Here is a 57,671-nt window from a genome sequence, read left to right on the forward strand (position 1 = left end):
ATGCCGACTTTGCCAAAGCCGTTCCACTGGGCGTCATGGCGGCGTTTCGCAACGTCGGGCAATCGTGCAGCGCCCCCACCCGGATGATCGTACCCAAGGCCCGCCTGGCGGAGGTCGAAGCACTGGCGGCCGCCACCGCCAATGCGATCATCGTCGGCGATCCGCAATCACCGGAAACGGTACTCGGCCCCATCGCCAATGAAGCCCAGTTCAATCGCGTGCAAGCCATGATCGAGGCCGGCCTGCATGAGGGCGCCAAACTGCTGTGCGGCGGACCGGGGCGCGTGCCGGGGTTTGAAAAGGGTTTCTATACCCGCCCGACAATTTTCTCCGAGGTGGATAACGCCATGCGGATCGCCCAGGAAGAAATCTTCGGGCCGGTGCTGTGCATCATTGCCTACGAAACCATCGATGAGGCAGTCGCTATCGCCAACGATACGATCTATGGCCTCGGCGCCCATGTTCAGTCACAGGACCTTGATCTGGCGCGCGCGGTGGCTTCTCGTATCCGCGCGGGGCAAGTGCTCCTGAACTACCCGGCCTGGAATCCCATGGCGCCATTCGGTGGCTACAAGCGTTCGGGTAATGGTCGTGAGTACGGCGTCTTCGGCCTTGAGGAGTATCTGGAAACCAAGGCGATCATTGGCTTTGGTGGCCCTGACCTAGATCGATAGCTTGTTTCTTCCGCCATGCTTGAGGAGCGAAGGATTGATCCCGAACTGCTTGCGAAAAGCGGTGGCGAAATGGCTGGCATTGGCATAGCCGAGGTCCGACGCGATTCGCATCACCGACTCATCGCCGTTCAACAAGCGGCTACGGGCCTGGATCATCCGCGCTTGCTGGAAGACGCCGTAGACACTGTTGAAGAACAGCTGGCGGAACCCGCGGGTGAGCTTGGGCTGGCTCATGCCCGACTCGCGCGCCAGTTCCGATAAGCTGGGTGCCTTGCCCAGGTCAGCCAGCAGGCGTTCGCGCGCACGCAACAGGCGTTGGCGGTCGATGTGGCTGACACGGCAGGTGCATTCCACGTTACGGCGTGCTTCCAGGAACAGGCTGACCAGGGTCACGCTCTGGCCATACAGCCAGAGGCCGCTTCGGGGCTGGCCCATTGGCAAGTCTGGGCTCGGGTCCATGGCCTTGCACAACAGATGCGCGGTCGCGCTCATTTCGCCACTGCGGTGGCCGTCCAGGAAACAATGATCGCAGGCCAGTGCCTTGTTCAGCAGCGGGTCGAGTTTCAACTCCCACTGTGACAGCACCTCGGGACGGATCATGACCGTGATGTTGTCGATCTCGCCATGCTGATGGTAGAGGCCATCGCGACGGCGGCCATAGCTGATGCAACCCGCGCCTTCGTCAATCACATAGCGGCGCTGCCGACGACCGTCACGGAAACTGCAGGCGGCCTTGCCCTTGAGCAAGTTGGTGAAGCTGAAATGAATGCAGTCGCTGTCATCCTGCAGGGGCAATTCGATTGGCTGCTCGAACTTGCTTTGCCAGCGCACGATGTCGAGTCCGTCCTGCAGGGCCATGCGCGTCACCCGACAATGCGCCCCGGGTCCGAGGTCGCTTCCATATTCTCCCGTAATGATTCGCGAGACCGGCATCGGCTCTCCTGCGCCTCCTTGAACGACTGACATCGTGAATCTCCTGGTTGACCGGATACGGCTCGAATCAGATCACATCGGGGTAGAGTTGTGCAATTGATAATTATTAGCATCTGGCGCGTCGCACACGCTGCGCTTATTCGTGTCTGCCGACGCTAACGCGCACCGCTCAAAACCCTCAGTCAAGGTCCCACTATGTCTGCACGACGCAACACGACGACGACCCCTCGATCTTGCTATAAGTGTAATAGTATAACAATAGTTTTAACTTGCACACTGGCCAGTCCAGTCCTTGCCGCCACCGGCGAAATCCTTGAATTGCCCGTCTCGACCGTGACTGCGCGCATGGAGCAGGAAGACCCCAAGAGCCTGCCCATCAGCCTTAGCGTGATCAGTGGCGAGCAACTGCGTACCCAGCGCCTCGACACGCTGGAAAGTGCCCTGCGCAATACCGCCGGGGTCAATGTCAATTCTTCCGGCGGCCCCAATGACTTCAACGTGCTGATCCGTGGCGTCGGCTCGCTGTACCAGATGTCGATGGATGACAGCTCAGTGGCCTTCAACATCGACGGTGTGCCAGTCGCCTCCCGCAGCCTCGGCTTCGGCACCCTGGATATCGACCGCATCGAAGTGCTCAAGGGGCCCCAGGGCACGATGTCCGGTGCAATTGGCCAAGCGGGTGCGGTGAACATCACCACCCGCCAGCCGACCCGGGAACTGGAGGGCTATGTGCGTGGCGAAGTCGGCCAGGAGGGCCAGTTCCTCAGCGAAGGGGCCATCGGCGGGCCGATCAGCGACAGCCTCAGCGGCCGCCTGGCGGTGCGCCGTGCCGGCTATGACAGCTGGATCGACAATGACCGGAACAACGATCCCATCACCCAGCCGCGCAACGAGGCTTATCGCGCCAGCCTGCTCTGGGACCTCAACGATGAGACCCAGGTGCTGTTCAGTGCCGAACGCCAGAAAACCGAGCGCGCCACCAACTCGCTGGTGCTGCGCCCCTATGGCAGCGACCCCAGCCTGGACCTGACGCCCGGCCTGTTCGACGACAATGACAAGACCACCGAGCGCTATACGGTCAAGGTCGATCATGACTTCGCCAACAGTCGCCTGACCTCTACGACCGCCACCTCCACCGCCGACTTCGAGGGTTTGATCGCCTATGACAGTAAACTGATGGGCGCCCTGTATGGCACGCCCAGCGAGTACTGGGTGGTGGACACATCCTTCGAGCGCAGTTGGAGCCAAGACCTGCACTTGAGCTCACTGCCCGATTCCGAGACATTCTGGATCGCCGGCCTTGCCGCCAGCCGCAACGAGCGCAGCTACGACACCCCGCGCAACACCTATGGCACTGACAGTGCCAGGTTCCGCGATTTCACCACCACCACCTATGCCGGCTACGGCGAAGTCACCTTCCCGCTCAGCGAGCGCCTGAAACTCACCACGGGCTATCGCCATTCCTGGGATCGCAAGACCTACGATGGCCAATACATCAATGGTGCCAGCGCCGTGGATGATTTACGCCAGCTGACTGACCATTACGGCACCGGCCGCGTGGCCCTGAGCTACGCGCTCACCCCGCAAACCAACGTCTACGTGCAACTGGCGCGAGGTTATAAATCCGGGGGATTCAATGACTATGCGTCGCAGGTCAGCGACAGCGAGCCCTACAAGGCCGCCGTCAGCAGAGCCGCCGAACTCGGCTTCAAAAGTGAAACAGAAGACCGCCGCGGCAGCTTGAACGGTGCGCTGTTCTACACCCGCGTACACGACGACCACCTGCTGGGCTACAACGCGGCCACCTTCGCGACCAATGCGTTCAATGCCGATACCCGCACCCGCGGCGCCGAACTGGAAGGCACCTGGCATTTCGACCACGGCCTGACCCTGGCCGCCAGCGCCACTTACCTCGACGCCAAGATCACCAGCGCGGTCCACGGCATCCAGGCCGGCGATATCGCCGCCGGCAACCGTACCCCGGATGTGCCGCGCTGGAGCGGCAACTTCAACATCAATTGGCAGCACCCGTTGGGCACCTTCGCCAGCCTGGGCGAAACCACCCTGAACACCAGCCTCAATTACCGCCTGGTGGGCGAACGCGCCGCCGATCCGCAGAACCATTTCAACCTGGACAACTACGAGAAACTCGACCTGCGCGCAGGCCTGGAAAGCCGCTTCGGCGAAGTCTATGCCTTCGCCGACAACCTGCTGAACCAAACCTACGACACCTATGGTTTCTACAGCGAACCGGTGGCCTACGGTGCGCCGGCACGGCGGCGCACCTTGGGGGTCGGCTACACCTATCAGTTCTAACCTGCCCTTTGACTCAAGGGGCACTCAGAACGAATAGCTGTACCCCACGCCGGCCGAGCGTCCTCGGCCCGGCATGCCGGTCAGCACCTGGTCGGTGGAATACGAACCATACAAGTCATAGCGCGCATCGAGCAGGTTATCGCCCCACAGGTAGACTTCCGAACTGCCACTTTCCAGGCCCAGGTGCAGGTCCAGCTTGGCGTAGCCCTTGAGGTCGTAGTGATTCTGCGGGTCGGCCGGGCGATTTTTCTGCACGCGATAGTTGAGCAACGTATTGAGGCGCGGCGCCGGCAAGCCCAGGAACGCGCCCAGCTCTTTCTGCCAGGCGACGCTGAAGTTGCCGCTCCACAGCGGCACATCCGGCACACGACTTCCCGCCGCGACATCACCGCCAGAAACCCCTGGTGCATCGGAGGTCACCACCGCGTTGGTGTAGCTGATGGCGCTGCCCACTGTCAGCTCATCGGTGACATGCCACGTACTCGACAGCTCGGCGCCCTTGCTGCGGGTGTCGGCATTCACGGCGCTGACCGCCAGGGTGTTGAAGTCATACCCCAGCAGGTGATCGTCCTGCACGCGGGTCAGGAACAACGCCCCCTCCAGGCTCAAGGCCCCCTCGGCGCTTTCATGCTTGAAGCCGACTTCGACGGCGTTCACCTTGGCGGCCTTGTAGGGCTCGCTATCCTTGACCGAGGTGGCGTAATCGTTGAAACCGGCGGATTTATAGCCTCGCGACAGCACCGCGTACAGGTTCGTCTGCGGCGTCAGTGTGTAGCTCAGCGCCACGCGCCCGGTGCTGTAGTTGTCCTGCAACCGACGGTTGTCGCCAACGGTATTGCCGCCGCTGGAATAGTCGGCCCCATAGGTCTTGCGGTCCCAGGTGTGGCGCAGGCCGGTGGTGAGTTTCCAGTCTTCGGCAATCGGGTACGTCACCTCGCCGTAGGCGGCATAACTGTTGGTGCTGAAATCGCGCCTCTGTTGTGCGCCGTTGGTGAAGTTGTCGGAATCGAAACTGCGCTCGGAGCGTGACAGGTTCACCCCGGTCACCCAGAACACATCGGCATCGGCCAGCGACCCCAAGCGCAGGTCCTGGCTCCACACACGCTCTTTGGCAGAATCCTCGATCAGGTATTCGAACGGCGAACCGTACAGCGCCTCGGTGATGTTGCGGTCGTAACCTTTGACCGCATTGAGGTCGGTGCTGGTGTAGGCGCTGATCGAGGTAATCCGCGACTGCGCCAGGTCATGATTGAGTTCGAAGGAATAACGCTCGTTGGTCTTCTGGTTGCCATCGAACGTGCCGGGCGTGTAGTCCAGGCTGGGACGGTTGCCAAACGGGCGGAGCATTTCCAGGCCGGCATAATGCTCGGCGCGCTGGCGCTCGACAGTCAGCAGGCCGGTCGTGCCTTGGTCGTTGTCCCACAGCAGGCTGCCGCGCAGGGCCAGGTCCCGTGGCTGGGTCAACGGGTCGCCATCCTGCTGGTCGTCGACCCAGTTGTCGAAGCCACTGCGGCGCACGGCAATGCGCCCCGCCAGGGACTCGGTCAATGGCCCGCCCACGGCGCCTTCGGTCATGAACTGGCCTTGGCTACCGACTTCGCCGCGCACATAACCTTCCCGTTCGCGGGTCGGCTTGCGCGTGGTGACGTTGATCGCGCCCGCCTCGCTGTTACGTCCCAACAACGTGCCCTGAGGGCCCTTGAGCACTTCCACCTGCTCCACGTCGAGGGTGGCCATCGCCGCGTTGCGCACCGACATCGGCACCCCGTCCACATTCAGCACCACCGAGCCGTCGTCCATGCTCATCTGGTTCAGCGAACCGACACCGCGGATGCGCACATTGGCGTCGTTGGCGCCGCCCCAGGAATTCACATCCACCCCCGGTGTGGTGCGCAACGCGTCCTCCAGGGTGCGCAAGCGCCGGGTTTCGAGGGCTTGCCCGTCGATCACGGTGAGCCCGAAGGGAATGTCCTTGGCGCTTTCTTCGTTCAACCGAGCGCTGACCATCAACGGAGCCAGCTCGATCACCTCCGTGCTGGCGACAGGTTGATAATCAGCGGCATAGGCCGCGCACATCTGGCTGGACAAGGCCAGTGCAAGGGTTTGGGTCAAGACATTCTCCCGCCAGCCGAGGGGACGGCGCAGCGGTTTGATCGACAGCGGTGCTGACATGGAACAACTCCAGGCAAAGGGATGGTTCAAATTCATTGCGCAGGCCCCCAGCGCTTGAGCGCTGCGGTGATCGCCTGGTCAGAGGGCGCGCCCAACCGGTGCTGGATCGCGGCGGGCCATCCCTGGCCATTTCGGATGCTTGCGGCCATTGCCGCCAGTTGTTCGGCGCTTTGTCCGGCCACCCAGTCCAGGCTGGCCAGCGGTGCATACGTCGCGACCCAGCCCTGTTCCCGGGCAGTGGCAAAGGTGCCGACGGGCTCGCCGTCATTGCTCAAGGCGCGGGTCAAATCATCGGCCATCAACTTCACCAAGGCCGAGCGGGCCTCAACGCCGTCGACGTCACCGACACACAGCAAGCCGATCGCGCCCGCCACACCCTGGCTCAGCCAGAGGTAACCCGGGGCCTGGCGCAGGTCGCTGGCATCGCTCAGCATTCGCCGCGCGAGCAGTTCGGCGATATGGGCACGGCGCGTCCAGCGCCCGACACCTGCCTGCGCCACATCCCAATCCGGCGTCTGGCTGAGCACCAGATGGGCCTGGCTCAGATGACTGGCTCCCATGCCGGTCGGCCACTGGCTCAGGGCCTCGACGGTTGGGCGACTGCCCAGGCGCCGAGCCACACAGGCGGACATGACCTCCAAGTCTTCGCGCACCTCACGGGCGACTTGCTGCCGGCCGGCATCGGCGAGCATTTGCACACCGTCGAGATCTTGTGTCGCTGCCGTGTGATAGGCGAAGTCCAGCGGTCCTGCGCCTTGGCCATTGAACGCCTGGCCATCCACCTCGATCAGCCATTGCCACGCGCCCGCCGGCGCCACCGCGTCCACGGCGACGGCCGCCCCCGCCGGCAAACTCGGCACCTGCGACGGCAAGCCGGCTTCGGCACGGTGGACCGGCGCGCGCAGCAAGCGCTCGCTGTCCAGGCCCAGGCGTGGCATCACGCGGCGCGCTTGCAGCCACACCCCTCGCGGCCCCAGCCAGAATGCATCACCTTCGGACGGCCAGCCGGCGGCATCCAGCGTCCAGTTCAGTTGCACGCTGCAGCCGCTCGCCGCGCACTCTGCCAAAGGCACACGCAAATGCCCGGCGGCCTGTTCGAAAAGGACCGGTCGGCCCATGACGCTCACCGCCGTGACGTGCAACCCCGGCGGCAATTCTGCGTCCAGGTGTTCCTTGGCGGCGATGACGGTTCCCAGCGTCCACTCGCCGTCAACACGTCGCGCAACACTGTCGATGCGCAAGTGCAAGCGCCCGTCCGCCACCTGCCAGGCGCCCGCCCCGGCCAGCCATCGCTGTTCCCATTCGGCGTGCTCGGCCCGTTCCTCGGCCACCGACCGGTAGTCGCCCTGCTCCACCAGATGCCGATGCAACAGCGCGCCGCTACCCAGCAAACCCGCGGCCCCCAACACCAGCAACGCACCTGGCAAGCCCAGCAGGCTGCGGCGCACATCCCTCAGACGGCGCCGCTCCGGCCCACGGGGCAAGGCCAACGCCGCCACCGCAACCATCACCAGGCAGCCGGCCAGTTTCCAGCTGGTCAAAGTGGCGAGATAAGGCAGCCAGGGCGCCCAGCCCGTCAGTTGCGACAAGGCCACGTGGGCCGGTATCGCCATGGCATAGGCGGGATAGCTGACCAGTCCCAACTCATGGTTGAGCACCAGGAAAAACGTCAACAGCATGGACGTCGCATACGCCAGGCCGGATCGACGGATCAAGGCATGCACCAGCACCGTGAGCATCGCCAGTTCCAGCAACGGCGGCGCGAACACCAGTGTTTGATAGATCAGCACAAAGCCCGGTGCCCAGTTGTCGGGGGCGACCAGCGCGCTGATCACCAGGCTGGCAACCCCCGGCACCAGCGCCAAGGCCAGCGTCGCCACCAGCACGCAGGCCACTCGTCCCAATAAACGCAGCCACGCCGGCGCCGGGGTGGCCTGTAACATTGCGCCCAGGCCTTCCACGTCATCGCGCCGGCAGACCAGCCCCACCAGCGCCGCGACAATGAAGGCGATCACCAGGAACGACGCGCTCGATAACAACGGCAAGATCAGGTCCGGTCGCGGCACCATCGGCCCGCGCGCATGCCACACGATATGAACAAACCCGCTGAGTATGCCCATGGCCAGCAACAAGCCGAGGGCAACCCAGCCGATGCGCCGGGCAAACAACTGCCGCACCTGCCAGCGAACCTCGCACCACAACGCCCGCGGCCAGCGGCTGGCGGGTAACGGGCCAGGCAAGCGCACGTGGCTCGCCAACAGCATTGGCGGCTCAGCCAACACGGCGCCACCGCGGCGGCCCATCAAGCCCTGGCGGCTGGTGCGGGCCAGGACGACGGTCAGCAGCAGCAACGGCAACCCACACCACAGCGCGCGGTTAAGCCAGAACCCCGGGGTCAACGCCAACAGCGATTGGGATTTCTGCGCGGCGTTCCAGGTTTCCACCTGGGCCTGGGCAAAGGTGAACAGTGACGGATCGAGGCTGGCCGCCAGCAGCGGGTTGATATGCCCGCCCTTGAGCACCACCACGGCGAACATCCACAACAGCATCAGCACCGTCGCCAAGGCAAACGGTGCGGCCAGGCCTCGGCTGCGCAAGGCCAGCAAATAATACAACGCGCCAATCCCGGTGCTCACTGGCAACAGCAAGGCGACCCAGGCAAACCCCAGCGCCGACCACATGGGTGCGCCGATGCTCGCCGCCGGCACCCAGCCGAGCCAGCCCAGCACCGGGCTGACGAGAAAGCCGACGATCAATGAACTGGCGAGCAAGCCACCCACCAACGCCGCGCCGATAAAACGTCCCCACAGCAGCGCCGGCAGGGACAACGGCAAGGCCAACAGCACTTCTTCCAATTGCGCCTTGCGGTCCCTCAGGGCCGGCTGGGCAAATACCCAGGCCCAGGCAAAAAACAGGAAGAACATACAGCCGCACGACATCAGGTAAATCAGGCTCGGCGCATTGCGGGCGATATCGCTGGCGCCCATCTTCTGCACATAGTCGGCATTGGTCAGGGCCATCAGCAGGTAGCCGGTCAGGCCAAGGAACACCAGCAACGGAATGCCGCTGCGCAACCCGGCGCGCACTTCCACCCAGGCTTCGCGCATCAGCAGAGCAAAGGTATTCATGCGTCGATCGCCTCACCTGCCTGAGCCAATGCCAGGTAATAGATGTCTTCCAGGCGCGGCGCATGGGGCACGAAACGTGGATCGGCAGGACGCTCGCCATGGACGATGACGCGGCTGCCCTGCGGGCTGGCGGCCACATGCAAGGCAGCGGGCAGCGACTCGCCACGGTCGAAGGACGCTTCCCACAATCGGCCCTGCTCGGCACCCAGCAACTGCGCCGGGCTACCTTCGACAATGATCTGCCCAGCGGCCAGCACGGCCAGCCGACTGCAGAGGTTTTCGACGTCTTCGACGATGTGGGTCGAAAGCAACACGATGGACTCGGCGGCGACATCGGCCAACACCCGATGGAAACGGTTGCGCTCCGCCGGGTCGAGGCCAGCCGTGGGCTCATCGACGATCAACAAGCGTGGCGAACCGACCAGCGCCATGGCGATGCCGAACCGGCGCAGCATGCCGCCCGAATAGGTGGCGAGCGCCCGATGGGCGGCCTGCTGGAGGTTGACCTTGTCCAGCAGGCCCTCGATTTCCTCGCGGCGCTGGCGGCTGTCGGTGCGCCCCTTGAGCCAGGCAAAACGGTCGAGCAAGTCCCGTGCGCTCACGCCCGGATACGCACCCAATTGCTGCGGCAGATAGCCCAGGCGGCGGCGCAAATGATCGGAATCGGCCAACACATCCGTCCCGTCCAGGTGAATGCTGCCGGCGTCGGGTTGCTGCAGGGTCGCCAGGGTCCGCATCAAGCTGCTTTTGCCCGCGCCATTGGGCCCCAGCAAGCCATACATCCCGGGGCCGACACTCAGGTCCACGCCGCGCAGCGCCTCGACGCCGTTGGGGTAGCGCTTGCGCAGGCCGCGCACTTGTAAACCCGAATCGACAGACATCCGTAACTCCAATCAGAGGGACACAGGCCCGGCAAGGGGCGGCGAGCGACGGTAGTCAAGGCCATGGGGCGGGCTCTACCCGATTCAAGTCATTTTCCAACCGCATCCTGCGGGCGATTGGCGCTGTGCGTAGCCACCACGGCACTGCAACGGGTGAGCGAGACGCGGATGCGGGGCAAAAACGATTCGATCCGGGTAGTTGGCAAAATGAGAATGACTAGCATCTTCCCCCAAGCAACTGCATGCCCCCAGCGCCTGGGCCAACCCCGGTCCGGGCCCTAGCAATGAGAAGACGTTGAGCCATGGCCACTCCCAGCACCTCAACCGCAACACTGCTGCGCCAATCCCTGTCCCAGGCCCTCGACCTGCCCGCCGACCAGATTCCCCTGGAGGCGAACCTGATCGAATGGGGGCTGGATTCCGTCACCCTGATTCGCCTCGCCGGCCAGTGGCGCCGCCATGGCCTGGCCGCGCGTTTTGCCGAGCTGATCGCCGACCCGCGCCTGTCAGCCTGGCTGGCCATGCTTGAGGTGGCCCCCCAAGCCCCGGCGGCGGTCACCGCGCCGGCGGACGACGGCCAGCCTTTCGAACTGGCGCCGATGCAACACGCCTATTGGATCGGACGCGCCCCCGGCCAGCAGCTGGGCGGTGTCGCCGCGCACTTCTATAACGAATTCGATGGCCGCGACGTCGACCCGATCCGCTTGGAAGCCGCCGTACGGGCGTTGCTGGCGCGCCATCCGATGTTGCGCGCGCAGTTTCTCGACGACGGTCGCCAGCGGATCCTCGCCCGCAGTCCCTGGCCGGGATTGAAGGTGCATGACCTGCGCCAGGCCAGCGCCGAGCAACAGCAACAACGGCTGTCGGCGGTGCGCACTGAGTTATCCCACCGCCAATTGGCCGTTGAACAAGGCCAGGTGCTGGACATCCAGTTGTCGTTGCTACCCGACGGGACGCGCCTGCACTTGAACCTCGACATGCTCGCCGCCGATGCCCTGAGCCTGCGCACCCTGCTCGGCGACCTGGTGCAGCTGTATCGCCAGCAGCCCTTGGCCGCGCTGGACTACAGCTTTGCCCGTTACCTGGCCGACCTGCGCCGTGAACACGCCAGTCCCGAGCAACGTGCGCTTCATCGGCAGGCCCGTGACTATTGGTTGCAGCGCCTGGACCGGTTGCCCGGCGCCCCGCGCTTGCCCATCAAGCCCCAGGGCGACGACCGCCAAGTGCGACGCCGTCATCACTGGCTACCGCCGTCCCAGCGCCGGGCCTTCGAGCGCCACGCCCGGGAGCACGGCTTGACGCCGGCGATGGCCTTGGCGGCGGTGTTCTGCGAAGCCCTTGGCGCCTGGTGCGAGACGCCCGAGCTGCTGCTCAATTTGCCGCTGTTCAACCGCATGCCACTGCATGCCGACGTCGAGCGCCTGGTCGGCGATTTCACCTCATCGATCCTGCTGGCGTGGGACGGTCACGTCAGCGGCACGTTCGCCGCTCGTGCCACGGCCTTGCAACGGCGCTTCCACAGCGATGCCGCACACAGCGCGTTTTCCGGCCTGGAGGTGTTGCGCGAACTGTCCCGCCAACGCGGTGAGCAAGTGTTGGCGCCGGTGGTGTACACCAGCGCCCTGGGGTTGGGGGAATTGTTCGCCGAGGGCGTGCAAGGGTGTTTCGGCCAACCGGCCTGGATCATTTCCCAAGGCCCGCAAGTGTGGCTCGACGCCCAGGTCACCGAGTTGGACGGCGGTGTCCTGGTCAATCTCGACGCCCGTGAAGGGTTGTTCGCCGACGGTGTACTGGATGGGTTGTTCGAGGCGTATACCGGGCTGTTACAGCGCCTGTGTTTTGAAGCTTCGGCCTGGGACCTGTCGCCTCCGGCGCTGATCCCTGCCAGCCAACTTGACGTCCGCAATGGCGTCCAGGGCCAGGCGGCGCCGCTGCCGGTACAACGCTTGCACGAAGCCTTTTTTGCCCAGGCACGCCTGACACCCACCCTGCCCGCGTTGCTGCACGGCGATCATCCCGTCATCACCTACGGCGAACTCGCCGAACGTGCTTTACACGTGGCGGCGTACCTGGAAGGCCAAGGCGTGCGGCGCGGTGACGTGGTGGCGTTGCAACTGCCCAAGGGGCCCGAGCAGGTGATCGCGGTGCTGGGCATCCTAGCGTGCAGCGCCACATACCTACCCATCAGCGTCGATCAACCGGCGGCGCGGTGCCGGAAAATCTGTAATTCGTCGGGCGCGCGCTTATTGCTCACGCAACTGCCCGCCGCCAGCAGGGCGCTGGACGCCCCCCGGCCCGGAGCGATCAGCGACCTGGCGTACATCCTCTATACCTCCGGTTCCACCGGTGAACCCAAGGGCGTGGAAATCAGCCATCAGGCCGCCGCCAACACGCTGGAAGACCTGCAACGGCGCTTGCAACTGAACAGCGACGACCGAATCCTCGCGCTCTCGGCCCTGGAGTTCGACTTATCGGTATTCGACCTGTTTGCCGCGCTGTCGACTGGGGCGGCGGTGATCGGTATCGAGCCCGAGGCCCAGCGTGATGCCGGACGCTGGCGTGAACTGGCCCTGCGGCATCGCGCCAGCGTGCTCAACTGCGTGCCAGCGTTGCTCGACATGCTGCTCGGTTGCGCCCCCGCCGGTGCCAGCCTGCCCCTGCGCGCGGTATTGCTTGGCGGCGACAAAGTCGCTCCGGACCTGGCGCCACGGTTGTGGACCCAAGCCCCCGGCTGTCGTTTCATGGCCTTGGGCGGCGCCACCGAAACCGCCATTCACTCGACCCTGTTCGAAGTGCTGCCCGGCCAACCCTTGTCCTGGCACTGCCTGCCCTATGGCACGCCGCTGGACAATGTCCGCTTGCGCATCGTCGACCCACACGGCCACGACTGCCCCGACTGGGTGGCCGGCGAACTGTGGATCGGCGGCGCCGGTGTTGCCGAGGGTTATCGCGGCGACCGGGTGCGCACAGCTGAACGTTTCGTCGACTATCAAGGCTTGCGTTGGTACCGCACCGGCGACAGTGCCCGTTATCACCCCGATGGTAACGTCGAATTCCTCGGGCGCACCGATTTCCAACTCAAACTGCACGGCTACCGCATCGAAGCCGGGGAAGTCGAAACCGCCTTGCTGGCCTGGCCCGGCGTCGAGCAGGCGGTGGCGCTGCTGGCCGGCCAGCAGTTGGCAGCAGTGGTGCGCCTGACAGACGGCCCCGTGATGCCCACGCGCCTGGACCCACAGGGGTTGGCCGAACATCTGGCCGAGCACCTGCCGGGCTACATGATCCCCAGCACTGTCCTGGGCTGCGCGCAGTTGCCCTTGACCGGCAATGGCAAGGTGGATCGCAAGGTACTGAACGACTGGCTGGCGGCCAACAGCGCCCCGATGCAGGCCAACCTGTCCGCTCCCTGTGGCGACATCGAAACCCTGGTGGCCCATGCCTGGCAGCAGTTATTAGGCTGCGCTGAGGTCTGCCGAGAACACAACTTCTTCGCCCTGGGCGGCGACTCCCTGAGCGCCACCCGCCTGGTGCGTTTGCTTGCAGAGCAAGGGCTGGGAGGCGCGCGGATCGCCCAGGTATTCGCCAAACCGGTGCTGGCGCATTTTTGTGCCGATTTGCATCGGCAGGCCCAGGCCGAACCGCGGCACACGATTGTGCCGGACCTGCCGCAACGCCATGCGCCCTTCCTCATGACCGAGGTGCAACAGGCCTATTGGCTGGGCCGCGACCCGAGCCTGGTGCTGGGCGGCGTCAGCTGCCACTTCTACCGCGAGTACGACGTCGAGGACCTCGACCTGCCGCGCCTGCAAACCGCGCTGGATCGCTTGATCGAGCGCCACGAAATGCTCCGCGCCGTGTTCGATCAATGCGGGCAGGCGCGCATCCTGTCCCTGCAACAGCTGCCGTCCTTCGAAATCGGCCAGGGCTACGCCAACCTCGACGACTTGCGCGAACACTGTGCCCATCGCGTGTTCGATCCGGGCCAGTGGCCGCTGTTCGATGTGCAGGCCGTGACTCATGGCCGCTATACGCGGTTGGCCATCAGCCTGGACAACCTGATCCTCGATGCCCTGAGCATCCTGCGCTTCTACGCAGAACTCGATGCCATTTACCGTGACCCTGGGTTGACGCTGGCGCCGCTGGAACTGTCGTTCCGCGACTATCAACAGCAATCCGCCGTGGACGCGGGCGAGCTGCAAGCCGCGCAACAGTTCTGGCAAGAACGCCTGCCCGAGTTGCCGCCGCACCCGCAACTGCCGCTGGCGGCCGACCCCGCCAGCCTGGGTCAACCGCGCTTCGAACGCCTGCAAGGACAAATCGACGCCCAAGCCTGGCGGGCGATCCTGGCCAAGGCCCAACAACAGGGCCTCACCGCCTCGGCCGTGCTGCTCTGCGCGTTTGCCGAAACCCTCGGCCGCTGGAGTGCACGTCCCGACCTCAGCCTCAACCTCACGCTGTTCGATCGTCGGGCGCTGCATCCCCAGATCGATCAGGTCATGGGCGATTTCACCTCCCTCACGCTGCTCGGTTATGTTCCGCTGCCCGGCGAACGCTGGGTCGACCGCGCCCGGCGTACCCAGCGCACCCTGGGCGAGGCGCTGGATCACCGTTGCCTCGGCTCGGTCAGCCTGTTGCGGCAGCTGGCCCGGGGCAATGGCGAGCAACAGGTGAGCATGCCCGTGGTGTTCACCAGTGCGCTCGGGGTCCCGGATGGCACGGCCGCGCCGGTGGACGGGCCGTTTGCCCGGCAAGTCTTTGGCCTGACCCAAACCCCGCAGGTCTGGCTCGACCATCAGGTGGTGGAAGCCAACGGCGGCATCGCCCTGAATTGGGACTACGTGGTCGGCCTGTTTCCCGAAGGCCTGGTGGAAGCGATGTTCGATGCCTACTTGTACAGCTTGAACTGGCTGGCCGAGCACACCTGGGACAACCCACCGCCCGACCTGCTGCCCCAAGCCCAGGCGCAGTTGCGTGCCCAGCTCAATGCCCCGGGCCCGAGCGTGCCGGGTGACCCGACCTTGCACCAGGGTTTCTTCGAACAGGCACGCCAAGCGCCCCAACGCCCGGCGTTGTTGTGGGGTGAGCATGGCATGCTCAGCTATGGCGAGCTGGCCGAGCAGGCGCTGCGCATTGCCCGCAGCCTGGTGGACGCCGGCGTGGTGCCGGGCGACCTGGTGGCGGTGTCCCTGGCCAAGGGGCCACGACAGATCGCCAGCGTGCTGGGCATCCTGGCCGCGGGTGCCGCGTACTTGCCGGTCGGGGTCGACCAACCGCTGCAGCGTTGCCAGCGCATCTTGCAACAAGCCGGCGTCATCCTGATCCTGGCCGGGCATGACCCGCAATTGCCCAGCGTCAAACACCTCGACCCGCTCCACGCGCTGGACGCCGAACCGCTGTCGGCGCCGCTCGCCGTCTCGGCCGCGGAACTGGCCTACGTGATCTACACCTCCGGCTCCACGGGCCAGCCCAAGGGCGTGGAAATCACCCACCGCGCCGCGATGAACACCGTGGCCGAGATCACTCGCTGCTATGGCATCGACGCCAGCGACCGCACGCTGGCCTTGTCAGCGCTGGATTTCGACCTGTCGGTGTACGACCTGTTCGGCCTGCTGTCGGTGGGCGGTGCGCTGGTCTTGATCGAGGAGGACCAGCGCCGCGATGCCCGGGCCTGGCTCAAAGCGTTGCAACACCATCGCGTGACCCTGTGGAACAGCGTGCCGGCCTTGCTGGATATGCTGCTGGAAGCCAATGCCCATGACCGCCAGCCACTGGGCCTGAACGTGGCGTTGCTGTCGGGCGACTGGATTGGCCTCGACCTGCCCCAACGCCTGCGGCAACAGGCCCCTGACTGTCGTTTTATCGCCCTGGGCGGCGCCACCGAAGCGGCGATCTGGTCGAACCATTACCCGGTGGAGCAAGCGCTGCCGGGTTGGCGCTCGATCCCCTACGGCGTGCCACTGGCCAACCAGGCTTACCGAGTGGTCGATGCCCTGGGCCGCGACTGTCCGGATTGGGTCACCGGTGAGCTGTGGATTGGCGGCGCCGGCGTCGCCCGCGGCTATCGCCACGCGCCACAGTTGAATGCCGAGCGCTTTGTCGACGGCTGGTACCGCACCGGCGACCTGGGTCGCTACCACCCCGATGGCCTGCTGGAATTTCTCGGGCGCGCCGACAGCCAGGTGAAGATTGGTGGCCATCGCATCGAACTGGGCGAAATCGAGGCAGCCCTCGCTCGCCACCCCTGCGTCACCAGGGCCGTGGCGCTGGTCACCGACAACCGGCTGATGGCCGCCGTGACGGCCAGCACCGACGCACAGGTCTTGGCACGACACCTGGAGCAGTGCTTGCCGGGGTACATGCGCCCGGAACACGTCCTGGTGCTGGAACACTTGCCCCTGAGCAGCAACGGCAAGATCGATCGCCGGGCACTGCAGGCGCGATTGGCCGACGCCGTCCAGTCGCGACCGGTGGCGGACGAGCAACCGCTGCGCCCGGAAGAACAACTGATCGCCGAGCTCTGGCAGCAATTGCTCAACGTGCCGAGCGTGTCGCGTCACGACAACTTTTTCCGCCTCGGGGGCGACAGCCTCCTGGCCACGCGTTTTCTCGAAATGCTGCGTAACCGCGTGGGCCTTGAACTGCCCATGGGCCAGTTGTTCGGCGCCGCCACCTTGACGGAGGTGGCGCAGATCCTTGAGCGCCAACCTGCCTCGGACACCGTTGAAGAGGGCGTCATCTGATGCCCGCACAACCCCTCTTTTCTCCAGGAGCTGTACCCATGCCCGCCGCCAAACTGCTAAGTGAACTCAAGTCCCTGGGCGTCGAACTCTGGCCCCAGGACGGACAATTGAAATTCCGCGCACCCCAAGGCCTGCTCAATGCCGAGCGCCTGGCACAACTGCGTGAGCACAAAGAACAGATCCTGCACCTGCTCGAAACACAGGAACGGCCACTGGTACAGGCTGACCCGGCGAACCACCACGCGCCCTTCCCGCTCACCGACGTGCAGAACGCTTACCTCCTGGGCCGCCAATCTTCCTTTGGCTACGGCAACGTCGCCTGTCACGGTTATCTGGAACTGAGTTGGCCGCGGCTCGATCCGCAGCAGGTGGAACAGGCGTGGAACCGTCTGATCGAGCGTCACGACATGCTGCGCGCGGTGATCGCCAGCGAGGGTTCCCAATGCGTCCTGGCCAATGTTGCCCACTACTCGCTGGCCGTCGCGGACTTGCGCGGCGCCACGGCTGAACAGCACCGGCACGGCGTGCAGCAGATCCGCCAGGCCATGGAACAGAAGCTCTACCCCACCGATCAATGGCCGCTGTTCGAATTGCGCATGAGCCGCAGCGACAGCGGCGACACCCTGCATTTCTCCATGGATTCGCTGATCGCCGACTGGGCCAGCGCACAGTTGCTGTTCAACGAGTTGGAACAGTTGCTGGACGATCCCCAGGCCCCCCTGCCGCCCCTGGACATCACCTTCCGCGACTACCTGCTGGCGGAGCGTGGCTTGCTCGAAGGCAGCCGCCACCAACGCGACCGTGAGTATTGGCTGGGGCGCGTCGATGACTTGCCCGCCGCGCCGCAACTGCCGGCGCCCCTGAACGGTGAAGACACGGCATCGCCGCGCTTCCAGCGGCATTCGGCCCAGCTCGATCAGCAGCAATGGAACGCCCTGAAAAAAGCCGCCAACGAACGCGGCCTGACGCCTTCCATTGCGGTCCTCGCCACCTACGTCGGAACCTTGCAACGCTGGAGCCAGCGCCCTGCCTTCAGCCTCAACCTGACGCTGCTCAACCGCTTGCCACTGCACCCGCAAGTGGATCGGCTGGTGGGGGACTTCACCTCCGTGAGCCTGCTCCAGGTCAACGATCCGCAAGGCCAGGACTTCACCCAGCAGGCCCGGCAACTGGGCGGCCAATTGTTTGCCGACCTGGAGCACCGGCTGTTTTCCGGCATTGAAGTGATGCGTGAAATCGGCCGTCGGCGTGGCCGTGAAGCCGCGGCCATGCCGGTGGTGTTCACCAGCGCCATCGGCCTGGCGATCGAACCCCTGGCGGCCAGCCAGCGCCGGGTGGGCCACGGCATTACCCAGACCCCGCAAGTCACCCTCGACTGCCAGGTGATGGATGACCACCACGGTTTGCACGTCCATTGGGACGTTCGCCAAGGCGTGTTCCCCGACGGTTTGGTCAACGACATGCAGCAGGCGTTCCTGGCGCAGCTGCAGCGATTGGCCCTGGACCCGGTTGCCTGGGAACAACCCATGCAGGTGCCGCTGCCGGCCTGGCAGCAGCGTGAGCGCCTGGCGGCGAATGCCACCGCCGCGCCGCTGCCCACCGGTCGCTTGCACGACGGTCTGCTGGTCATGGCCAAGGCACATCCGCAAGCGCTGGCGGTGATCGACGCCAACGGCAGCCTGACCTATGCCGCGCTCGTCGAACGCGCCTTGGCCGTCGCTGCCACCCTGTGCCAGGCCGGTTGCGCCGCCCAGGAACCGGTGGCGATCCTCATGCCCAAAGGCCTCGACCAGGTCGTAGCGGCCTACGGTGTATTACTTGCCGGGGCCGCCTACCTGCCACTCGATAGCAATGCCCCGGCCGCCCGCCGCGACCGCGTGCTGCGCAGCGCCCAGGTGCGTCATGTACTTGGCCAGTCCCAGAGCCTGCCCGATACGCCGCTGCCGGATGGGTTGCACTGGCATGCCATGGATCGACTGGCGCCGGCAGCGGCCGACTTCCAAGCGGTTGACAGCAACCCCGATGACCTCGCCTACGTGATCTTCACCTCCGGTTCCACGGGGGACCCCAAAGGCGTGATGATCAGCCATCGCGCCGCCCTCAATACCGTGCAAGACATCAACCGGCGTTTTCACGTCAACGCCAAGGACCGCGTGCTGGGGTTGGCACAGTTGAGTTTCGACCTGTCGGTGTACGACCTCTTCGGCCCCCTCGCCGTGGGCGGCGTGCTGGTGCTGCCCGACCCGGCACGTGGCGCCGACCCGTCGCACTGGGCCGAACTGGTGCAGCGGCATCAGGTGACGCTGTGGAACTCGGTGCCTGCGCAACTGCACATGCTCGTCCACTACCTGCATGCCGAGCCCCGGCCACTGGACAGCCTGCGCCTGGCGTTGTTGTCCGGTGACTGGATTCCGCTGAACCTGCCGCCGCAACTCCAACAACTCTTGCCTGGCCTGGCCCTGGTGGGTCTCGGTGGCGCGACCGAAGCCTCGATCTGGTCCAACCTGCACCCGATCGGCGCCATTGACCCGGCGTGGCGCAGCATTCCCTATGGCCTGCCCTTGGCCAACCAGGGCTTTCGCGTGCTCGACAGCCAATGGCGCGACGCCCCGACCTGGGTGCCTGGCGACCTGTACATCACAGGTGTCGGCCTGGCCAACGGTTACCTTGGCGACCAGGCACTGAGCGACGCGCGGTTCTTCGCCCATCCCGTGGACGGCCAGCGCCTGTATCGCACCGGTGATCGGGGTCGCTACCTGCCCGGCGGCGAACTGGAGTTCCTCGGCCGTGAAGACGGCCAGGTGAAAATCCGTGGGCATCGCGTTGAACTGGGCGAAATTGACGCCGCATTGCTCGCCAGCCCCGGCGTGGACAACGCAATCAGCCTGGTCACCGGCGAAGCCACCGGAGAGCGCAGCCTGATGGCCTTTGTCACTGCCGCGCGGACATCGCCAACACCGTTGCCGGACGCGTCCTTGCTCACGACGATCAATCGTTATGCCGACAACCAGGTCGGCGCCTTTGACGCCCAACAGGTCGGTGATTACCAGGCAGACCTGAGTGCCGCGGCGCTGAGCTCGATGCTGGAGGTGATGCTCAAGGCCGGCTTGTTCAGCGGCGAGTTGGCCGAACCTGATGCCCCGGGCGTTCTCCACGCGTTGCAGGCACAGCCGCGCCATCACTGGCTGGTGCGCCGCTGGTTGGGCGCGCTGTGCGAGGCGGGCCTGCTGCAACTCGAACAATCGCGCTATCGCCTGGCGCAACCGGCACCCGAGCCGGCGCTGGCCTGGGGCCGGGTGGAACAGGCCGTCGCCTCTGGGCTGTGCAGCCAGGCGCTGTTCGACTACCAGCTCAACCATGTCTGGCAATTGCCGCCGTTGCTCAAGGGTGAGGTCAATCCGTTCGACCTGCTGTTTCCCCAAGGCCAACAGGACCTGGCATTGCAGCTGTACGGCGCAGACGCCGTTTCGCGCTTCAACAATCACAGCATCGCGGCACTGATCAACCGCCTCGCCACCCACCATGACGGCGACGGGCCGCTGCGCATCCTGGAGATCGGCGCCGGCACCGGGGCCACCAGCGCGCCAGTGATCGGGCTGCTCGATGGCCTGGACGTCGATTACCTGTTCACCGACATGACCGCTTTTTTCTTGCCAGCGGCCAAGCAACGGTTTGCCGAGCACGCCTGGGTGCGCTACGGCGTGCTGGACATCGACCAGGACATCCGGCCCCAAGGGCTGGCCAGCAACAGCGTCGATGTCGTGTTGTGTGCCGGCATGCTCAACAGCGTCAAGGACATCGACAAAGCCCTCGGCCAAATCACCGAGCTGCTCAGCCCTGGGGGCTGGTTGGTGTTCAGCGAACCCACCGGCGAATGGCCGCCGATCCTGTTGACCCAGGGCTTCATGATGACCCCGGTCAACGACGACCACGACCTGGGCCGTAGCGGTTTGCGCGACGCACAGACCTGGCAGGCGCGGATCCGGGCGTTGGGCGGTGAATGCCTGCCCGCCCTGCCCCAGGCCGATCACCCGCTGGCGGCCCTCGGCATGCAGGTGTTCGCCGCCCGTTTCAAGGCCGGGTTCCAGCGCCTGGACGTCGACAGCCTGCGCCGCGCCCTGGCCCAACGCTTGCCCGAATACATGCTGCCGGCGCACCTGCAAGTGCTCGACCGCTTGCCATTGACCGCCAATGGCAAGGTCGACCGCAAGACCCTGGCCGGCTTGCGCCCCGCCGTTGATGCCCACGTGTCCGCGGGCCAGGCGACGCCGACCGATCCCCTCACCGCCGAGCTGTGCCGGCTGTGGGCCGAGGCCTTGGGATTGACGCAAATTGGCGTCGACGACAGCTTCTACGAAAAAGGCGCCGACTCACTGATCCTCGCCCGTGTCGCCGGTCAACTGCGTGAACAACTGCCCCAGGCCCAGGCCTTGAGTTACGACACACTGCTGCGGCAGATGCTCAACGAGCCAAATGTCACCGCCCTGGCGCGCCTGCTCAACCACGGCGAAGCCGCGCCAGTGCCCACTGCGGCGGGCGGCGAAGCCCAGCGTTCCTCCAGCAGCAATGCGTTGGTGGTGCCATTCGGCGGTGGCGAGGTCGGCCCGGTGCGGGTGATGTTCCACGCCGCCCTCGGCACCTTGGATTACTTCCAGCACCTGGGGCGCGCCCTGGCCGAGCAACAGGCCGGCCCGGTGATCGGCTTTGCCGTGGCCGACACCGAGCGCTACCTGGCCCTGGAGCCCAAGCGCCTGATCGAAAGCGTGGCCCAGGATTACGCAGAACGCTTGATCGCCGACGGTCACCAGCGCTTCCAGCTGATCGGTTACTGCCTGGGCGGGCTGCTCGCCACCGAGGTCGCCCGGCGTCTGCTCGAACGGGGCATGGACGTGGTGGACCTGAGCCTGATCGACAGCATTCCGATGTTCATCGACACCGACGAAGAGCTGGCCTACGAGGCGATCTTCGTGCCCAACCTGAACCTGGATCCGGTGAAAACCGTGTTCGGCCCGCACATCGAAGACTATGACGTGTACCGCGCCATCGATCTGCTGATGGCCCGTGACAATCGCCGCGTGCCCGCCGGGGCCATGGCCGCCTTGAGCGGCGACCCGGGCCTTGAAGCCCTGGCGCTGGCGGTGAGACAACAATCGGCGCGCAGCCAGGAACAACGCCTGGCCGAATATGCGCGCCTGGCGTCGGGCCAGGCCGGGGTGCCCATCGGCCCGGAGCTGGTGCCGACGTTGTTCCGCGTCTGCCGCCACAGCATGCGCGCGGCACGGTTCGACCCGCCGCCGTTCCTCGGCAACATGACCTACCTGCGCTGCCTGGAGCAGCAATCGTTCGGCATCACCGGCGGCGTTGGCCACCTGGCGGCACCGTTCTGGGAAGACGCGTGCCTGGGACGATTCGACTTGATCGATGTGCCGGGCAATCACTTCAGCGTGATCGAACCGCCTCACGTCCACACCGTCACCGCGCACCTGCTGGACGCCCTACGGAAAAACTCATGACCACCGCTCTGGATACCCTGAAACGTCCGGTCAACCGCCTGATTCACTTAGGCGTAGCGTTTGCCGCGGTCGGCGCACTGGTCAACCTGGTGCCCTTCATCGGCCTGACCGAGCTGGGCCGGTTGCTGCTGGCCGGTGGCGTCGACACTCAAGCCTTGTGGCGTTGGGCGGCGCTGGTGGTGATCGCCTTGAGCCTGGGCTGGGTGGCCAACGGCGTGGCCCTGTGGTTGACCCATCTGGCGGACCACCGCCTGCAAGCCAGCCTGCGCGAAGCCATGGTGCGCAAGCTGGGGCGCGTGCCCCTGGGTTGGTACACCGACACCACCTCGGGCGCGGTGCGCAAAGTGGTGCAGGACGATCTGGAAGACCTGCACCACCTGGTCGCCCATCACGCGGTGGAACTTACCGCAGCCATCGTCACGCCCGTGGCGGGGTTGGTGTGGCTGGTCACGCTGAACTGGCGCCTGGCGCTGCTGGCGGTACTGACCTTGCCGGTGTATGCGCTGGCCTACGCCCTGATGATGCGCGGCTTCGGCGGGAAAATGCAGTTGCTGGACAAGAGCATGAGCCGGGTCAGCGCCGCCATCGTCGAGTTTGTCCACGGCATTGCCGTGGTCAAGGCGTTCGGCCAGGTGGGCCAGGCCCATCGCAGCTATCAGCAGGCGGTCAACCAGTTCAGCGAGCAATACGCCGGTTGGGTCAGACCGCTGCTGCGCCTGGAGGCGTTTTCCTCGATGGCCTTGAGCGTCCCGGTGATTCTGCTGGTGAGCCTGGGGGTGGGCACCTTGCTGTTGGCCAAAGGCTGGATCACGCCGCTGCAATTGTTCGCCGAGACCTTGGTGGCGGTGGTGATTCCGCAGTCGCTGTTGGTGATCAATCAAAGCCTGACCGCCCAACGCACCGCCCTGGCGGCCGCCGACCGCATCGAAGTACTGCTCAAGGTCGAAGAACTGCCCGCGCCGAAAGTCGGCCAGCAGCCCCAGGGCAGTGACATCACCTTTGAACATGTGCAGTTCGGCTACGACCCCGAGCACCCGATCCTCAACGGTGTCGACCTGCACTGTCCGGCTGGCAGCGTGACCGCCCTGGTCGGCGCGTCCGGCGCGGGCAAGTCGACCCTGGCCAAACTGGTGCCGCGCTTTCACGACGTCAAGGCTGGCTGCGTGCGGGTGGGCGGTGTCGATGTGCGGGACATCGATCCGCGCCAGTTGTATCGACAGGTCGGTTTCGTCTTGCAGGACGCGCAACTGGTGCACGGGACAGTGGCCGACAACCTGCGCCTGGGCCGCCCCGAGGCCAGCGACGCGGAGGTGGAGATGGCGGCCCGCTCGGCGCAGATTCACCTGCGCATCGAGGCCCTGCCCCGTGGCTATCAGTCGGTGATCGGCGAGGATGCGGTTCTCTCTGGCGGTGAAGCGCAACGCCTGTCCATCGCCCGCACGCTGCTGGCTGACACGCCGGTGCTGATCCTCGACGAGGCCACTTCCCACGCCGACCCCGAATCCGAAGCGTTGATCCAGGACGCCCTGTCGGCCCTGGCCCGGGGCCGTACGGTGCTGGTGATCGCCCACCGCCTGGCCAGCATCAGCGGCGTGGACCAGATCGTCGTCCTCGATCAGGGCCGCGTGCTTGAAAGCGGTCGCCATGAATCCCTGCTCCAAGCCAACGGCGCCTATGCCCAGCTGTGGCGCGCCGGCGCCAAGCACCCCGTCCCCGAGTTGGAGATGTCCCTGTGATCCGCAGTCTTGTCACGTTACTGGGGCCGGCCCATGCCGCCCGCCTTTACCGATACCTCGCGTGGCTGGTGACCAGCGCCGTGCTGCAAGGCCTGGCCGTGGCTTTCCTGGTGCCGATCCTGCACGCGCTGTTTGCCGGTGACCCAGCTACGGCGCTGGCTTGGCTGGCCGGCCTGGCGGCGATGGCCGTGCTGACCTGCATCGCCCATTACCAGCAGGCGATGAAGGGCTTTGCCCTGGCGCTGGTGGTGCTGACCACCCTGCATGATCGCCTCGGCCAACACCTGGCCAGCCTGCCCCTGGGCTGGTTCAATTCGGAAAAAATCGGCCGCCTGTCGCGCAGTGCCACCAGCGGCACGTTGATGGTTACCGGCCTGTTCGCCCATTACCTGGGACCGGTGGTGTCCGGAGTGGTGGTGCCGGCCACGGTCGCGCTGACCTTGTTCATCTTCGACTGGCGCCTGGGCCTGACCGCGGTGCTGTGCGCGCCGCTGATCTACTTCACCCACCACTGGTCCGCTGCCGCCATCGGCAATAACGACGCCCGGGTCGAAGCCGCCGCGACCATGGCCGGTAACCGCGTGGTCGAGTTCGCCCGCTACCAGCAAGTGCTGCGCGCCTTTGGCCGGACCCAGGACGGCTACGCGCCCTTGCAGGCAGCCAATCTGGCGCAGAAACAGGCCGGTGGTTCGATGTTGGCCCAGACCTTTCCGAAACTGCTGGCCGGCGGCCTGACCGTGCAATTAGCCTTTGCGCTGCTGGTGGGCGTGGGCGTCGCCCTGGCCGTCCACGGTGATATCGACGCCATTCAGTTGGTCGCGTTGCTGGCCCTGGCGGCCCGTTTTGTCGGGCCACTGGCCGAGGCGGCGGCGCGCAGCGGCCTGCTGCGCATGGCCGGTAATGACCTGGAGCAACTGGTCGGCATCCTGCGCGAGTCGCCATTGCCGCAACCCGCTGTCAGTCAGCCGTTGACCGCCCCCGGCAGCTTTGCCTTCGAACACGTCAGCTTCGCCTACGCCAGCGGCCCGACGGTGCTGCGCGACCTCACCTTCACTGCACCGGCCCATTCGATGACGGCGATTGTCGGCGCCTCGGGCTCGGGCAAGACCACCGTCACGCGTCTGCTCATGCGGTTTTTCGATGCGACCCAGGGCAGCGTCAAGGTCGGCGGCGTCGATGTGCGCGAACTGTCCAACGAAGCCTTGATGGCGCAATTGTCGCTGGTGATGCAGGACGTCTACCTGTTCGACGACAGTCTCGAAGCCAACATCCGTGTCGGCAGGCCGGACGCTACTGCGCAGCAGGTGGCTGAAGCGGCGCGACTGGCCGGCGTCGATGAAATCGTCGCGCGCCTGCCCCAGGGCTGGCACACCCCGGTGGGAGAAGGCGGCGCGTCACTGTCCGGCGGTGAACGCCAGCGAGTATCTCTGGCTCGGGCATTGCTCAAACGCGCGCCAATCGTGCTGCTGGATGAAGCCACTGCCGCGCTCGATCCCCAGAACGAAGCCTTCGTACAAGCGGCGATTCGTAGCCTGAAGCAAAGCTCGACCGTATTGGTCATAGCCCATCGCCTGCCGACTATCATGGCCGCCGAGCAGATTCTGGTGCTGGATCAAGGCCGGTTGGTGGAAGCAGGCACTCACTCGCAACTGCTGGCCCTCCACGGGCGGTACGCCGGGTTCTGGCGTGATCGCCAGCGTGCCGGCGGCTGGCGCCTGAATGCGCAGGCCCAGCCATGCTGATCGGGGTGCTGGGTGCCAGTGGCGATGTCGGTCTGGCCAGCGCTCGGGCGCTGTTGAGCTTGGGTGTGAACGAACTGCGCCTGGGCGGGCGTGATGCCCGCAACGGTGCCCGCTGCCTGGCATCGCTCCAGCAGCAATGGCCCGACGCGCGCCTGCACTGGTACGCGGTGGACTTCAATGATGCCGCTGCCCTGGCCGGTTTCGCCCATGGCTGCGACGTGCTGCTCAATTGCGCCGGGCCTTCCTGGCGACTGGAAGATCGGGCCGCCCGGGCGGCGTTGCAAACCGATGCGCACTACGTGGATGCCGCCGGCGAGGTGACACTTGAGCCGAGCCAGTGGCACAACCGTTGCGCCGTCCTCGGAGCCGGCCTGCAACCAGGGCTTACCGGCTTGCTGCCCCGTTGGCTGGCCCAGCAGGCTTTCTCTGGAGTCCAGGGACTGACCAGCTATTTCGGCCTGCGTGACCAATTCACCGCCGTGGCCGCCGACGACTTCCTGCAAGGGGCGGTGGACGGCACCAGCGAACCCCTGGCGGCCTGGCGCAATGGTCGTTGCAGTCGGGCGCTGCGCCGCAGCCGGGATGTGCTGCTGCCGTGTTTCCCCGGCCAGGTTCACTTGCTGCCCTATTTGAATCGGGAAGGCGAATGCCTGGCCATGGACCTGCGCCTGGACGTCGGCCATTGGTTCAACGTGATCACCGACGGACATGTGCTCAAGGCCCTGGACCTGGCCCACGGCCTGTCGCGCGCCGATGCGGTGCAGCGGTTGTGCGAGGCCAGCCGGCTGGACCTCAGCGGCCAGGCCCCTTTCGTCACGTTGCTGCTGCAACTCGACGGGGTGTGGGACGGCCAGGCACGCACCCGCAGCCTGGTGCTCAGCGGCGCAGGCAACGCGGCGCTGACTGGAGCAATGGCCGCCGCCACGGTGGTCAGCGTGGCGAACGATGAGATCAGCACCGGCTGCCATTACGCCGCCCAGGTGTTGCCACCCGCCGCCAGCCTTGAACGCCTGCAACGCACCTCGGCGATCCGTGCCCTGAACCTGCTGCCCGGCCCGCTCGATCACCTGCACACCGTTGAAGAAGGTTGCCTATGAACAGCGCCCTGAATGAACTCGAAGACGTGAGCCTGGGGGTAATGGCCCAAGTGTTGCTGCACACCCAGGCTTTGCCGGTGCAGGCCTGGCGCGGCGCCGGGCAGATCAACCAGGCCTTGGGCACGGCGCCCCGCCATGCCTGGATCGTGCGGCGCTGGCTGGCGGCGCTGACCCACGCCGGTGCGCTGCGCGAAGACGCCGGACGCCTCGCCTGGCAAGGCACGCCACCCCCGGCCGCGGTAGAAAATTTGCCCGGGCTGTACGCCGAACTGGGCTTCCCGGCCAGCATGGCGCCCCTGCACCGCCAGGTCATCGAGTGCCTGCCCAACCTGTTGCGCGACCAACTCGCCTTGGCACCGTTGCTGGTGCAATCGGGTGACCCCGTCGCGGTGCTGGGCGCCTACCAGCGCAACCACTTCACCGCTGCGATCAATCGAGCCCTCGCCGCACGGGCAAGCGAAGTCCGTGCCCTCGGCGATGTACTGCGGGTGCTGGAGTTGGGCGGTGGTGCTGCCTGCACCACCCGCGCCGTGCTGGCAGCGTTGCAAGCGCGGGAAAAGGACTATCGCTTTACCGACATCAGTTCGCTTTTCACCGGGGCGGCCCAGCGTGAGTTCCGCCTGGAACCGGGGATGCACGTCGGTTTGCTCGACCTGGACCGGGACTTCGCCGAGCAAGGCATCGAGGCCCGCAGCCAGGACCTGGTGGTCGCGGGCAACGTCCTGCACAACGCCCGCGACTTGCCCCGCAGCCTCGGACAGATACGCGCCTGCCTGCGGGACGGCGGGCGCTTGTTGTTCAGTGAGTCCATCGCGGACAACCCGGCGATGCTGACCTTCATGCACCTGCTGCTGTCGCCGCCCGCCGGTGCGCCGTTGCGCAGTGCCGATGAAGTGTTCATCCCGCCTGATGCATGGCGCCAGGCCTTGCAGGCCCAGGGTTTCCAATTACTCGAAGTTTGGCCCGCGGCCAGCGACCCGCTGGCGGCCGCCGGGCAACGTTTGTTTCACGCCGTAGGAGTTTCATGATGACGCTGCACGTTGACATCCTGCTGATCGAGCTACCCGCCGGCGCATTTCCCTGGCATTTACCGGCCCTGACGGACCTGGGCATACATCAGCGCTCCCCGGCACGCCTGTTGGCAGTGATCGAACGCCAACGCCCCGCCGTGGCGGTCATGAACGCCGAACAGCTGGAACGGCTGCTGGACTTTCCAGCGTTGCCATTGACCGACCTGAGCTACTTGGAACAGGTGCTGTTCATCACGGCGCAACCGGGCGACTGGCAACTGGCCGAGCGGGCGGCGGCACAGCTTAATTGCGGCGTCCAGGGGTTTACGGATGCCCTCGGCGAATGGCGCGACCTGGCCAGCGTCAAGCTCGAACATCAACGCTGGCGCGAGCGGGCCCTCGGGCATCCCGACGTGAGTAGTGTCGCGCTGCACGGCCAGACCTTGTTCGCCGTGCCTCATCCTTGCGAGGCCAAAAGCGTCGAGGATCACCTCGATGGGACCGAAGCGGCCCTCGACCAGCAGTTTTCCAGCGAGCAACTCGTCGAAGCGGTACAGCTCAATGATCGGCTGGGCCACGCCGCGTTGCTGTCGATGCTTAATGGCCTGGAGCATTGCGGCCTGTTGCCCGCCCCGTTGAACGATGTCGCCCAGGGGCTGGCCCTTGGGGGCATCGCGCCGGGTCATCGACCGTTGATCGCGCGCTGGCTCGACGTGTTGCAGGGGCAAGGGCTGTTGCGCCGCGAAGGCACCCGACTGCACCCGACCCTTGACGCCAGCGCCTGGAGCGACGAAGCCCTCGAAGGCATCTGGACGCAACTGACCCTGGACTGGGCGCGCAACACCGGCGGCAGCGGCACCCTCGACTATGCACGGGACAATGCCCGTCAATTACCGGCGCTGATGCACGGCGACTGCGCGGCGGTGCACCTGTTGTTTCCCGAGGGGCGCACCGAACGCGCGGCGGCGTTGTACCGCGAAAGCCTGGCTGCCCAGTACCAGCATCGCGCCGTAGCCCACTGGGTCGGGGCTTGGGCCGCACGCCAGAGCGCCGCTGTGCCGTTGCGCGTGCTCGAAGTCGGTGCCGGCACCGGGTCGACCACCCAGGCGGTATTGCCGGCCTTGGCCGACGCTGCGGTGGACTACCTCTGCACCGACGTGTCGCGCTATTTCAGCGAGCAGGCCGCCGAGCGCCTGCAAGACTGGTCGTGGGTTCGCCACGGCGTGTTCGACATCGACCGCCCTGCCCTGGCCCAGGGTTACCGCAGCCAGGATTGGGACCTGATCATCGCCGGTGGCGTGCTCAATGCCGCTCGCGATACCGAGCGCTCCCTGGCGAACCTGCTCGTCCTGCTCAAGCCAGGCGGCTGGCTGGTGTTCAGCGAACCCACGCAAGAGGAATTCTGGGTGATGGCCTCCCAGGCCTTCATGCTCAACCAGGCCGACGATGAACGTCAGCTCAGCAGCACCACCTTCCTGAACCTCACCCAGTGGCAAACCGCGCTGGCCAGGAGCGGATTCCAGGGCAACCGCAGCCTGCCCGCCGCCGGACACCCATTGGCGCGCCTGGGCCATCGCGTCTTCGTCGCCCAGGTACCCAACCATCGCCTGAGCCGCGCGGCACTGGCCGCGCACCTTGAAGAGCCCGTCCTGGATCTTGAACTACTCGACCAATTGCCCGACGACCCTACGCTGGCCCAGTGGGCTCGCCTCCCGGAGACTTGCCCATGAACAGCGCCCCTGCGCGCAAACGCGTGATCGTGGCCGGCACCGCGTTCGGTCGCATCTACCTGCAAGCCCTGGCCCGCGCCCACGATCGCTACCAACTGGTGGGCATCCTGTCCCGCGGCAACGCCTACTCGAAAGCTTGCGCCGAGCATTACGGGGTGGCGCTGTACGAGACCGTCGAACAGGTGCCGGATGAGGTCGATATCGCCTGCGTGGTGGTGCGCTCCGGGGCAACCGGGGGCGCTGGCGGTGACTTGGCCCAACAATTTCTGCGCCGCGGCATCCACGTATTGCAGGAACATCCGGTGCACCACCGCGAAATCGCTGCGTGCATGCAGGCCGCGCGCCAGGGCCAGGCCGCCTATGCGGTGAACACGCTGTACCCGAATATCCTGGCGATCCGGCGCTTTCTCGCCGTGGCCGCTTACCTGCGCGATCAACAGGGGCTGGCGTACATCGAAGCCGCCTGCAACAGCCAGGTCGCCTACCCGCTGCTGGATATTCTCGGGCGCCTGGCCGGTGGCCTACGGCCCTGGTCGTTCGCGGCCCCTGCCCCGACGCTCGGCGAGCATCCCTTCACCCGGCTCGAAGCCCGTTTCAACGGTGTCCCCATCAGCTTGCGAATACAGAACCAGGTGCACCCCAAGGACCCGGACAACCACTCGTTCCTGCTGCATCGCCTCGAAGTCGGCTGCGAAGCCGGGGTGCTGAGCCTGGGCGACACCCACGGCCCGGTGCTGTGGAACCCGCGCCTGCACGCGCCGAGGGACAGCACTGACCGGCTGATCATGGCCGGCCCCGGCAGCGAACGGCTGGCCGGGCCAACGATGGTGCTTCTCGACCCGCAGGTGCCCCTGAGCTACCGGCAGGTGTTCAACCAGGTCTGGCCCGACGCGGTCAGCGTCGCCCTGGACGCGTTATGCCGCGACATCGACGAACCTTCGCGGCGCCTGCACAGCGGCGTCTGGGCCACCGAGGTGTCCATGGCCTGGCGCGAAATGAACAACCTGATCGGCATGCCCACCTTGATCGAGCCGCCCGTGCCCCGCGCGCTGCCCCTGGCCGAACTCCAGGCGCTGGCCGACGCCGTGCAACCCCCTTGCGGTGACGACACCGCCCAACTGCTCGGAGCGCTGCCGTTTTGAACACTGCCCAACCTTTGTCCAATTGCAGCCACGTGTTGCTGTGGGTGCGCGACTTGCACCAGGCCGTGGCGAACTTTCGCGCCGCCGGTTTCGAAGTCACCTACGCCACTGCCGAGGCTCGCGCGCAACACGCGCACATCTGGTTCAGCCAGGGGCCGATCATCGAGTTGCTCACCACACCGCGTCACGCCTGGCTGTTCAAGTGGCCCATCGACTGCCTGGCTGGCCGTGGCGCCGGGCGGCGGATGTTGCGCTGGGCCGCCCAGGGCGAAGGGTTCTGCGACCTGGCGCTGCTGTGCGATACCCCGGCCCTGGCGCCGCGCCTCAAGGGCCTGGCGGGCTGCGGCGTGGCCATGGGTCGCACGGTGAATTGGCGGCGTACCTGTGTGGATGGCCGCCAGACGCGCTTTCGTTTCGTCTATCCACGCCACGACCGCCTGCCCTTCCTGGTTACGCCCTATGAGCCGGCCCAGCATCCGCCCCAAATGATTCACCCCAACGGCGCGACGGGCCTGGCGGCGATCCACATGGGCGTCCATCCCGCCGACCACACCGCCCTCAGCTTGCTGGCCGGCGACGACCCGTTGCTGCGTATCCAGGCGGCCGAATACACCGGCGTACAGGCGGTGCGAATCGCCGGCCTGGCGCACCCGCTGATTCTGCACGGCGCCCGTTTGCTGGGTTGCCCGACCGTTCAAGGAGATTGCCATGCTTGATGGATGCACCGACTGGCCCGACGACTTCGTCCGCCGCTATCACGAACACGGTTATTGGCAAGGCGTGCCGCTGGGCCAACTGTTGCGCGAGCAGGCGCTGCGTACGCCGCACAAAGAGGCGCTGGTGGACGGCCATCGGCGTTGGCGTTACGCCGAGCTCGATCTGCAAGCCGACCGCTTGGCCGCCGGGCTCGCCGACCGGGGCTTGCGCGCTGGCCAACGGGTACTGGTGCAACTGCCCAACGTCGCTGAATTTTTCAGCCTGACGTTCGCCCTGTTGCGCCTGGGCGTGATTCCGGTGTTCGCCCTGCCGGCCCATCGCGAACATGAACTGCTCCACTTGGCCCAACTGAGCCAGGCCGTGGCCTATGTGATTATCGATCGACACCTGGGCTTCGACTATCGACCGCTGGCACGGGCCCTGTGTAAACAAGCGCCGAGCCTGCAACAGGTCTTTGTGGTCGGGGCGGCCGAGGCGTTCGTCGCCCTGGGCGACTGCGTTGCCGACCCTCGTCCGCTGCCGGCGCCAGACTCACGGGAAGTCGCCGTGCTGCTGCTGTCCGGTGGCACCACCGGCCTGCCCAAGCTGATCCCCCGCACCCATGCCGACTACGCCTGCAATGCGCGCCTGGCAGCCCGCGCCTGCGGCTTTGACAGCCACACCCGCTACCTGGCGGCGTTGCCCGTGGCCCATAATTTCCCCTTGGCCTCACCCGGCGCGTTCGGGGTGTTCAGTGTCGGCGCCACCCTCGTGCTGGCGCCGGAGCCCAGCCCCGAAACCACCTTCGAACTGATCGAGGGCGAACGCATCACCCACACCTCGTTGATCCCGCCGCTGGTCCTGCTGTGGCTGGAAATGGCGCAATGGTCCCACCACGACCTGAGCAGCCTGCAGTGGTTGCAAGTCGGTGGCGCACGACTCAAGGCCGAGATCGCCGCGCGTATCGGCCCGGCCCTGGGCTGTGGCCTGCAACAGGTCTACGGCATGGCCGAAGGGTTGCTGTGCTTCACGCCGCTGGATGACCCACAAGCACGCATCTTCGAAACCCAGGGCCTGCCGCTCACCGCTGACGATGAGATCCGCATCGTCGACGCCGATGACGTGCCGGTCGCGCCTGGCGCCGTGGGCGAATTGCTGGTGCGCGGCCCCTACACCATTCGCGGTTACTACAACGCCGCCGAACAGAATCTGCGCGCCTTCACCGCCGACGGTTTCTACCGCAGCGGCGATCTGGTGCGGCGTTTGCCCGAGGGCCATTTGATCGTCGAGGGGCGGACCAAGGATGTGATCAATCGCGGCGGCGAGAAAATTCCAGTGGAGGAAATCGAGAATTTGCTGCTGGGCCATCCGTTGATTCGCGATGTCGCCCTGGTGGCCTTGGCCGATGAGCTGCTGGGTGAGCGCAGTTGCGCCTGCGTGCTGGCCCATGGCGAGCAGGTCGAACTGGGCACGATCAACGCCTGGCTGCGCGAGCGTGGACTGGCCGCCTACAAACTGCCGGACCGCTTGCAGGTGCTGCGCGAATTCCCGCTGACGCGCCTGGGCAAGGTCAACCGCAAGGCCCTGGCGGAACAGGTGCAGGCCTTATGAACAGCGAAATGTCCCCGTGGTTGCGCGTGCTGCGTCAGGGTGACCAACCCCGGGCCCGCCTGGTGTGCCTGCCCCACGCTGGAGGCAGCGCGAGTTTCTTCCGTCCGTGGCTGACGCACCTGCCGGGGGATATCGACTTGCTGGCCGTGCAATATCCCGGACGTGAAGAACGGTTCAACGAGACGCGTATTGCCTGCCTGGCCCGCCTGGCTGAACACATCAGCCAGGCCCTCTTGAGTTTGCCCTCCCGCCCGCTGTGGCTGTTTGGCCACAGCATGGGCGCGGCGCTGGCCTACGCCGTCGGTGTGCAGTTGGAGGCGGCGGGCGTCGGTGCCGAGCATGTGTTTGTCTCGGCCCACCCGCCACCGCACCGGCAACCAGCCAGTGACCTGCACCGCCAGGACGATGCCGCGCTGATCGCCGACATCCTGCGCCAGGACGCCGAGGCCACAAACCTGTGGGGCAACCCGCAACTGCGCGGGTTGTTCCTGCCGACCCTGCGCAGCGATTACCAGGCCATCGAAACCTGGCAACCGGCGCGGCTTGACCGTTTGGCGGCGCCCATCGACGTACTGCTGGCCCTGGCCGACACCGATGTCAGCCTTGACCAGGCCCGGGCCTGGGCGGACCTGAGCGAACACACCCCGGATATCCGCCAGTTCGACGGCGATCATTTTTACCTCAAGCAACAGCCGCGCCCCGTGATCCATCACTTGCTGCAACGCACGGCCTACCTTCAAGGAGACTCGGTATGAAAATCCCGGAACACTGCACCGGCCTGCCGGACATTCGCCACGCCATCGACACCCTCGACCGGCAGATCATCGATGCCCTGGGGCTGCGCATGCAGTACGTCAAGGCGGCCTCGTCGTTCAAGCCCGACCAGGCCAGTATCGCCGCACCGGACCGCGTCGCGGCGATGTTGCCGCAGCGCCGGCAGTGGGCGCAGGAGGCGGGGCTGGACGGTGAATTCGTCGAGGGCCTGTTCAACCAGGTCATCCATTGGTACATCGCGGAGCAAACGGCGTTCTGGCTGCAAAAAAAGAGCGCGGCCGTATGAACGAAGCCGCCTTACTGAGTGTGTTCGAAGCTGCGCACCAGCTCGCGCTGAAGCATCAGCGGCCCGTTGTCGCCGTGAGTTCGCGCCCCGCACCGAACCTTGATCCACTAGTGCTTTACGAAACGCACCGGCAGGGCTTTTTCTGGTGTGCTCATTCACCGGGGCTGGCTCTATTCGGTCTGGGCTGCGCCTGGCAGATCGAAGCCACGGGACCGCAGCGATTGGCCGAGGTGAACCGTCAATGGTTCGCGCTGTGTGCCGACGCGGTGATCGACGGCGCCCATCCACCGCTGCTGCTGGGCGGCATGCGTTTCGACACGCAACAACCTTGCGCGCCACATTGGGCGCCGTTCGCCGATGCCAGCTTTCACCTGGCCCAATGGCTGCTCAGCGAGGACGGCGACGGCCGCTGGCTGCGTTGCCAATGCGTGGTGGAACCCGGCAGCGATCCGGCCGCATTGGCGCGCGCCAGCGTGGCGGCGCACCAACAGCTTTTCGCGTCGCCACGCTCGCTCGCATCGCACCCGGAGGTGATCGAACGCACCGCATTGCCCGCGCCCCAGTGGCAAGCCAAGGTCGCCAACGCCTTGCAGGCCATCGACAGCGGCGAGCTGAGCAAAGTGGTGCTCGCTCGCCATATCGAATATCAGCTGGACGCCGCCCTCGATAGCGGCGCCGTCATGCGTCGGCTGCACGAGCGGCGCAACTCATCCCATCTGTTCGCCTTGCACCGCGCAGGCAGCTGTTTCATGGGCGCCACCCCGGAACGGCTGCTCAGTTGCCGGGAAGGCCACCTGAGCACCCACGCGCTCGCCGGTAGCGCGCGCCGCGCCCCAACGCCCGAGGAAGACCAGCAAGTGGGCGCAGGTTTGTTGGCGGACCCCAAGGAACTGCATGAACATCAACTGGTGGTGCAGACCATCCTGCAAGGCTTGAGCGGCATCGTCAGCGACCTGCAAGCGGCCACCCGACCCGAACTGCTGAAACTGGCCACGGTGCAGCATCTGAGCAGCCCGATCAGCGCCCGGCTTGTAGAGGGGTGTAGTTTGCTGGACGGCATTCAGGCCTTGCACCCCACCCCAGCGGTTGGAGGTTTGCCAGCGGCGACGGCCATGGGCTTCATTCGCCGGCACGAGGGCTTCGACCGGGGCTGGTACGCCGCGCCCGTGGGTTGGCTGGACGCCCGGGGCAACGGCGATTTCCTGGTGGCCTTGCGTTCGGCGCTGATGACACCTTTGCATTGCCACTTGTTCGCAGGCTGCGGGATTGTCCAGGGGTCTCGACCGGCCGATGAGTACGAGGAAACCCAAATCAAACTGGCGAGCATGGAGCAGGCCTTGCACCTCGCTCCACGCGAACAGTGAGTAGATGCCCGGGCCCCTTAAAGCCCCGCCGCCTGGGCAATCTGCAGCCGCCAGTTTTCGACTTCCTGCCAATCATTACCAAACGACCAGGTCGTCCAGCAAGGCGTGCCTGAACCGATCTGGAACTGGATTTGCACAGTGAAGGAGTGGTGGGTGGTACTTGAAGTGTAAGTGGTCGAGTCCGAGGTGCCCTTATCGATGTCGCCACCATAGTGAGTGGTATAGAGCCGACGCTCGCTATGGGTCGTATGGGTCTTGGAGGTGTGAACGGTCTGGGTTCGCTCGTCGACCCGTACTTGCCGGACGACCCGCGGCGCGTCGATCAGAGCGTGCTGATGGCCGGACTCCGCCGAGTAGAGGTAGAGCACGGCAGACTCGGGAAATAGCCCAAGCATGTTCTCCCCACGGGATATCCAGCGATACGGGCCCAGGTCCTGCTCCGCGAGAAAGTCAGTGCAGGTCTTGTGCAGAACGACCGGGACGTTATCTTCCGCCCGTTTCAGCTCACGGCTTTCCTGGCGCCAGAACCACCGCAGCGGCAGGCTGAATATCCATGTCACGCACCAGAGTAGGCCCGCAAGCAGCGGCCCGCCAATGTAATGCCCCGCCACGACCCATTTGATCAGGAAGTAAGCGCAAAACAAGCCTTGCACGATCTTGAATGGTTTCAGCACCGCCTGCTTGCGCTGGGCCAATCGGTCCTTGGCGGGCGGGATCTGTTGACGCGCCTGCTCGACGCTGGGAGAGAGTTGGAAATGGGTGATTTCGGGATGGGTAACGAGCTCGCCTTGCGACATATAAGTTTCCTGGTGACTGCCGTGTCAGCGCCGGGGGACGGCGTATGGGTCGCACTATAGCGGCTGTACCTGAAAACGACGAGTTGCTCATGGATATGCCCGGACCCAACCAACAAAAATGGCCATCAAGGCCCTAATGCCTTCCAGTCAAGCAACAAACGACATGAATCTTGTGGGAGCAAAGCTTGCTCGCGATAGCGGCAGCGTCGCCAATACCGTTGTCGGCTGGCTTACCGCAATCGCGAGCAAGCTTTGCTCCCACAGGGTTGCTGCTTATCTGTTCCCACAGGTTTGCTGCTTGACTGGCAGGCATTAGCCGTCAACGGTCCTTGGTGCCCACCGCCCGTTATCAGCGGCCGAGTTGCCCACTGCGCGAAGCTGACTCAACCCGCCTATTCCACCTCCAATCGCTTGAGCAGTGCATTGGCCGCAGCTTCCGATGAGGCGGGGTTCTGCCCGGTGATCAGGTGTCCATCCTCAACCACATAGCTGCTCCAATCCGCTCCTTTGGAGTACTCACCGCCCTTGGCCTTGAGCATGTCCTCCACCAGGAACGGAACCACATGAGTCAACCCCACCGCCTCCTCCTCGGAGTTGGTGAATCCAGTCACTTTCTTACCCTTGACCACGGGTTCGCCGTCTGGGGCGTTGACGTTCTTGAACACACCTGGCGCATGGCAGACGGCCGCGATGGGTTTATTCGCCGCATAAAACGCCTCGATGAGCGTCTTGGAGTCGGTGTCCTCGGCAAGATCCCACAGCGGCCCATGGCCTCCGGGATAAAACACGGCATCGAAGTCATAGGGGTCGACCTCGCCCAGCGGGACGGTGTTGGCCAACGCCGCTTGGGCCCTGGTATCAGAGGCGAAGCGACGGGTCGCAGCGGTCTGGGCGTCCTCTTCGTCGCTCTTGGGGTCCAGCGGTGGTTGCCCACCCTTTGGAGAGGCCAGCGTGATCGTCGCCTCGGCGTCGGCGAACACGTAATAAGGCGCGGCAAACTCCTCCAGCCAGAAACCGGTTTTCTTGCCGGTGTCACCCAACTGATCGTGGGATGTAAGCACCATTAGAATCTTCATTGAACCTCTCCTCCGTGCATGGATGGATGGGCGAACCGTGCTCGCCCCGCATTAATGTCAGAGGCTGCGGTTTGCCAGACGTTCAAGTGGGCAAGGCCCGCACCATGAAGTTACGACGCGACAGTCGAGGTGTTTAGCTCCCTGGCCGAGATCGCCGCCAAGCGCTGTTCCCTGGAAGCGGCATAATCGGCCTGTCGCCCCAGTTGCCAACCCAAGTAGCCCCACAGCAACGCGCAACCCGCGCCCACCACAGCGACCGGGCCGGCGCCTTGCCCCAACAGATCAAGCAGACTCTTGATCCAGCCACTCATGGCGTCACCCGCACGATAGACCACGGTGTCGATAAAGTTCTTGGCCTTGTATTTACTCTCGGCATCCAGTGGCGCGAACAACATTTCCCGGCCCGGTCGGACGAACGCGTACTCGCCGATCCGCCGCACGATCATCAGCGCCACCAGCAGCGCGAACCCCGGCGCCAACGCCAGGCCCAGGAAGCCGATGCACATCAGCAGCGGCACGATGGCCAGCAAGGCGCGCACCCCCAGCTTCGGCGCGATACGACCGGTGATGAACAGCTGGGACAGCAACGCCCCGGCCTGCACGACGATATCGATGGTGCCGAAGATGCGCACTTGCGCTTCGCGATCCGGATAATGCTCGGCCACCAGGCGCGCCTGCTCGAAATAGAGGAAAGTGCTGACCGTCGCCAACAACACGACAAACCCGGCAATGCCCAACAGGTAAGGCGACCCGAGCACGGCCATCAAACCGCTGAACGGGTTGCCCTGCAAGGGCTGCCGGGGATGTTGCGTCGGCGCGGCGCCAAGACGGCCAGCCCCGCCCTTTTCGCGCCATGCCATCAATGCCCGTTTCAAGACCAGCGTGACGCCGAGCAACAAGGCCGCCAGAAACATCAACCCCGAAGCGCCGAGCGGACCGATGAGCAACGCGCTCAGGGCCGGCCCCAACAGGCCGCCGACGCTGGCGCCCGCGGCAATGAAGGCAAACAGACGCTTGGCCTGCTCGCTGTCGAATACATCCGCCATCAGGCTCCAGGCCACGGAGACGACGAACAAGTTATAGACCGAAATCCAGACGTAAAAGACCCGGGCCAGCCAGACACTGTCCGGCTGGAACTGGAAGAGCTCGACGAACATCAGCAGGTTGAACCCGAAGAAGCCGTACACCCAGTCGATCAGGCGCAGGCGTGGCACTCGGGAACTGAGCCAGGCGAACAACGGCACGGCCGCCAGCATGACCAGGAAGGTCGCGGTAAACAGCCATTGCAAGTTCTCCACTCCCGCCGCGATGCCCATCGATTCACGGATTGGGCGCAGCATGAAGTAACCGGTGAAGAGGCAAAGGAACAGCAGGAACCCGCACAGCGCCGGACGCAACTCACCGTCGCGGGCGTTGAGGGCGAGACTCAGCCGGTGCAAATAGGAAGGCGCACTCATAGGGACTCCAGGGAGACGGCAATAAGAAAGGTCAAGCGCGGGACGGACGCCCGCGCCCTGGGTTGCATCAGCGATAGGTCACGCCGGTGAGGCGCTCGGAGACGGCCCAGAGCCGCTCGGCATCCGCCTGCGCACTTGCGGCGGGCGGCGTCTTGGCGAAGCCCAACGGACCGCGTCTTTCAGCGTCCCCGGTCGGGCCGTAATAGGCTCCGCCCACGGCTTGCGCAGCCGTGGCGGCGTACAACGTCGGCAATGCCCCTTGTGCCGCAGAGTGGTAGGCGTCGCGGTCCTTGGCCCAGCGCCGACCGAACTCGCTGTCCAGGCCAGGACCGCGTTCGACCAACTCGGTGACCGCCACGCCGGGGTGCGCCGCGATGCTGCGAATTCCCCAGTTTTCAGCGTCGCTGCGCCGCTGCAAGGCAAAGGCCCAGTGCAGGACCGCCAGTTTCGATTGCGCGTAGGCCGCATAGGGGTCGTATTTCTGCTCGCTCTGCAGGTCATCGAGGTTCATCGTGCCGCGCGTCGCAGCAATGCTGGACAGGCTCACCACGCGGGCATCCTGGCTTTGACGCAAGAGCGGCACCAACAGGCCGGTCAGTGCGAAGTGCCCCAGGTAGTTGGTGGCCAACTGAAGCTCAAAGCCATCGGCGGACGTACCCCGCTCGGGCGGCGCCATGACGGCGGCGTTGTTGATCAATACGTCGAGGCGCGGCAGCCGCTGATTGAGACGCTGGGCCAGGTCGCGCACCGATGAAAGATCGGCCAGGTCCACGTTCTCGAACTGCACTTTGGCGTCGGGCACGGATTCACGGATACGCGCGATGGCCTGGGCGCCGCGCTCCGGGTTGCGCGCGGCGATGATGACCTCGGCGCCGGCACGGGCCAAGGCCAGCGCGTCCTCGTAGCCCATGCCACTGGTGCCGCCGGTGACCAGGACAATCCGGCCTTTCTGGGACGGCATGTCGTGGGTCGACCAGTCCGGTTTCGGTGCTACGCGATCGGACGCCTCGACACTCACCGAAGCGAGCAGCGCGAAGCCGGCGGCAAGGGTTCTCGCCAGTCTCGCCAGCCGGCCCCTGTCACTCACGCGGCCAAGGGTAGGTGTTGTTGTGTTATTCCACATGGTGATAGTCCCTGTCTGAAGAAATGAACCGGCATCGCCGGACGGTCACTGTTTGGAGCACGCCTCGGCCAACTGCAGAAAGCTGACGTGCTTCTTGGTGCCTTGGCTGTTCAAGTAGGTCATCTTGGCTTGCACGACCTCGCACACCGGCGATGTCGCCTCCTCGATATGGACGACCCTGGCGATGTCCAGCGGCATGCCATATTCGTAGGCTGGGATCTGCGTTTGTTCTTTGGCGAGCAGCGGCGAGCCGCTCAAGGAGATGACGGCCAGCAGGCCGGCAATCGACAGGTTTCGAATATTCATAGTGGGCTCCACGACACGGTCCTCGTTGGGATGGTCGTAGCACTCTAGGAGGGGGCGACTGACGTCAAGGTGACTGCTGGCTGACGGGAAGATGTCAAACCCGAGCGCAATGCTGTTCTCTTAAGCCAATCGACAAACCCGTGGCGAGGGAGCTTGCTCCCGCTGGGCCGCGAAGCGGCCCCAAAACCTGCCAATTGCGGCGTATCAGACACACCGCACCCGCCGGTTTACGACTGCTTCGCAGCCGAGCGGGAGCAAGCTCCCTCGCCACAGGTCCATCATTTTTCTTAAGTGAACAGCCTTGCAAACGCGGGCGGGCTTTTATTCGCGGGGGGGCGACGACTAAGGCGCCGCCTGGTTCATCAAGGAAAAGCCGAAGGTATTGAAGCCATTTTCGCTATGGGCGAACACACGCCCGCCGTGCATGGACGCCACCGCTCGCACGATGGAAAGGCCCAGGCCATGGTGCGCATCGCTTCGCGCCCGGGCGGCGTCGGCGCGATAGAAACGCTCGAACAAACGCTCCAGGTGCACCGTGTCGATAGGCTCCCCGGCATTGGAAACGCTCACCTCGACCTGCATGCCGTGGCTGACCAGGCTCACGGTGATGATGCTGGTCGGCACCGCGTAGCGCGCCGCGTTCTGTATCAGATTGGCCAGGGAACGGTGAAAAAGGCGTCGGTCGATGCACACGCGCATGTCGCCTTGGATCTCCACGCTCAGTTGTTTGTCGTGCAGCACCGGCTCCAGGTACTCCACCGTCTTCGACGCCTCTTCATACAGCGAGACATCACTGAGTTCGGTGGCCCGCTGCCCGCTTTCCGCCCCGGCGAGGAACAGCATGTCGTTGACGATGCCGCCCATCCGTTCCAGCTCTTCGAGGTTCGATTGCAGCAGGTCTTGGAGCTCACCCACATCTCGTCCATGGGCCAAGGCCACCTGGGTCTGGCCGATCAGGTTGGTCAGGGGTGTGCGCAACTCGTGGGCGACATTGGCGTTGAACCCTTCGAGCTGACACCACGCCGTTTCCTGGCGCGCCAGGGCGCCGTTGAACGATACCGCCAATTCCTGCAATTCCGCGGGCAACGCCTCAGTGTCCAGCCGCTGCTTCGAATCCCCCGGCGGCAGGCTATTGGCCTGACGGCTCAAGCGCCGCACCGGCCCGAGGCCGAAACGCGCGATCCAGTAACCGAGCAGCGCAACCAGGCCGATGCCCAACGCCGAAGTCAGGATCAGTATCTTGGTGAAATGGTTCAGGGTCTTCCTGAACGGCGTCGAGTCCAATCCCACGATGAAGCGCAGTTCCGGGCGATTGCCCATGGCGGGAATGGTCTTGAGCAAAACCATCATGGGGCACTCACGCTCTCGCCCAGGCAATTGGAGGCTGAAGAGTCCATCGGCGCGCTTGGACCAATCCTGGCCGTCCGGCATCGCCCCGCCATAGCTGAAGGCCGGGTTATCCACCAGAATCCAATAACGGACCCGTTCATCCGCGGGCGTCAGGCCGTCGAGCTTCTGACGCAAGCCGACCCAGAACGTCGGCGAATCGTATTTCGCCAGCACCGGGTCAAGCACCGAATGGCGCAGGACCAGTTCGTTCTGCATCTGTTCATCGAGCGATTGCTTCAAGGACGAACGCAGCAGTGTCGCGCTGATCGACATGATCAGCAGGACAGCGAGGGCGAACATCAGGGCCAGCCGCTTGGCGATGGAAATCTTCATCACGACGCACCATTTTGCCTGCTAGGTTCTTCCCGGCTTTCCAGCACATACCCCATGCCGCGGACGGTATGCAGCAGCTTGCGCGGATACGGCGCGTCCACCTTGGCGCGCACGCGCTTGATCGCGACCTCCACCACATTGGCGTCGCTGTCGAAATTCATGTCCCAGACCTGCTCGGCAATCATCAACTTGGACAAAATTTCGCCCTGATGTCGCGCCAACAGGCTCAACAGACAGAACTCCTTGGCCGTCAGGTCCAGCCTCAGCCCACCCCGGGTCACCTTGCGTGCTTGCAGGTCGACCTCCAGGTCGTCGATGCGCAAATGCGTCAGGTCGGCCGTGTCACCGGCGCGGCGACGGATCAAGGCTTGGACGCGCGCGACCAGTTCGGCAAATGAAAATGGTTTGCCCAGGTAATCATCGGCGCCCTCGCGCAGCCCTCGAATGCGGTCATCCACGGTTCCCCTGGCGGACAACATGATGACCGGGGTTTTCTTGTGCAGGCGCAGCCCTTGCAGCACGTCGTAGCCGTCCTTGCCCGGCAGCATCACATCCAGGACCACCACGTCGTAATCCCATTCCAGCGCGTAATGCAGGCCATCGATGCCATTGGTGGCAACGTCGACGATGTAGCCGAGCTCGGTCAAGCCACGATGGACGTAGGAGGAGGTTTTTTCTTCATCCTCGACAATGAGCAGGCGCATCAGGTAACTCCTCTACGGAAGCAAGGCAACCCAGTGAGTCTAGGCAGTGAAGGTGTCTGGAGGCTGACGGCTTCCTGACATTTTTGTCAGAAAGGGTTCGAGGACTGAATATCACCCCAACAGGCTTGCGAAACTGAGCAGCCTTCGGGGATGACTTTGTGTCTCCTCAGTAACCCGCTTCCTTTTGGTGTCGGAACGCCAATACGTACACGTTTTCTTCCGCGGGAACAAAACGGTAAAGCGCGACGTAGCCCGCGTCACCAAAAGTAATGATCAACTCTCGTAGTTCGGGTGACTCGGCGAGGGGGCGACCGATGTGGGGGTCGGTTTCCAGGCGCATCAACTGCTGCTCAATGACTTGAGCCGCCCTGCGCGTCACCTGTACGTCTTTTTCCAACAGGAAACGACGACAACGCTCCAGACCCTCAGCCGCCCCTGCAGTCACAATCAATCGTGGCATGCAGGAAGCTCCGACTCTTCCTCGGTTCCCCACGTTTTAAGCCAGTCTCGAGTCTCCGCCCCGGTCAGGTGCAGGCCCGTTTCCTGGTAGGCCTTCCACGAAGCCAACGCTTCCTGCCTGAAATTTTCCCGCGCTTCCTCCCGTACCACATACTGAGAAAGGGCTTCTCGCATGATCCAATGGGCCGAGCGCTGCCGCGCATTCGCCAACTGCTGGATGCGATACTTCAGATCTTCATCGATTTTGATCGACGTCGCCATAACGGCCCTCCAATATCAATAGGTATTACCTTTGAATACGATAGCACACTGAAACGTGCCTGATCCGGATGAGGATACGCGTAGAAGCGATACGTCCAGACGTGTGCAATCAGTTGGGAGCCAGGTTTAAACGGCTATGGCGCGGACCACCATGCTAATTGCCATCTCACTGTTTATTCGATTTAAGAATAATAAATATAGCTAACGAAACTAAGCAAACGACCTTCCAGTCACCTATCTTGACCTCAATATCTGCCAGTCGGGCTGATGCTGAAGCGTTATCCAACTGGCGCCGGACGAACGTTAATCCGCAGGATACGGATGCGCTCCTACTCTCACGTTGATTGAAACCGCAATACCGATAAGGAGATCCCCCCTGTGGTGGATGTACAGCAATTGTTGGACTCGACTTCCCCTGGCATCCCCCATGGCGCGGACCCTGCGTACGCCGCCACCTTCCTTGCAACGGCCAACTGAAACCCAAACAAGAGCCAAGGAAGTCGCTCATGGCAATCACGCAAAACAGCCGTCTGGTGCAGGTCGACAGTCCGCTCGGCGGCGATGTCCTGGTGCTGCAGGGCATGGAAGGCAGCGAAGAACTGGGGCGGTTGTTTCACTACGAATTGGACCTGACGTCCGAAGATCGGGCGATCACCTTCGATCAATTGCTGGGCAAGCCGATGGGCCTGACCCTGGAACTGTATGACGGCGGCAAACGCTACTTCCACGGCATCGTTTGCAGTTGCCGGCAGTTGACCGGGCACGGTCAGTTCGCCGGCTACCGCGTCAGCCTGCGGCCCTGGTTCTGGCTGCTCACGCGCACCTCCGATTGCCGGATTTTCCAGAACAAGACGGTGCCGGACATCATCAAGCAGGTGTTCCGCGACCTCGGTTTTTCCGATTTCGAAGACAGCCTGAGCGGCAGCTACCGTGAGTGGGAGTATTGCGTGCAGTACCGCGAAACCAGCTTCGACTTCGTCAGTCGGCTGATGGAGCAGGAAGGCATCTATTACTACTTTCGCCATGAAAAGGGCCGTCACGTTCTGGTCCTCGCCGATGCCTATGGCGCCCACTCCACGGCGGCGGACTATGCTTCGGTGCCCTTCTACCCGCCCGATCGGCAAATGCGCGAGCGCGATCATTTCTACGACTGGCAACTGGCGCGGGAAGTACAGCCCGGCTCGCTGGCGCTGAACGACTATGACTTCCTGCGCCCACGCGCCAGCCTTGAGGTGCGTTCCAGTGTGCCGCGCAACCACACCAACGCCGACTACCCGCTCTACGACTACCCGGGTGAGTACGTCCAGAGCAACGATGGCGATCACTACGCGCGGACCCGCATCGAAGCCATTCACAGCCAGTTCGAGCGTGTGCAATTGCGTGGCCGCGCCCGCGGGATCGGTTGCGGTCATCTGTTCACGCTGACGGGTTACGACCGCGAGGATCAGAACCGCGAGTACCTGGTGGTGATCGCCCGTTATCAGATTCGTCAGGACGCCTACGAAAGCGGGCAGTCGGAGGTCGCCGAACAGTTCGTCAGCGAGCTGGACTGCATGGATGCCAACCAGACCTTCCGCCCTCTGCCCCTCACGCCGATGCCCATCGTCCGTGGGCCGCAGACTGCCGTGGTGGTGGGGCCCAGTGGCGAGGAGATCTGGACCGATCAATATGGCCGGGTCAAAGTGCACTTTCATTGGGATCGTCATGACCAGTCCAATGAAAACAGCTCCTGCTGGATTCGCGTGTCCCAGGCCTGGGCCGGCAAGAACTGGGGCTCCGTGCAGCTTCCGCGGATCGGCCAGGAAGTCATCGTCAGTTTCCTCGAAGGCGATCCGGATCGACCGATCATCACCGGCCGCGTCTACAACGCCGAACAGACCGTGCCCTACGCGCTGCCCGCCAATGCCACCCAAAGCGGGACGAAAAGCCGTTCAAGCAAGGGCGGCTCACCGGCGAACTTCAATGAAATCCGCATGGAGGATAAAAAAGGCGCCGAACAGCTGTTTATCCACGCTGAGAAGAACCAGGACATCGAAGTCGAGAACGACGAAACCCACTGGGTCGGCCACGACCGCCGCAAGACCATCGACAACGACGAGACCGTGCACGTCAAGCACGACCGCACCGAAACCGTCGATAACAACGAAACCATCACCATCGGGGTGGATCGCAAGGAAAAGGTCGGCAATAACGAAACCATCTCCATTGGCGTGAACCGTACCGAGGATGTCGGCAGCGACGAGAAAATCACCATTGGCGCCAATCGCACCGAGAACGTGGGCAGCAACGAAACCATCACCATCGGCGCGGACCGCACGGAAAAAGTCGGTGCCAACGAGACGATCACCATCGTCAGCAACCGCACCGAGGACGTAGGCGGCAACGAAACGATTGGCATCAAGGGCAACCGTAACGAGACGGTCCAGGGCAACGAAGGGATCGAGATCAACGGCAACCAGAGTACCCAGATCGGCCAGAACGAATCCCGCGACGTCACCCAGAACCGCAGCACCAACGTCAAGCAGAACGACACCCTGGACGTCGGCAAGCACTTCGCCCTCACTGCTGGTGACTCCATCAGCCTGACCACGGGCGCGGCCAGCATCACCCTGAAGAAGGACGGCACCATTGTGATCAGCGGCAAGAACATTACCATCGACGGCTCCGGCGCCATCAACATCAAGGCGAACAAGAACGTGGTCGTCAAAGGCCAGAAAATCCTGCAGAACTAGCCACGGAGTGGGCGCCATGACCGTTGAATATCATTTACCCGCTTCCTCTACCGCCACCCCCGCCCGCGTGGATGGCGTCGTGATCGGGGTGCTGCTGGATGTGCCCAGTGCAGATGCGCCGGTAGTGGCCTTCCCGGGCTGCCTCGGCGAAACCGGCCTCGCCGCGCGCACCACCACGCCGCTCTCCCGTGAAGACATCGGCGCCCAGGTCGCCCTGATGTTCGAGGCCGGCGACCCGGCCCGGCCGCTGGTGATCGGTCGTATCCAGCGCCTGTTGGCGACCGCGACACCCGCGGTTGCCCACATGGACGGTGAGCGTCTGGAGTTCACCGCCGAGCGGGAAATCGTCCTGCGCTGTGGCAAGGCCAGCATCACCCTGACCCGCGAAGGCAAAGTGCTGATCCGAGGGACCTACCTTTCGAGCCGATCATCCGGCGTGAACCGCATCAAGGGCGGCTCGGTGCAAATCAACTGAGGCAATGGCGCCATGGAATTGGTAAACAAGACCCGTCTCGTCGGCGGTTATACAGCTTCAACCGATAAAACGGGCCGTGAATGGCTGGTCGTGGTGGCAAAAGGAACCTATGGCATTCCAGATCACCCTGGGCAAACACCCCGGCTGCTCGAACAACAGCTTCCGCTGATCATGGCCGATGTGTTCCCAGGCGAACCGAGTGAATCCGCTGCCATATATGAAAACGATTTTGCACTGCACAAGCCGCGCTGCGATGTCCTGCTCAATGGTCACTGCCACGCCCCCAATGGCGAGCCGGCGCCGGAGGTGAACGTAGCGCTGAAAGTGGGGACGCTTGTCAAAGCCTTCAAAGTGATTGGGGCACGAATCTATGAGGATAGCGCCCTCTCATACTCGATCAGCAAGCCTGTTCCATTCACGACCATGCCGATCACCTACGCGCAGGCTTTTGGCGGCGTGGATCGGACGCATGCAGACCCGGCCAAGCACAAATGGTACCCATGGAACCCTGTTGGCGCCGGCTTTTACCCCGCAGCAAACAGTGCTCAGACCAATGGCTTGCCGCTTCCCAATACCGAAGAATTGGACAGACCGGTCACCGCCCCCAACGAACATTACAAGCCAATGGCATTTGGCCCGATTGGTCGGGCATGGCAGCAACGCATCCGGTGGGCGGGCACTTATGATCAGGCTTGGCTTGATCATCAATTCCCCTTTCTTCCTGAGGATTTTGACTTGCGCTACTTCCAATGCGCACCCGAGGATCAGCAGATTGACTATCCCCAAGGGGGTGAAGAAGTTGCCCTGCTTAATCTGAGCGATAAAGGCCGGTTGGCATTCAGGCTTCCGGCAAACCTGAAACTGCCGATGCTTGTTGTTTTTCATGGCGACAGCACGCGGGAAACAGCTGCCGTAGTCGACACCGTCATTCTTGAACCTGACGCGAATCGTTTGACGCTGACATGGCGAGCGTCTTCGCCGCTGGGGCGCAACATCAAGGAAGTAGCCAAGGTCATCGTCGGGCAAACCACCGAACAGTTCGAACAGGCCAAAGCCTACGAAGAACGCATGCGAGGGAAGCAGCACTTCAAGTCATTGGCTCAACTCGTCGCGTGGACAAAGGAAGCTTATCCTCCCGCGGAAGAGGAGATATGACGTCCATGCAGGGGCCCGCCCTATTCATCACCAGCATGGGCATGGCTTGTCCCGTGGGCTTGTGCGTCGCCAGTGCCTGTGCTGCCAAGCGAGCCGGGCTCTCTGCACTCCAGGAGCTGCCGTTCCTCGACAACGCCTGCGAGCCCATCATCGGTGCGACGGTGCCCAGCGTAGACCTGGCGCTGCCGGCATCGGCGCGGATGTCCGAGTTCATGATGCATGCACTGGTCGAGCTGATACACAGTGCGCCGAAACTGGATTGGAAAACGGTGCCTTTTCTCCTGTGCCTGGCTGAACCGGAGCGTCCAGGCATCGATATCAGGGAAATAGCCCAGACCGTCATACAGGATGTTTCCTCCAAGTTGGGCATCCAATTCGATCCGAACCATTCCAAGGTCATCCCCTCCGGCCATGTTGCCGGCATGCATGCCCTCCATGAAGCCAGTCGTCTAATGCAGGAAATACGTGCCCCCGGCTGCGTGGTGGCGGGTGTTGACTCGCTGCTCAGCGCCTTGACGCTGCAGTGGCTGGATAAGCATCGCCGGCTGAAAACGGCCACTCACAATGACGGCTTGTTCCCCGGCGAAGGGGCCGCGGCCATCCTGGTTCAGCCCTATCGGCAAGCTGGCACCTGCCTGGAAATCTCAGGCCTTGGTTTTGGGCAAGAAGAGGCGCCTCTGTTGTCGAACAAGCCTCTGCGAGCAGGCGGACTGACCGACGCCGCTCGCATGGCGCTTGCGCAGGCAAGACGGGGGATGCATGAAATTGATTGGCGCCTGTCGGATGTCACGGGAGAGCAATACGGGTTCAAAGAGCTTCCGTTGATGGAGGCCCGGCTTTTTCGAACAGTCCGAAAAGAGGATCAGCCACTGTGGCATTGGGCTGAAGCCATGGGTGACACCGGGGCCATTGCCGGAATCGTCCAATTGATACTCGCCGACCAGGCGTTTCGCAAAGGCTATGCACCGGGAACCACTGCGATCTGCCTGAGCAGCGCCCTGGCTGGCGCGCGTGCCGCCGCCGTCGTGCACGACCTCAGTCGATCCGAGGGGGAGCTATGAGCTGTGACGTTTACGCAAACGGTGATGAGATTGCATGCAAGGCGGGTGGCGGCAAGGTGATTGCAGCGTTCCCGGATGTTTGCCTGACGCCACCCCCGCCTCCGGGAGGTCCGATCCCAGTGCCCTATCCGGATACCTCGTTTTCCAAGGACATGAAGAACGGCAGCAAGACCGTCAAGATCGAAAACAAGGAGATCATGTTAAAAAACCGCTCCTTCTATAAAACCTCACCACTGGGTGATGAAGCGGCAACAAGAAGCCAGGGCGCCGGCGTTATCACCCACGTCATCACCGGCAAGACCTATTTCGTTTCCTGGTCAATGGACGTTCTGTTCGAAGGCCAGAACGTCGACCGACATACCGACCTCACCACCTCGAACCATGCCAGCCCGGCGGCGAATGCGGCGGTGCCCATGGTCAACACTGCCAAATACAGCCCGGTGCAACAAGACTCCAAAGTGCCGGGCAAGCATAAGTGTGAATGCTGTGGCGGCGCGGCGCACTCCAAGGCTCAAGCGAACGGGGAGTACATGTCGGAAGCCGAGTTCTACGACACCACGCAAAGTCCCGAGAACGCTGCCGTCCTCGCTAAGGTCCGAGCGAACCCCAAGTGCAAGCACCTGCTACCGCCCGCCGGGAAGCCACCGAGCGGGTGCAATAAATACTACAAGACGGACACGCGGGAGAAAAAGAACATTGAGAATGACTGGGCAATGAACAGACCAAGTTATATGGAATGGAAAGGCGTGAGCCAGGGCGACCCAGTTGCCCATAGGGTCCCCAAGGCGGCCGGAGGTTGCCCCGCTGGCCAAGGAAATCTGGCGCCCACTGGCCGCAAGTGTGCCAAACTCGAAACAGAGTTGAGTGCTCTACAAGACAAACGCGCCAATAGTTTTCGAAGGTCCTAGGGATGAGCACTGCCACTTACAAGTACACCCGCCGACCAGACTTCCTTCACGATTGCTTCTATTGGAAAGGCCGTGGATACCACTACGTCAGTGCAGCCCCCGAAGCCGTGTCATCGCCTGACGGATGGCGGAGCAATGACCCCTGGATTGCACTTGCCTCGATTCTGGAGCGTGCAAAGCATGCAGATTACAGTCATGTTTCCCAGCTCAGAAAATGGATATTGGACACCGATAGCGCGCCAACGCTGGTATCGGCCTGCCTGGGCCTGACCGCGGATGCGGGCCTCGATACGGATTTGGATTTCCTGGCCGAACTCATGATCGACGGACCCGACTATCTACGCATCGAGGCTTGCCTTGCGGCTCAGTGGTCGGGTGTTCTCTGGCTGATACCGTTCATGGTCGAAGCGCGGCGCATGCTGGAACGACGAACCGATCAGGAAGCCGTAGAAGCGAACATTTCAAACCTTCTTGACCCCGTGGGCGGCGAGCCCGATTTCTACGACAGTGGCCTGAGCGAAGATGACTACAGGGCGGCCGTCGATTCGCGACTTGCCAATCTGAAGAACGCCCATGGGAATGACAGAATATCGATCTTGGGCGGCCTACCGGTCGATATGAACAAACAGGCCTGGTTCATGCGCAAGGCCCTGGCCCCTAAAAACATTGACGAATGGATCGATTGGAGCGGCTTTTTGCTCTGGAGACGGAAGTTCGAGGTGTATACCGGGGTTGACTGCTCCAGCTTCTATGGAGAAAACAGCGACTTCCAACCTCTGAATGCAGCGGCGGTCCTGGACCAATACATGGCCTCTCCCCTGCGCTTCGAAGTTGGTAGACGTTACTTTTTTGGAAACCTGGTGCCGTAACAAGACAGAGGCGTCATGGTCCCTATCTCATCAATGATCGAGCAACATGCCGAAGAAGCTTGCTTCCTCATCCTCCTGCACGATCACGCCGTGCGGGCGCCCCATTACGACCTTGATGACGTCAGCAAACTGGACGAGCGCATCGACGCACATCTCGATGGCCTGCGCATTGCCGGCTCAACAGGCCTGGAGACCCTGCTGGCCCAGCTCGGCCCCCACAGCGTCGGCGAGATGTTCGCCAGTGTGCTGCTGTCCTTCGAGGCGGCCAATGCGAAGGCGCTATCGCGGCTCAGCGAGCACCTGAGAAGCGCCATGGAAACAGAACGAGGTTACCTGATGGCCCTGGGTTGGCTCGACTGGGACCGGGTATCGCCCTGGATCGAGCGCATGCTCGTCTCCCCCGAGCCCCTGTTCCGCCGCCTCGGCCTGGGGGCCTGCGGCATGCATCGCCACGACCCAGGCCCGGCCCTCTTGGTCGGACTGTCCGACGCCGACCCAAGCGTGCAGGCACGCGCTGCCCGCACCGCTGGCGAGCTGCGCCGCCGGGACCTGCTGCCGGCGATTCGTGCCCACCGTCAGCATGAAGACGCCGCCACGCGCTTCTGGGCCAATTGGGCCACCGCCCAAATGGGTGATCAGCAGGCCTTGGAACCTCTGCGCACATTTGCCGAACGACCGGGCGAATTTCAATACCGCGCGCTCTGTGTATTACTGGCCTGGCAGGAGCGCGAGCCCAGCATCGCCTGGATACGCCAATGGGTACAGGATCCCAGGGATCGGCGCATCGGCATCCAGGCCCTTGGGCTGCTGGGTGATCCGGTCTGCGTCCCCTGGTTGATCCAGCAGATGAGCGACTTGCCCCATGCCCGCGTCGCCGGCGAAGCCTTCAGCTTGATCACTGGCGCGGACCTGGCGCTACTCGACCTGGAACTGCAGGCCCTGCCGGATTTCGATGCAGGCCCGAACGACAACCCTGAAGATCCCAATGTCGCGATGGACCCCGATGAAAACCTGCCCTGGCCCGACCCGCAGGCAATAACTGCTTGGTGGCAGGCCCACGGCGGCGATTTCCAGGCGGGCGTCGGTTATGTGCTGGGACAAATGCAGAGCGAAGACGGTTTTCGGCACGCCCTTGCCCAGGGCCAGCAACGTCAGCGCATCGCCGCCGCCTGTGGCATCGCCCGCTATCGGCCGAGCGAGGTGCTGTTCCCCACCAGTGCACCGGCCAGGCGGCAAAAGCGGTTGTTGTTCAGGCGATAAGCAGACGATATATCGGGCAGTCCGACGCTCGCGGTTCTGCCAAAATATCATGTGGCTGCACAGCAGAAAAAACTGAACCTGAAAGATCTCGGCGTCGCAGGGACAACTCGATTTTCCTGCAGAACTTTATAAATTGTGCCGTCAGTTAACCACCAGTGGCAGCAGGCCTCGAACTATCGCCGCAGACCATTCCCCTCCCTTCTATAAACAAGGTTCGTATCTTCTCCGCGCCCTAGGTATGCTCGCCCTCAAAGCCGATGACCGAAAAATGGGATGCCAGCCCATGCCGTTGCTGCCCAGGCACAGCGTATGGAGCCGTATCCTCAAGGATGTTGAACGATGAGTAACCCCGCGCTGGATATCAGCAACTTGACGCCATTGCCGTACCACCAGCAGGTGGTGAATTACCTGAAGACCAGCGAGCCGGCTGTCTGGAGTTGGGCCTCATCGCTAGGGGTTCAGCAGGAACACGCGCAAGAGGTTCGCGCGCAACTGCTGCGCGATACGTACCGACTCCATCCCGATACGCATCCCGACGCTTATCAAGCCTGCGAAACCGCGCTCCAGCGCTTGCACATCCAGGCACCGGCCACGCTGTACCAGGCCGGAGATGGCGGCATGAATGCCAGTCTCTATTACCTCGCCGGTGAAGTGCATGTGGTGTTCTACGGCCCGATCCTCGAGCGTCTCGACGCCCAGGAATTACTCGCGCTCTTGGGACATGAGCTGGCGCATTACCGGCTGTGGTCCGAGCATGACGGCGACTACCTGACTGCCGAGCGCATCCTCAACCACACCCTGGCCGATGTTTATACGCCGGCGAGCCTGGAGCAAACCGCCCGTTTGTATAGCCTGCACACCGAAATCTACGCGGACCGAGGTGCGGCATTGGTGGCCAGTGGGCCCGAGGCGGCAATCACTACATTGGTCAAGGTGCACACCGGTATTGTCACGGTCAATGCTGCCAGTTACTTGCAACAAGCCAAGGAACTGGACGGTAACGGCGCGCAACTGTCCCGGGGCGTGTCCCACCCGGAGACCTTCCTGCGCTCACAGGCACTGGACAGTTGGTGGCAGCAGATCCCGGACATTGACGCCTGGCTGCACCGCCGCCTGCGTGGGCCGTTGTCGCTCAACCGCCTGGATGTGACCGACCAGGTCGAGCTCACCGCCCTCACCCGCCGTTTTATCGCCAGTTTCATCAATGCGCCGGCCTTGCAGTCAGAGGCTGTCGGCAACCAGGTACGCGGTTTCTTTCCCGATTGGAAAGACACCGAAACACCATTGGACCTCAGTACCTTGGACGTCGAGCGCATTGATGCGAGCATCCACGAGTACCTGCATTTCATCATGCTCGATCTGTGTCTGGTGGACCACGACCTGCGGGATGATGCCTTGCTGCATGCCGCACGCACCGCGAAAAAATTGGGCAGCGCCGACGACTTTATCAACGTGCTCAAGCGCGATATCAAACTTCCCAAACGCGAGCTCGACCCGCTCATTCGCGCGCTCAAGGCGGAGGTCGACACATGGACCCAATGAATCAGCCAGTAACGTTCAAGCAATTACTCCTGAGCCACGATGGGGCTGCGGTACCGATCGATGATGTGCTGTTCCTGATGCTGCCGCTGCTGCGGCAAGTGGCCCAACTGCATGAACTCGGCCGCGTGGCCCATTTGGGTTACCTCGACGTCATCCTGGGGCCCGAGCGTACCTTGCAACTGCGCAACCCTGAAGGCCTGTCGCCGCGCCTGGCGCTGGAAGCCATCAAGCAGGTGCAGCCCAACCCGGAATCGGCGCTGAACATCATCGGCAATATGCGCTTGACCCGCGATTCGAAAGACGGCGTGGCGATTGCCAATTTGCAGGTCCAGGAAGATCCGCACCAGACCATCGACCATCCCGTGTTTCTCACCGAGTTGCACAGCTGGGAACACAGCCTGGGTCATCACGACGAAATCACCGACATCTTCCAGTTGGGCCAGTTGCTGGCTTGCCTGGCCTGCGGGCTGGATTTCGCCGACCTCGACGACCTCAAATCCTTTGCCCAGCATCGACGCAACCTGTTCCAGCTCAATGGCCGGCTCAACCCGGTGCTGGCGAACCTCATCAATGAGATGACCGAGCTCAACCGCCACGAGCGTGCCACCGACGTCGGCTCATTGGCGCGGCGCCTGGAAACCTGGCGCGAACAGCCGGCCAGCCTCGACGTTGAGCGGGTGCTGGCCGAGGCCGAAGGCCCGGCCTCTCGACGTACAGTGGTGCTGGAGCACCTGCGCAATCGGCTGTTCGACCTGTCCCGGCGCAATCGACTGCTGTACTTCCGTCCCACCCAGGCCAACATCAACCTCACCGTGGCGAGCGTGCCGCTGGTGATGCGCATCGAGAGTATCCGCCCGGAAGCGTTGTGCACCTGGCAAGCGAGCTTTGGCGGCTTTTCCGAGCAGGTGCTGAGCGGCAACCCCGTGGGCTTGCAGCAATGGCTGCGCTTTGAAGACCAGGCCTGGTTGCAGACGTCCCTGGAACGCATCATTCAGGAAACCCGTCGCGACCGTGCCGAGTTTGGTTTCAGCAACCTGCGCCTGGTGGTGGCGTTCATGCGCTGGCATAACCTCAAGGACACCCCGGAAGAACGCATCGTCACGCCGTTGCTGTGGCTATCGGTGGAGCTGAGTCGGAAAAAGGGCGTGCGCGACCAGTTTGTGCTCAAGTGCGATGAGACCGAGGCCGAGTTCAATCCGGTGCTGCGTCACCAACTGCGCCAGCTCTACGACATCCAGCTACCGGAAACCGTGGACCTGCAGACAACATCCCTGGAAACCATTCACGCCGACATCGCCCGGCAGATCAAACTGACTGAGCCGGGCGTTGAACTGCGTCTGCAAAGCAAACCGCAAATCGAGCTGATCCATCAGAAAGCGGTCCAGCACCTGCATCACTTCCAGCGCCGCCGCGCCCGCCAGCGCTCGGCCATGCCGCCGGTGAAACCAGACTTCAGCTACGACCGCGAGGACTATCGCCCGCTGGGCCTGCAGTTGTTCCGGGAAAAGGTCCTGCCCAGCGACCTGCCCCTGCGCAGTGCCGTCGGCGCCAAGCCTGCGGTGCGCACCCAGCACCCGCAAATGGTGGCGAGCAGCACCGAGAGCAGCACCTTCGCCCTGCCCCAGGACCAAGGGCATCGTTACGCCTGGGATATCGACCTGACCCAGGTCACCCTGGCGAATTTCAACTACCGCAAAATGTCGCTGGTACGCGACTACGCGCAATTGATCGAGGAACCGGCCCAGAACGAGGCGTTCGACCGTATGTTCTCCATCGAACCCCGGGAGATCGAAGTCCAGGCGCCAGACCCGATCCCGCTGCCGGAGCAATGGAATGTCGTCGCCGGCGATGCCACGCAGAACGCCGCCGTCAGTCTGGCGCGAACCGGGCGCAACTTTATCATTCAAGGGCCGCCGGGCACCGGCAAGTCCCAGACCATCACCAACCTGATCGCCGATTACGCCGGCCGCGGCCTGCGGGTGCTGTTTGTTTGCGAGAAGCGTGCGGCGTTGGACGTGGTGTTCCATCGCTTGCAACAGAGTGAGCTGGGTGAGCTGTGCTGCCTGATCCACGACTCCCAGAGTGACAAGAAAGCCTTCGTCGGCAACCTGCGCGAATGTTATGAGCGTTGGATCGCTGGCGATGCCCAGTCATCACAGCTGCAAGCAAGACGCAGCGCCGTCCTCGCCACCATGACTCAACAGTTGGACCTGATCGAGCACTTTGAGCAGGCCATGGCCGCGGTTCCGCAAACCCTTGCGTGTTCAGTGCGCGAGCTGGTGCGACACTTGATCGAACTGCCCAGCGCTGCTGCAAAACTGCCCCCCGAAGCCCTGGAGCGCCTGCCTGAATGGCGCCGTTGGCAGTCACAAAACGAACTGACCGGGCGGCTGTACCAAGCCATGACCGAGCGCTTCGGCCTCGACAGTTTTGCGCGCCACCCTTTCAGTCGCCTGGCCTCAAGCGTCATCACCCACGAACATGCCTATGGCCAGCTCAAGGCATTCCTGGATGAAGCCAGCGGGCTGATGGACAGCGTCGAGCCACTGCTGGAGTCATCGTCGAGCCTGTTGTCCAGTGACACGGGCCTGGTTGATGCGCAGGTCTTGACCCAGACGGCCGAGCAAATGAGCGGCTCCAACCTGGTATCTCATCTTGACCTGCTGGAACCCGGCTCACCGGGCTCCCAGACACTGCACGCGGAACATGCCGCCTTGCAGACGTTGACCGTGCAGCAACACAGCATCCGTGAGACGAACCGCCACTGGCGCGACAAACTCGACGCGCAAGATACCCAAGGGGCCCAAGCCCTGGTGCAACGCCTGGAAGGGTCGTTGCTGCGTTGGCTGCAACCGGCCTGGTGGCGACTGCGTAGCGAACTTCAACGGCGTTATGACTTCAGTCAACACGCCATACGCCCAAGTTATCGCAGCGTGCTCGACAACCTTGCTGGCGAACACGTGGTCAATGCCCAGCTACAGGTCGAGCAACAGCGCCTGCAAGGTCTCTATGGCGTGCAAGACGTCGACGTCTTTGTGCAAAACCTGCACGCCTTGCTGCAACAACTGAACACCTCGCCCCTGTTGCGACAATGGGTCGAACGCCTGCGCAACAGCCCTGAAGCCTTACCCGCTGTGCGCCAGGAGGCCAACCTGCGTCAGCCCGTGGCGCGCCTGGCCCAACTCGTCGGTCAGTACTGTGTGTTCGAGCCGGCACCGAGCCTGGGGACGCTGGCCGAGTACCTGCGCGACCTGCGCGAAGAACTCGACGAACTGCCCGATAGCCTGCCCTTGCTCAATGAGCTGCATCAGGCCGACCCGGTCTGCCTGCTGGCCTTGCAACAGCACGCCCTGGTGCAGCGATCCCTTGATGCCTTAATTGCCCAGGAGAACCTGACCCGCCTGTATCGCGCCAACCCGCAACTGGCGCGCTTCGATGGCGCGGCCTTGAGCCTGGCGACCCGCCAGGTCAGCCAGGCCGAAAACAGCCTGCTCAAACACAACGCCCATGTCCTTAGCGCTACGTTGCAGCAACGCTTCCTCGAACATGTGAAGCAGTCGGCCATGTCGGTGACCCAACTGGATGCCGCGGCCCGTGAGTTCAAGAAAGCCTATGCCAAAGGCCGCCGTGAGCTGGAGCACGAGTTGGGCAAGACCATGCGTTATCGCTCCATCCGTGAACTGGCCAGCGGCGACAGTGGCCGGGTGATCAATGACCTCAAGCCCATCTGGCTGATGAGCCCATTGTCGGTGTCCGACACCCTGCCCCTGGCCCCGGACCTGTTCGACGTGGTGATCTTCGACGAAGCCAGCCAAATCCCCAGCGAAGAAGCCGTGCCCGCCCTGAGCCGTGCGCAGCAGGTGATTGTGGTGGGCGATGAGATGCAGTTGCCACCGACCAACTTCTTCTCCAGTGGCGGCGACCAGGACGACAATGAGTTGATTGCCATGGAGGACGGAGAACAGATCGAGATCAACCTCGACGCCGACAGCCTGCTGAGCCAGGCCGCACGCAATCTGCCAGCCACCCTGCTGGCCTGGCACTACCGCAGTCGGCACGAAGCGCTGATCAGTTTTTCCAACGCGGCCTTCTATGAAGGGCGACTTATCACGATCCCCGACCGCCGGATCGAGCGCCCGGCCCCGGCCAACGGGCCGCTGGAATCCACCGATGAACAGGCGGTCATCCAGGGCGCCGATACCTTGCTCGACAGCCCTAT

37 protein-coding genes (2 of these 37 only partly in view) are annotated in these 57,671 nt (G+C 63.8%); 24 read left to right on the forward strand and 13 right to left on the reverse strand.

Annotation, left to right across the window (positions count from 1 at the left end; all coding sequences use genetic code 11):
- On the forward strand, nucleotides 1–674 hold the 3' end of the coding sequence (locus M1D99_RS16490; RefSeq protein ID WP_458130442.1) for an aldehyde dehydrogenase family protein. It extends 805 nt beyond the left edge of the window; the window shows 674 of its 1,479 coding nt (coding positions 806–1,479); its start codon lies beyond the left edge, outside the window; it ends in the stop codon at nucleotides 672–674.
- Here the strand turns inward: M1D99_RS16490 and M1D99_RS16495 are convergent.
- Complete coding sequence (locus M1D99_RS16495; RefSeq protein ID WP_225917573.1) at nucleotides 663–1,532, reverse strand: helix-turn-helix transcriptional regulator; 870 nt, start codon at nucleotides 1,530–1,532, stop codon at nucleotides 663–665. The two genes, M1D99_RS16490 and M1D99_RS16495, sit on opposite strands and share 12 nt — an antisense overlap.
- 393 nt (nucleotides 1,533–1,925) lie before the next feature.
- Here M1D99_RS16495 and M1D99_RS16500 point away from each other — a divergent pair, with 393 nt between their 5' ends.
- The gene (locus tag M1D99_RS16500) at nucleotides 1,926–3,923 is read left to right on the forward strand and encodes a TonB-dependent receptor (RefSeq protein WP_458130443.1); all 1,998 of its coding nucleotides are present in this window, start codon (nucleotides 1,926–1,928) and stop codon (nucleotides 3,921–3,923) included.
- Nucleotides 3,924–3,947: 24 nt separating this feature from the next.
- Here M1D99_RS16500 and M1D99_RS16505 read toward each other — a convergent pair whose 3' ends face one another.
- The 3 genes from M1D99_RS16505 to M1D99_RS16515 are packed head-to-tail and all read right to left on the reverse strand — an operon-like array spanning nucleotide 3,948 to nucleotide 10,104.
- Nucleotides 3,948–6,095 (reverse strand): TonB-dependent receptor, encoded by a 2,148-nt coding sequence (locus tag M1D99_RS16505; protein ID WP_458130444.1) that lies wholly within the window; start codon nucleotides 6,093–6,095, stop codon nucleotides 3,948–3,950.
- Nucleotides 6,096–6,127: 32 nt separating this feature from the next.
- A complete protein-coding gene (locus M1D99_RS16510) occupies nucleotides 6,128–9,223 on the reverse strand; it encodes a hypothetical protein (protein WP_458130445.1) in 3,096 nt (1,031 codons plus the stop codon).
- Nucleotides 9,220–10,104 (reverse strand): ABC transporter ATP-binding protein, encoded by an 885-nt coding sequence (locus M1D99_RS16515; RefSeq protein ID WP_434570422.1) that lies wholly within the window; start codon nucleotides 10,102–10,104, stop codon nucleotides 9,220–9,222. The genes M1D99_RS16510 and M1D99_RS16515 overlap by 4 nt, the downstream gene beginning before the upstream one ends.
- Before the next feature lie 302 nt (nucleotides 10,105–10,406).
- On the opposite strand from M1D99_RS16515, the gene M1D99_RS16520 reads away from it, so the two are divergent.
- Genes M1D99_RS16520 through M1D99_RS16580 form a run of 13 tightly spaced genes read left to right on the forward strand, consistent with a single transcriptional unit; the run spans nucleotide 10,407 to nucleotide 35,545 of the window.
- Nucleotides 10,407–16,844 (forward strand): amino acid adenylation domain-containing protein, encoded by a 6,438-nt coding sequence (locus M1D99_RS16520; RefSeq protein WP_458130446.1) that lies wholly within the window; start codon nucleotides 10,407–10,409, stop codon nucleotides 16,842–16,844.
- Nucleotides 16,845–16,882: 38 nt separating this feature from the next.
- Nucleotides 16,883–22,357 (forward strand): amino acid adenylation domain-containing protein, encoded by a 5,475-nt coding sequence (locus M1D99_RS16525; RefSeq protein ID WP_458130447.1) that lies wholly within the window; start codon nucleotides 16,883–16,885, stop codon nucleotides 22,355–22,357.
- Complete coding sequence (locus M1D99_RS16530) at nucleotides 22,354–24,093, forward strand: ABC transporter ATP-binding protein (protein ID WP_458130448.1); 1,740 nt, start codon at nucleotides 22,354–22,356, stop codon at nucleotides 24,091–24,093. Before M1D99_RS16525 ends, M1D99_RS16530 begins: the two co-directional genes overlap by 4 nt.
- Entirely contained in the window at nucleotides 24,090–25,835 is a 1,746-nt protein-coding gene (locus M1D99_RS16535; protein WP_458130449.1) for an ABC transporter ATP-binding protein, read from the forward strand. Before M1D99_RS16530 ends, M1D99_RS16535 begins: the two co-directional genes overlap by 4 nt.
- Nucleotides 25,829–26,932 (forward strand): saccharopine dehydrogenase NADP-binding domain-containing protein, encoded by a 1,104-nt coding sequence (locus M1D99_RS16540; RefSeq protein ID WP_458130450.1) that lies wholly within the window; start codon nucleotides 25,829–25,831, stop codon nucleotides 26,930–26,932. The genes M1D99_RS16535 and M1D99_RS16540 overlap by 7 nt, the downstream gene beginning before the upstream one ends.
- Nucleotides 26,929–27,960: a class I SAM-dependent methyltransferase gene (locus M1D99_RS16545; protein WP_434570434.1), complete on the forward strand. Its 1,032-nt coding sequence runs from the start codon at nucleotides 26,929–26,931 to the stop codon at nucleotides 27,958–27,960. The genes M1D99_RS16540 and M1D99_RS16545 overlap by 4 nt, the downstream gene beginning before the upstream one ends.
- Nucleotides 27,960–29,672 carry a class I SAM-dependent methyltransferase gene (locus tag M1D99_RS16550; protein WP_458130451.1) on the forward strand — a complete coding sequence of 571 codons (1,713 nt, stop codon included), beginning with the start codon at nucleotides 27,960–27,962 and terminating at the stop codon, nucleotides 29,670–29,672. Before M1D99_RS16545 ends, M1D99_RS16550 begins: the two co-directional genes overlap by 1 nt.
- The gene (locus M1D99_RS16555) at nucleotides 29,669–30,814 is read left to right on the forward strand and encodes a Gfo/Idh/MocA family oxidoreductase (RefSeq protein ID WP_458130452.1); all 1,146 of its coding nucleotides are present in this window, start codon (nucleotides 29,669–29,671) and stop codon (nucleotides 30,812–30,814) included. The genes M1D99_RS16550 and M1D99_RS16555 overlap by 4 nt, the downstream gene beginning before the upstream one ends.
- Nucleotides 30,811–31,530: a VOC family protein gene (locus M1D99_RS16560; RefSeq protein WP_186728294.1), complete on the forward strand. Its 720-nt coding sequence runs from the start codon at nucleotides 30,811–30,813 to the stop codon at nucleotides 31,528–31,530. The genes M1D99_RS16555 and M1D99_RS16560 overlap by 4 nt, the downstream gene beginning before the upstream one ends.
- Complete coding sequence (locus tag M1D99_RS16565) at nucleotides 31,523–33,121, forward strand: (2,3-dihydroxybenzoyl)adenylate synthase (protein ID WP_458130453.1); 1,599 nt, start codon at nucleotides 31,523–31,525, stop codon at nucleotides 33,119–33,121. The genes M1D99_RS16560 and M1D99_RS16565 overlap by 8 nt, the downstream gene beginning before the upstream one ends.
- Entirely contained in the window at nucleotides 33,118–33,876 is a 759-nt protein-coding gene (locus tag M1D99_RS16570; protein WP_458130454.1) for a thioesterase II family protein, read from the forward strand. The genes M1D99_RS16565 and M1D99_RS16570 overlap by 4 nt, the downstream gene beginning before the upstream one ends.
- Entirely contained in the window at nucleotides 33,873–34,181 is a 309-nt protein-coding gene (locus tag M1D99_RS16575; protein ID WP_434570445.1) for an isochorismate lyase, read from the forward strand. The genes M1D99_RS16570 and M1D99_RS16575 overlap by 4 nt, the downstream gene beginning before the upstream one ends.
- The gene (locus M1D99_RS16580; protein ID WP_458130455.1) at nucleotides 34,178–35,545 is read left to right on the forward strand and encodes an isochorismate synthase; all 1,368 of its coding nucleotides are present in this window, start codon (nucleotides 34,178–34,180) and stop codon (nucleotides 35,543–35,545) included. The genes M1D99_RS16575 and M1D99_RS16580 overlap by 4 nt, the downstream gene beginning before the upstream one ends.
- A gap of 17 nt (nucleotides 35,546–35,562) precedes the next feature.
- Here M1D99_RS16580 and M1D99_RS16585 read toward each other — a convergent pair whose 3' ends face one another.
- From M1D99_RS16585 to M1D99_RS16625, 9 genes are all read right to left on the reverse strand, one after another.
- Nucleotides 35,563–36,342, reverse strand: coding sequence for a hypothetical protein (locus M1D99_RS16585; protein WP_434570449.1), 780 nt, complete (start codon nucleotides 36,340–36,342; stop codon nucleotides 35,563–35,565).
- 392 nt (nucleotides 36,343–36,734) lie between these two features.
- Entirely contained in the window at nucleotides 36,735–37,418 is a 684-nt protein-coding gene (locus tag M1D99_RS16590) for a type 1 glutamine amidotransferase domain-containing protein (protein ID WP_434570451.1), read from the reverse strand.
- Between the two features lie 110 nt (nucleotides 37,419–37,528).
- Nucleotides 37,529–38,875 carry an NTP/NDP exchange transporter gene (locus tag M1D99_RS16595; protein ID WP_434570453.1) on the reverse strand — a complete coding sequence of 449 codons (1,347 nt, stop codon included), beginning with the start codon at nucleotides 38,873–38,875 and terminating at the stop codon, nucleotides 37,529–37,531.
- Nucleotides 38,876–38,942: 67 nt separating this feature from the next.
- Nucleotides 38,943–39,998, reverse strand: coding sequence for an oxidoreductase (locus M1D99_RS16600; RefSeq protein WP_186705661.1), 1,056 nt, complete (start codon nucleotides 39,996–39,998; stop codon nucleotides 38,943–38,945).
- 45 nt (nucleotides 39,999–40,043) lie between these two features.
- Nucleotides 40,044–40,304 carry a DUF2790 domain-containing protein gene (locus M1D99_RS16605; RefSeq protein ID WP_458130456.1) on the reverse strand — a complete coding sequence of 87 codons (261 nt, stop codon included), beginning with the start codon at nucleotides 40,302–40,304 and terminating at the stop codon, nucleotides 40,044–40,046.
- Between the two features lie 342 nt (nucleotides 40,305–40,646).
- Complete coding sequence (locus M1D99_RS16610) at nucleotides 40,647–42,026, reverse strand: heavy metal sensor histidine kinase (protein ID WP_411384689.1); 1,380 nt, start codon at nucleotides 42,024–42,026, stop codon at nucleotides 40,647–40,649.
- Complete coding sequence (locus M1D99_RS16615; RefSeq protein WP_434570457.1) at nucleotides 42,026–42,730, reverse strand: heavy metal response regulator transcription factor; 705 nt, start codon at nucleotides 42,728–42,730, stop codon at nucleotides 42,026–42,028. The genes M1D99_RS16610 and M1D99_RS16615 overlap by 1 nt, the downstream gene beginning before the upstream one ends.
- Nucleotides 42,731–42,896: 166 nt before the next feature.
- Nucleotides 42,897–43,190, reverse strand: a complete 294-nt coding sequence (locus M1D99_RS16620) for a type II toxin-antitoxin system RelE/ParE family toxin (protein WP_186705665.1) — start codon at nucleotides 43,188–43,190, stop codon at nucleotides 42,897–42,899.
- A complete protein-coding gene (locus M1D99_RS16625) occupies nucleotides 43,178–43,450 on the reverse strand; it encodes a CopG family ribbon-helix-helix protein (RefSeq protein WP_434570460.1) in 273 nt (90 codons plus the stop codon). Before M1D99_RS16625 ends, M1D99_RS16620 begins: the two co-directional genes overlap by 13 nt.
- A 506-nt stretch (nucleotides 43,451–43,956) precedes the next feature.
- Here M1D99_RS16625 and M1D99_RS16630 point away from each other — a divergent pair.
- From M1D99_RS16630 to M1D99_RS16670, 9 genes are all read left to right on the forward strand, one after another.
- Complete coding sequence (locus M1D99_RS16630) at nucleotides 43,957–46,182, forward strand: type VI secretion system Vgr family protein (RefSeq protein ID WP_434570462.1); 2,226 nt, start codon at nucleotides 43,957–43,959, stop codon at nucleotides 46,180–46,182.
- A gap of 16 nt (nucleotides 46,183–46,198) precedes the next feature.
- Nucleotides 46,199–46,657, forward strand: coding sequence for a DUF6484 domain-containing protein (locus M1D99_RS16635; protein ID WP_434570464.1), 459 nt, complete (start codon nucleotides 46,199–46,201; stop codon nucleotides 46,655–46,657).
- A 12-nt stretch (nucleotides 46,658–46,669) separates the two neighbouring features.
- Complete coding sequence (locus M1D99_RS16640) at nucleotides 46,670–47,812, forward strand: DUF2169 family type VI secretion system accessory protein (protein WP_434570466.1); 1,143 nt, start codon at nucleotides 46,670–46,672, stop codon at nucleotides 47,810–47,812.
- On the forward strand, nucleotides 47,809–48,873 hold the full coding sequence (locus M1D99_RS16645; RefSeq protein ID WP_434570468.1) for a 3-oxoacyl-ACP synthase: 1,065 nt from the start codon (nucleotides 47,809–47,811) through the stop codon (nucleotides 48,871–48,873). The genes M1D99_RS16640 and M1D99_RS16645 overlap by 4 nt, the downstream gene beginning before the upstream one ends.
- Nucleotides 48,870–49,781 (forward strand): DUF4150 domain-containing protein, encoded by a 912-nt coding sequence (locus M1D99_RS16650; protein WP_434570470.1) that lies wholly within the window; start codon nucleotides 48,870–48,872, stop codon nucleotides 49,779–49,781. The genes M1D99_RS16645 and M1D99_RS16650 overlap by 4 nt, the downstream gene beginning before the upstream one ends.
- A gap of 2 nt (nucleotides 49,782–49,783) precedes the next feature.
- A complete protein-coding gene (locus M1D99_RS16655; protein ID WP_434570472.1) occupies nucleotides 49,784–50,650 on the forward strand; it encodes a hypothetical protein in 867 nt (288 codons plus the stop codon).
- A gap of 15 nt (nucleotides 50,651–50,665) precedes the next feature.
- A complete protein-coding gene (locus tag M1D99_RS16660) occupies nucleotides 50,666–51,910 on the forward strand; it encodes a TIGR02270 family protein (RefSeq protein WP_434570473.1) in 1,245 nt (414 codons plus the stop codon).
- 339 nt (nucleotides 51,911–52,249) lie between these two features.
- Nucleotides 52,250–53,452: a M48 family metalloprotease gene (locus tag M1D99_RS16665; RefSeq protein ID WP_434570475.1), complete on the forward strand. Its 1,203-nt coding sequence runs from the start codon at nucleotides 52,250–52,252 to the stop codon at nucleotides 53,450–53,452.
- Nucleotides 53,440–57,671: the 5' portion of an AAA domain-containing protein gene (locus M1D99_RS16670; RefSeq protein WP_434570477.1), read on the forward strand. 1,213 nt of this gene lie beyond the right edge of the window; the window shows 4,232 of its 5,445 coding nt (coding positions 1–4,232); its start codon is at nucleotides 53,440–53,442; its stop codon lies off the right edge, out of view. Before M1D99_RS16665 ends, M1D99_RS16670 begins: the two co-directional genes overlap by 13 nt.

The organism is Pseudomonas sp. R3-41, from assembly GCF_054161485.1.

Excerpts from the sequence above, each read along its gene's own strand:
- M1D99_RS16495 (WP_225917573.1), bottom strand. The coding sequence starts at position 1,532 with ATGGCCCTGCAGGACGGACTCGACATCGTGCGCTGGCAAAGCAAGTTC.
- M1D99_RS16505 (WP_458130444.1), bottom strand. The coding sequence starts at position 6,095 with ATGTCAGCACCGCTGTCGATCAAACCGCTGCGCCGTCCCCTCGGCTGG.
- M1D99_RS16510 (WP_458130445.1), bottom strand. The coding sequence starts at position 9,223 with ATGAATACCTTTGCTCTGCTGATGCGCGAAGCCTGGGTGGAAGTGCGC.
- M1D99_RS16515 (WP_434570422.1), bottom strand. The coding sequence starts at position 10,104 with ATGTCTGTCGATTCGGGTTTACAAGTGCGCGGCCTGCGCAAGCGCTAC.
- M1D99_RS16520 (WP_458130446.1), top strand. The coding sequence starts at position 10,407 with ATGGCCACTCCCAGCACCTCAACCGCAACACTGCTGCGCCAATCCCTG.
- M1D99_RS16525 (WP_458130447.1), top strand. The coding sequence starts at position 16,883 with ATGCCCGCCGCCAAACTGCTAAGTGAACTCAAGTCCCTGGGCGTCGAA.
- M1D99_RS16530 (WP_458130448.1), top strand. The coding sequence starts at position 22,354 with ATGACCACCGCTCTGGATACCCTGAAACGTCCGGTCAACCGCCTGATT.
- M1D99_RS16540 (WP_458130450.1), top strand. The coding sequence starts at position 25,829 with ATGCTGATCGGGGTGCTGGGTGCCAGTGGCGATGTCGGTCTGGCCAGC.
- M1D99_RS16545 (WP_434570434.1), top strand. The coding sequence starts at position 26,929 with ATGAACAGCGCCCTGAATGAACTCGAAGACGTGAGCCTGGGGGTAATG.
- M1D99_RS16550 (WP_458130451.1), top strand. The coding sequence starts at position 27,960 with ATGACGCTGCACGTTGACATCCTGCTGATCGAGCTACCCGCCGGCGCA.
- M1D99_RS16555 (WP_458130452.1), top strand. The coding sequence starts at position 29,669 with ATGAACAGCGCCCCTGCGCGCAAACGCGTGATCGTGGCCGGCACCGCG.
- M1D99_RS16565 (WP_458130453.1), top strand. The coding sequence starts at position 31,523 with ATGCTTGATGGATGCACCGACTGGCCCGACGACTTCGTCCGCCGCTAT.
- M1D99_RS16570 (WP_458130454.1), top strand. The coding sequence starts at position 33,118 with ATGAACAGCGAAATGTCCCCGTGGTTGCGCGTGCTGCGTCAGGGTGAC.
- M1D99_RS16575 (WP_434570445.1), top strand. The coding sequence starts at position 33,873 with ATGAAAATCCCGGAACACTGCACCGGCCTGCCGGACATTCGCCACGCC.
- M1D99_RS16580 (WP_458130455.1), top strand. The coding sequence starts at position 34,178 with ATGAACGAAGCCGCCTTACTGAGTGTGTTCGAAGCTGCGCACCAGCTC.
- M1D99_RS16585 (WP_434570449.1), bottom strand. The coding sequence starts at position 36,342 with ATGTCGCAAGGCGAGCTCGTTACCCATCCCGAAATCACCCATTTCCAA.
- M1D99_RS16590 (WP_434570451.1), bottom strand. The coding sequence starts at position 37,418 with ATGAAGATTCTAATGGTGCTTACATCCCACGATCAGTTGGGTGACACC.
- M1D99_RS16595 (WP_434570453.1), bottom strand. The coding sequence starts at position 38,875 with ATGAGTGCGCCTTCCTATTTGCACCGGCTGAGTCTCGCCCTCAACGCC.
- M1D99_RS16600 (WP_186705661.1), bottom strand. The coding sequence starts at position 39,998 with ATGTGGAATAACACAACAACACCTACCCTTGGCCGCGTGAGTGACAGG.
- M1D99_RS16605 (WP_458130456.1), bottom strand. The coding sequence starts at position 40,304 with ATGAATATTCGAAACCTGTCGATTGCCGGCCTGCTGGCCGTCATCTCC.
- M1D99_RS16610 (WP_411384689.1), bottom strand. The coding sequence starts at position 42,026 with ATGAAGATTTCCATCGCCAAGCGGCTGGCCCTGATGTTCGCCCTCGCT.
- M1D99_RS16615 (WP_434570457.1), bottom strand. The coding sequence starts at position 42,730 with ATGCGCCTGCTCATTGTCGAGGATGAAGAAAAAACCTCCTCCTACGTC.
- M1D99_RS16620 (WP_186705665.1), bottom strand. The coding sequence starts at position 43,190 with ATGCCACGATTGATTGTGACTGCAGGGGCGGCTGAGGGTCTGGAGCGT.
- M1D99_RS16625 (WP_434570460.1), bottom strand. The coding sequence starts at position 43,450 with ATGGCGACGTCGATCAAAATCGATGAAGATCTGAAGTATCGCATCCAG.
- M1D99_RS16630 (WP_434570462.1), top strand. The coding sequence starts at position 43,957 with ATGGCAATCACGCAAAACAGCCGTCTGGTGCAGGTCGACAGTCCGCTC.
- M1D99_RS16635 (WP_434570464.1), top strand. The coding sequence starts at position 46,199 with ATGACCGTTGAATATCATTTACCCGCTTCCTCTACCGCCACCCCCGCC.
- M1D99_RS16640 (WP_434570466.1), top strand. The coding sequence starts at position 46,670 with ATGGAATTGGTAAACAAGACCCGTCTCGTCGGCGGTTATACAGCTTCA.
- M1D99_RS16645 (WP_434570468.1), top strand. The coding sequence starts at position 47,809 with ATGACGTCCATGCAGGGGCCCGCCCTATTCATCACCAGCATGGGCATG.
- M1D99_RS16650 (WP_434570470.1), top strand. The coding sequence starts at position 48,870 with ATGAGCTGTGACGTTTACGCAAACGGTGATGAGATTGCATGCAAGGCG.
- M1D99_RS16655 (WP_434570472.1), top strand. The coding sequence starts at position 49,784 with ATGAGCACTGCCACTTACAAGTACACCCGCCGACCAGACTTCCTTCAC.
- M1D99_RS16660 (WP_434570473.1), top strand. The coding sequence starts at position 50,666 with ATGGTCCCTATCTCATCAATGATCGAGCAACATGCCGAAGAAGCTTGC.
- M1D99_RS16665 (WP_434570475.1), top strand. The coding sequence starts at position 52,250 with ATGAGTAACCCCGCGCTGGATATCAGCAACTTGACGCCATTGCCGTAC.